This window comes from Collinsella aerofaciens (assembly GCF_040926185.1).
Lineage (GTDB): Bacteria > Actinomycetota > Coriobacteriia > Coriobacteriales > Coriobacteriaceae > Collinsella > Collinsella aerofaciens_BC.
The window spans coordinates 114,795-172,465 of the sequence record NZ_JBCOIQ010000002.1; the positions used below are offsets into that span (position 1 = coordinate 114,795).

A 57,671-nucleotide genomic window follows, 5' to 3' on the forward strand; every position below is an offset into this window, starting at 1 on the left:
GAACTCCGAGATGCCCGGGCACGTCACGCATACGTCATAGGCGCCCTCGACCTGTTCGGTCCCATAGACAAACGACGCACCAGCAGCCTCGAGCGCACGCGTGGCGTCATTGGGCGCAGAGGTGCCGCCGCCATACACGGTAACGGCGCTTACGCGCTCGGGATGTGCCAGCGCCCAGCGGGCGACATCGAGACCGGATTTGCCCTGACCCAAAACGAGCAGGCTAAAGACATCAGCAAGAGGCATGAAAGACCACTATCCCAACTGGAAGAACAGGGCAAGGCCAACGGCACCAAAGGCCGCAGCGATAATCCAAAAACGGACGACGACCTTGGTCTCGGCCCAGCCCTTCTTTTCGAAATGATGATGGATGGGCGCCATAAGGAAGACGCGCTTGTGCGTAAAGTGGAAGTAGACAACCTGAATCATGACCGACAGGGTCTCAACGATAAACAGGCCGCCGATGATGAGGGAGACGACCTCGGCGTTGGTCATGATGGACGTGCAGGCAAACGCAGCGCCCAGGGCAAGCGAGCCGGTATCGCCCATAAAGATGCTCGCCGGATAGCAGTTGAACCACAGAAAGCCCAAGCAGGCGCCGGCACACGCGGTGCAGAAGATGGACAGGTTCACGTCTCCGTGCAAAAACGCCATGGCGGCCATGGCGAGCATGGCAATCATGGAGGTGCCGCCAGCAAGACCGTCAAGGCCATCGGTCAGGTTCACGGCATTAGAAAGACCGGCGATCATCAGCCAGCAAAAGACAATGTAGAGCCACGGGAACGAAAGGCCGCAGATGGTGGTCGAAAGAACACCGAGGTCAATCGTCAGGCCGCCGGGAAAACGAATCTCGGGGGCAACGCCGCACCAGTTGACGGCAAGCACCGTAAAGGTGACACAGATAATGGTTAGGCCGATCATCTTGGCATGGGGCGTCAGACCGAGAGAGCGCCCATGCGTAACGGAGGTCAGGTCGTCGATCAGGCCCAGCACGCCGGTCGCCAGCGTGGCAAGCAGCACGAGCACGAGCTCGGTGGTGAGCTTGCCCATCAGCAGGCAGGCCAGCGAGATCGCGACGAGGATGACAACGCCACCCATGGTGGGCGTTCCCTGCTTAACCAAATGACGCTTGGGGCCGTCGGCACGAACCTGCTGGCCGATACCCTCGACCTTGAGCAGCTTGATCCACCACGGCATGAGCAGCAGCGCAATGGCAGCGGCGATGCCAAGCCCCAAAAAAGCCTGATACGTTGGATACGAGGGATTGCCGAACATGGGCTAGCACACACCTTCCACAAAGCGGTCGAGCTCAACAAAGCGGGAACCCTTGACCAGTACAACATCATGTTTTTCAAGCGCGCCGCCCATGCGGTCGAGCACCTGCTGATAATCGGAGAACACCTGGATGCGGTCCTCGTCCATGCCCATCATGCGCGCGGCATCGGCCATAAGCTGGGCCAGCTCACCACCCACGCACGCCAGCATGTCGAGCTTCTTGGCGGCGGCATAGGCGCCCACGAGCTCATGCATGCGAGGAGCCTCATCGCCCATCTCGCCCATCTCGCCCAGGATCGCCATGCGAGACCCCGTGCACGAAAGCGAGCACAGTAGATCGAGGCCAGCAGCCATGGATTCGGCACTGGCGTTATAGGAATCGTCGATGACGCGGGCACCGCTCTTGGCGCGCTTGATCTCCTGGCGGTGACCGGTGATCGTGAGGCCCCTAAAAGCAGCATCGATCTGCTCGGGCGTCACGCCCAGGCGATAGGAAACCGCGGCGGCCTTAACGGCATTAGGAACGGACTGCACGCCGGGGATGGCAAGCATGGTATCGATCGTCTCACCCTGGCCAAAATCGAGCGTAAAGACCGGACGTCCCTCGTCATCAACACGAATGTCGCGGGCACGGACCTCATCGTCGTCCGAGACGCCGGCCAGCATAACGTCGATACCAGCAGGCTGGGCGAACGTATCGCGAATGAACGGCGTAAAGTCGTCCTCACCGCCCAAAACCAGCAGCGGCAAGAAGTCGCCGGCGGCGCACATACCCTGGACAATCTCGGCCTTAGCGCGGGCGATGTTCTCGCGGCTGCCCAAAATGCCGATGTGAGAGGTACCAATCTTGCTCACGATGGCAAGGTTGGGATTGGCGGACTTGGACAGGCGCTCAATCTCGTGGAAATGGTTCATGCCCATCTCGAGCACCAGGACCTCGGTATCGGCCGGAGCGGAAAGCACCGTGAGCGGCATGCCGATCAGGTTATTGAAATTGCCCTTGGTGGCCCAGACACGATAGCGCTTGGCGAGCACGGCGGCGAGCACGTCCTTGGTCGTCGTCTTGCCGATGGAACCGGTAATGCCAACGACCAGGCAGCCAAGCTCCAGGCGATACGTGTGCGCCAAACGCAGCAGAAACTCCTCGGGATCATCGGTCAGCAGGATGGCGCACCCCTTGTCCTGCGCCAGCGAGACCAGCTCGGCCTCGGGCTCACGCGTCATCACGACGGCGCCGGCACCCGACTGGACGGCACGGGAAGCAAAATCATTGCCGTCGACGTTTTCACCGGGAAAGGCGACGAAAATCGTCCCTTCCTCGACCTGGCGCGAGTCGATAACGCACCCGCGGCATACCCGATCGGCTTCTCCCGTCACGGTTCGGGCCCCTGTTGCGGCCGCGAGGTTGTTGACGGCGATCTCTATCATTGCAGCTCCCCTGTAAACCTAATAATGCTATCGGCGTATTGTATCCCAGCGCCGCGCATGCGTGGTGCAGGGCATGTGAACACCCCTCATATGGGACAACAAACCACGCCCCAAAGATTGTAACCCCCTACTTCGTGTGCGGGATACCCAGCACGTCGAGCGCGTTGGCCATAATGGACTGGAACGGCACCGCAGCGGCATCCGAGCCGCTCGGCGTTCCGTCGAGCGTGATATAGCACAGCACCTTGGGCGATTGTGCCGGTGCAAAGCCCATAAAGGACGACATGTAGTTCTCCTTGAGGTAGCCGCCGTTCTCGTCGGCACGTTCGGCCGTACCGGTCTTACCCGCCACGTCATAGCCGTCAACCGCGCCGCCAACGCCCGTTCCCTCGGACACGACCGTCTGCATGCACGATGTCACCCGGGATGCGGCATCCTCAGAAATCGCGCGCTCGCCTTCGCCCCAGTCCTTCTCGTCGCCTTTGCTGGACTTATAGAAGTGCGGGGTCATCATCACGCCGCCGTTGGCGATGCCGCCCACGGCACGTGCGATCTCAATTGGCGAGACGGACAGTGCCTGTCCAAAGCTCATCGAGCCCAGCGTGGCGCCGTCATACTGGTCACGCTTCTTGACGATACCCAGGCTCTCTCCCGGAAAATCGACACCCGAGCTGTGACCGATGCCCCACTTGTCCACATAGGCGGCAAAGTCGTCGGCACCGATCTTGCGCCCCACTAGGACAAAGCCCACGTTGGACGAACGGCGCATCATCTCGCGCACATCCATGGTCATGTCATAGTCGCGCTTGTCGGCATCGGTGACGGTATCGTCGCCCACCTTGATGCTCGCCGGCACCTCAAACGACGTACTCGATCGCACGACGCCCAAGTCGAAGCCGGCGCCCGCCACGAGCGTCTTAAAGACCGAGCCGGGCTCGTAGGCGTCGGTGACCAGGCGCAGATTCATATCCTCGGTCTTGGCATTCTCCAGATCGGTCTGGTCGTAGGTCGGGTACGAGCAGGCTGCCAAAATCTCGCCTGTCGTAGGATCGGTGACCAGCGCCGAGCCGTTCTTGGCCTTAGTCTTCTCAACTGCCTCTGCCAGGGCATCCTCGGCCGCACGCTGGATATTGACGTCGAGCGTCGTCACGATATCAACGCCGTCGACCGCAGCCACCTTTTTATAGGCACCGCCCGCGATATAGCTGCCGTCCCTCGCGCGCTCGCGTACGAGAGAACCGTTCGTGCCGGTCAGAAGCTTGTTGTATTGCTTTTCGAGACCCGTCAAGCCGTCGTTGTCTACATTCACTACACCCAGCACCTGCGATGCCAGATTGCCGTATGGATATACGCGCTTCATGGCCTGCTCAAAAAGCACGCCGGGCAGGTTCTTCTTCTCCAGCGCCGCAACATCGTCTTCGTCCACCTGGCGCTTGATATACACCCAGGTTCCATCGGACTCAACGAGCTTGCGGCAGGTCTTTTTATCGATTCCAGTTGCCTTGACCAGCGCCGACACCGTCTTGTCAACATCCTCGACAAGCTGCGGGTTCACGGCGATGTTGCGACATTCGACCGACGACGCCAGCACGTTACCATTGCGGTCGTAGACGGTGCCGCGTTTGGCATAGAGGGTCTGCGCAAGCAGGCGACGCGCATCGGCACGCTCGCGCAGTTTATCGGCTTCGACAACCTGATAGTCAGCAAGGCGAAAGACGCCCAAGCCCAAGCCAAGCCCAATGAATCCCATGACGGCTTTGCGGCGAGGCAGAGGCGTGCCTGTGAGCCATTCGGTCGACGAACTCTTGCGCGACCTGGTGTTATGCACTTGAGGGCCGCCCGAGCCGCGAAGTCGCGACGCCGGGTCGTTGCCACGGGACCGCCCGGCGTTGTAAGATTGCCGACCCGTTCCTTGATAACCAGAACGTCCCCGCGACGAGGGACGTCCAGAACCGCGGCCCCCATCGGAACCGCGGCGATAGTCATTTGTCATACTCAGCTACCGTCTTGCTACTGAGCGGTCGCGGTCGCGTTGGCGCCCGCGGCTGCATCCTGCGAAAAGTCAAGTGTAACGCTCTCGCTGGGCTCCACCATGCCATAAGCGCCCGCAAGGTCGCGAATGCGCGTGTCGGCGCCATAGACCGAATGCATGACCTCCAGGTCGGAGCTCTCATCGGTCGCTTTTTCGAGCGTGTTGGTAAGCTCGGCGTTGCTGTTGAGCACCTGGGCCGTAACGCCGGCGAGCGCCACGCGGGCGACGCCAATCGTCATGAAGATAACCGCAATGATGCAAAACGTTTTAAGAACGCTCATGAAAACCGGGCTTACCGCCTGGTTTGCCTGACGGCCCGCGCCCGTGTAGACATCAAAGCGCGGCGTGCGCTGCTCACGGGGAGCAACGGGGGCCTGCGGCGTCTCACGATAGGCGGGCATGGCGTTCATATCATAGGCGAGTGCTGCGCTTGAAGTGTTGTAGCCCATGATATGCCGCCTCCCATCCCGAGTACGTTGGTAGTGTGTTTAAGCTTCGTTTATGGTGCGAGCGGGAGGTCCAATATCGCGCGGTCGCGCCTACAGACGCTGCGCCACGCGAATTTTGGCTGATCTCGCCCGAGGGTTGCGCTCAACCTCATCAGGCTGGGCAACCAAGGGTTTGCGGGTGATGACCTTGAGTATCGGCACGTTGCCGCACACGCACACCGGAATCTCCGGCGGACACGTGCACCCCTGGCTCATCTCCTTAAAGTGGTTCTTTACGATACGGTCCTCGAGCGAGTGATACGAGATGACGCAGATACGTCCGCCCGGGTTGAGCCACCTGGTGGCGGCATCAAGCCCTCGTTCGAGCACATCGAGCTCGTGATTGACCTCGATGCGAATGGCCTGGAAACTTTTCTTGGCCGGGTGTCCGCCATGCCGACGAGCGGCAGCCGGGATACCCGCCTTGATGATCTCGACAAATTGGCCGGTGGTTTCGATCGGTTCTTGCTCGCGGCGGCGCGCGATCTCGCGCGCGATCTGCGAGGCGAACTTCTCTTCGCCGTAGACGCGTAGAATCCGGGCGAGGTCGTGTTCGTTATAGGTGTTGATGACCTCAGCTGCGTTTAAGGTGTTATTACCCGGATCCATCCGCATGTCCAATGGGGCGTCCTCGTTATACGAAAAGCCCCTGCCAGGGATATCGAGTTGCGGCGACGAAACGCCCAAATCGAACAGGAAGCCATCGACCCCGGGCACCTCGGCCGAGCAAAGTAGCTCGTCCAAGTCGCCGAAGTTGCCCTTCAGCAGCTGGTGCGGAACGCCGGGAACCTCGCGGTCCAGACGGGCGCCAGCGGCCTCGAGGGCCATGTCGTCCTGATCGACGCCGAGCAAAAGGCCCGTCTCCCCCACCTGCGCGGCCATCTTTACCGAATGGCCGGCACCGCCAAGGGTGCAATCGCAGACAACGGAGCCGCTCTTTAGCCGCAGCGACTCAAGCACTTCGCCGAGCATGACAGGTTCATGCCGATATTCTTGTGTCAAGATCCCACGCTCCATCCGTTACCCGTGCCTTGCCCTTACGAGAAGAAGAGGTCCAGCAGGGCCTCATCGTCATCGTCCTCATCGGCCGCGGCGCGATCCCAAACCTCAAGGTGGTCGTAGTTGCCCACAACCGTGACCTCGCGGTCGAGGTTCGCCTGCTTGCGGAGAGACTCGGAAAGACCGATACGACCGGCGCTGTCCACGTCCATCGACGTGGTGCGCTTGTTGATCGCCCTCATGAGCTTCTGGTCGTTAATGTCACGCGGGTTAAAACCCTCGTGGCCCTCACGACCCGCGAAGAGTCCTTCGACCCACTTATCGAAGGCCTCGGCAGAGAACACGTACAGAGCATCGACATCCAGGGCTTTGAACACGCGAACGTGCTCTCCAAGCTCCTCGCGAAGGGGTGCAGGCAGGGACAGACGACCTTTTGCATCGAGATTGCGCTCGTATGCACCAGTCATTCCCATGTGCGCCCTCCCCTCGGTTACTCAGATGGCACGTACGCGGGGAACCACCCCGCCTGTCGACGTCATTAATAATATGGGGAACCACCCCATTTTTCAACACCTTTCCCCACCCCTTCCCCCGCCCCACCCCACCACTCCACCCCCTATATGTTGCAAAACACCCCCGAGCATATGTTCGAAAACACAATATGTTGTGTTTAGAGCAAAGGCGGGATGCCACCTGTAGCACCCCGCCTTTCAACCTCAACCTTCAAGTTGACCTTGAGGCGATTTTTACGTCCCTTTATATGCCGTTCACATCGCCCCCAAACTCCCCCACCCAAGGCACGTGCGGCCCACCACCGCGATGCCAAGTGGCGAAAAATGGGACGGGCCCCAGATTGCCCATGCGCGCGCAAAAGCACGCCGTGGCAATCTGGGGCCCGTCCCCAAATACCTATAAATTTGCAGTTCAGCGATGAGTTAACGATGCGCCAGCGGGTGCGCCGCCAGATAGATCTCGGTCAGTTGCGTACGATCGACATGCGTGTAGACCTGCGTGGTCGATATATCGGCATGTCCCAAGATCTCCTGTAGCACACGGAGGTCTGCGCCGCCCGCAAGCGTATGGGTGGCAAAGGAGTGACGCAGCGTATGGGGATGGAGTCCCACCAGCCCCACCTGGCGCCCATAGCGCTCACAGATGGCATGAATGCCCTGGCGTGACAGACGGCGGCCGTTCTTATTTAAAAAGACCGCCGAGGTCTCGGTTCCGCGGGCATGGGCCGCCAAGCGGGAACGCCCCTCAGTTACATAGAGCGTCAGAGCTCGCGCCGCGCTTCCCACCAGCGGGGACAGGCGTTCCTTTGAGCCCTTACCGCGAACGAGTACAAAGCCATCGTCAATATGGATATCGCTCACATCGAGCCCCACCAACTCGCTCACACGTAAACCGCATCCGTAGAGCACTTCCAAGATGGCATGGTCGCGCAAGCCCATCTCGCCCTCGGGAAAGTCTTGATCGAGCAGCGCCGAGACATCCTCCACCGATAGATACTCCGGCAAACGCTCAGCCTTTTTAGGCAGGCGCAACGCCGCCGTTGGATTTTGGGCCACAGCCCCATCGCGCACCAAGAAGGCATGCAGGCCCTTCACGGCCGCAAGCGCACGCTCCACCGAGGCATCGGAATAGCCTCCATCGCGACGGTCGGCAACAAAGCCCTCCACGACCTGACGGGTCACCTCTTCAAAAGACACAATACCCGCCCGCTCCAGATAGGCGCAGTACGTCGTCAGGTCACGACGATAGGCCGCAATCGTGTTGCGCGCCAAACCCCGCTCGACCGCGAGGTAATCGAGATACTCCCCCGCCGCCACGGCGAGCGACGAGGGAGTAGCTTCGGTATGTTCCTTATTCGCCGGCACCCTTAGTCCGTAGCAAGGTTCATGGGCGTCACCTGCAGACGGTCGACACCCTCGTGCTGGCCGATCGAAGCGCGCACGAACTCGCGGAACAGCGGCTGCGGGTTGGTCGGGCGGCTCTTGAACTCGGGATGAGCCTGGGTTGCCACATACCACGGATGCACGTCGCGCGGCAGCTCGACCATCTCGACCAGGCGCTCGTCGGGCGACAGGCCCGAGATAACCAAGCCGGCGTCCTCGAGCTGGTCACGGAAGGCGTTGTTGAACTCAAAGCGATGACGGTGACGCTCGTAGACGAGTTCCTCGCCATATGCCTCGCGAGCGAGGGTATCGGCGGCGAGCTTGCACGGATAGGCGCCCAGGCGCATGGTGCCGCCCTTCTCGGTCACGTCCTCCTGCGAGCTCATCAGATCGATGACGCTATACGGGCCATCCGGATCGAACTCGGAGGAGCTGGCGCCGGCAAGGCCGACGACGTTGCGGGCGAACTCGCACACGGCCACCTGCATACCCAGGCAAATGCCCAGATACGGAATCTTGTGCTCACGGGCAAACTCGGCCGCGAGGATCTTGCCCTCCAGGGCGCGCTTGCCAAAGCCGCCGGGGACCAGGATGCCCGAGGCGTCGCCCAGAACCTCGGAGACATTCTGCTCGTCGAGGCTCTCGCCGTCGACCAGCTGGACGTCCACATGGCGATCGTAGAAGACGCCCGCATGGTGCAGGGCCTCGATAACCGACAGGTACGCATCGGGCAGCTGCGTGTACTTGCCCACGACGGCGATCTTCACCTTGTCGGCGTGATTGTTGGCGTGGTTCTGTTTGCGCAGGAACTCGTTCCACTCGCTCATGTCGCGCTCACGCGGGTCCAGACCCAGGCGCTCGCAAATGCGCAGGTCAAAATCCTGCTCGGCAAGCAGCTGCGGAACATCGTAAATGCTCGCGCAGTCCTCGTTGGTAAAGACACAATCGGTGTCGACGTCGCAGAAGCTTGCGATCTTTCCGCGGATAGCGTCATCGATATGGTGGTCGGAGCGCAGCACGATGATATCGGGCTGGATGCCAAAGCTGCGGAGCTCCTTGACGGAATGCTGCGTGGGCTTGGTCTTGACCTCGTGGGCGGCGGCGATATAGGGAACGAGCGACACGTGGATGTAGCAGACGTTCTCGGGGCCGGCCTCCTTGCGGTACTGACGGATGGCCTCGACAAACGGTTGGGACTCGATGTCGCCGATCGTGCCGCCCAGCTCGGTGATGACTACATCGGAGCCGGTCTGCTCCTCGATGCGGCGGAACTTGTCCTTAATGGCATTGGTGACGTGAGGAATCACCTGCACGGTACCGCCCAAAAAGTCGCCGCGACGCTCGCGGGCGATCAAGCTCTTATAGATGGCGCCGGTCGTAAAGTTGGAATCGCGGGTCAGGTTCTCATCAATAAAGCGCTCGTAATGACCCAGGTCCAGGTCGGACTCGTAACCATCCTCGGTAACGAAGACCTCACCATGCTGGAAGGGGCTCATGGTACCGGGGTCGACGTTCAGATACGGATCGGCCTTCTGCATCGTTACTTTGTAGCCACGCGACTTGAGCAGACGGCCCAGCGAGGCCGCGGTGATACCCTTGCCCAAAGACGAAACCACGCCACCGGTTACGAACACATGCTTGGTCATATTGAGTTACCTGCGCTTCCCGTAGAAGTTGTTTATCCACATCTTACGGGTCTTCATTGTAATACTCGCGCCGCGGACCGTTCGCAATTTTTCTCGCGTGCGATTGCATTTCTCAATCTTGAAACAAAACGCCGCCCGGTTTCCCAGGCGGCGTCGCTATGGCAAGGGTTACATGCTGCTATCGATCAGCAACCTCGTCCTCAAGCATTTCTTGAACGAGCATGCCGGTACGGACGCCCTCAAGATACCACTCGCCACGTTCGGTGAGGCAAATGCCATTTGCAAGCTGACCGCCGTCGTCGCTATAACGCGAGACGACATCAATCATGCCTTCGGAATCCAAGCGATCGATTGCGGCGCGGGCACGATACGGCGAAACCCCCACGCGCTCGGCAAGCGTTTTGCGCGAGAAACCATACGGCCCGCCATTGTCTTCGGTTTGCCGGTCGATCTCCATCAACACCAGCACCTCGACACGCTTCATATCGTTGACACTCGCACGACCCTTGCCCGCCATAGCAGCCTCCTCAAACCGAGCACGAGCATCTAACGCGCCGTGCGCGACCGACACACCTCACGATGGCAGGTAATATCCATCATGCGGCATCCCGCTAAGGATGAAACAGTTACGATTATTGTATACCGCTCAAATTGTTTCTAGGCAGGTAAACAGCTATTTTTCGCCGAAATAGGCGCTTTATTGATCAAAAAGCCGTACCGGGCGCTAACCCGATACGGCCAAAATGCAATGCAATTACCGCGGTGCTTCAAACTTAGCGATGGAAGAAACCGCGGCGCTCAAACTTGGGCTCGCAGCACACGTTGATACCCAGTTTGCGCAGTACCGTCTCGTCCGTCGGCGAGATAATCACGCTAAAGAAGGCATCGCAACCGCGCAGCTGCTCCAGGCCCGAAAGGACGCGAGCGGCCGTCTCACTCGTGGCCGAGGTGATCGACAGCGCCATAAGCGTCTCGTCGGTGTGGAGGCGCGGGTTTTTGCTGCCCAGGAAATGCGTCTTGAGCTTGCTGATGGGCTCGATCGCCTCATCGCTAATGACCTCGAGCTCAAGGTCGACGCCCGAGACATGCTTGAGGGCGTTCATAATGAGCGAACTTGCGGCGCCCAGGCGCGTGGAGGTCTTACCGGTCACCACGGAGCCATCGGGCATGACCATGGCACCCACGGGACCACCCGTCAGCTGCTCCCTGGTGAGGGCCGCCGAGCGCGCCGGTGAGTAGTTCTTATCGATGCCGGCTTTCTTCATAATAATCTTGAGACGGTCGACTTGCTCATCGCCCACGCCGGTACGGCGCACATTTTCGACCGCGGTAAAGTAGCGGCGGACGATCTCCATCTTGGAAGCGTCGCGGCAGGCATCGTCATCGGTGATGGCAAAGCCGACCATATTGACGCCCATGTCCGTAGGGCTCTGGTAGGGGCTCTTGCCCAGGATCTTTTCCATCAGAGCACGGACCACCGGGAAGGCCTCGACGTCGCGGTTGTAGTTGACCGTGGTCTTGTTGTAGGCCTCCAAGTGGAAGGAGTCGATGATATTGGCATCGTCGAGATCGGCCGTTGCTGCCTCATAGGCGATGTTGACCGGATGCGTGAGGGGCAGATTCCAGACCGGGAATGTCTCAAACTTGGCGTAGCCGGCGGCGGTGCCGTGCTTGTGCTCGTGATAGAGCTGCGAGAGGCAAGTGGCGAGCTTGCCTGAGCCGGGGCCGGGAGCGGTGACCACGACGAGCGGACGCGTGGTCTCGACAAACTCGTTCTTGCCGTAGCCATCGTCGGACACGATCAGATCGACATCGTGCGGATACCCCTCGATGGGATAGTGCAGCTTGGCGGGAATACCGAGCGCGTTCAGGCGGTTGCGGAACACATCAGCAGCAGGCTGGCCAGCGTACTGGGTGATGACCACAGCCGCGATGGCAAAGCCGTTGCCGCGGAACAGGTCAACCAGGCGCAGCACATCCTCGTCATAGGTAATGCCCAGGTCACCACGAGCCTTGTTTTTCTCGATGTGGTTCGCGTTGATCGCGATGATAACCTCGACATCGTCGGCGATGCTCTTGAGCATGCGGAACTTGCTGTCCGGTTCAAAACCCGGTAGCACGCGGCTCGCATGATAGTCATCGAATAGCTTACCGCCAAACTCCAAATAGAGCTTACCGCCAAACTGCGAGATGCGCTCCTTAATGTGAGCAGCCTGCAGCTCGATATACTTCGCGTTGTCGAAACCCTGGCGCATGTATGGCTCCCGTCCCGTTTCCATTTAATGTCTTAGGCGATTATAACGGAGCCCGCCCTCCCCGATACCCAGACCATCAACAGGCACCAACCAAACATCCGTCAAACCTCTTGTCGGACATATTTGGTGCAAACTAACCTGACCCCATTGCACCGCCCCATAACACCAACAATGGCAGCGCCGCAGGTGGAGCAAAAGTCAGCGAAAGCCCGCCAGAGCGAGCAAGGTGACGTGAAAGAGGAGGGCATAGGCCTTTTGGCCATGCCCGACGATTGAACGTCAGATTGCCGCTCTGGCGGGCTTGCAGCGTCGAGTGGTTCCGGCGTTTGGTAAAACGCCGGAACACAAGAGCGCCCCCTCCCGCGCACGGAACGGAAGGGGGCTAAAGGTAGGAGTCTACCGGTGGGTTTACCCCACCGGACAGACGATGACCAGGTGATCCTCTACAGGATCGTCAAGGTTTCCGTGGGGCACCCGTTGGGTACTTAGAGCAGCACGCAGGCGACGGTCAGGATGACGGCGCAGACGACGGAGAGAGCGACGATGAGCTTAAGGGCAAACTTGAGCCAGGTCGTCCACTCGATCTTGGCCAGGGCGAGACCGCCCATGATGGCGCCGGAGGTCGGGGTGAACAGGTTCACGACACCGATGGCGGCGGAGAAGATCATGACCATGACCTCGGGCGAGAAGCCGAGCTTAACAGCCAGCGGTCCCATGATGGGCATGGAGACGGTGGCCATACCGGAGGTCGAGGGGATCAGGAAGGACAGGCCGAAGTAGACCAGGAAGCTCATGGGAGCGAAGATCACGCCGGACAGGCCAGCCAGGGCATTTGCGGCAGCGTCGAGAACGAAGACGTCGAGGCCGGTGTTAGCCATGAGGACGGAGATACCACGAGCGAGGGCGATGACGAGAACAACGGACATCATGTCGGCAGCGCCGGTGATGAAGGTGTTAACGATCTGCTTCTCGGACAGGCCACCGATGATACCGATCAGGACGGCCATGAGGAAGAACCAGGTGGAAGCCTCGTCGAAGTACCACTGGCCAATGGGCAGGCCGGTGATCAGGGCAGACCAGCCCTGGACGACGGCGTTACCGTCGGCGTCGTAGACAGCGCCAGCGTCGAAGAAGTTGGCGACGCCCTCGTTGAGGTCGGCCAGCGGGATGAAGCCGACGATCATGACGACGAAGGTGAAGGCGAAGGCGATCAGAACACCCTTCTGACGACCGGTGAGCTTGACCTCCTTGTGGACCTCGGAAGCAGCCTTGCCGTGAGCTTCTTCGGCGTCCTTGAGCTCCTGCATCGACAGGATGGTAGAACCCTTGTCAGCCTTGACCTTCTTGGCATAGTTCATCACGAAGACGATGGACATAGCGGTAGTGACAATCCACAGGACGGCACCGAGGCCGATGATGATGGACTGGTTGACCTCAATGCCAACGCCGGTCAGAGCGTCGACGGCAGCGCCGACGGCGAACGGGTTAACCGTGGAGCCCAGGCAGCCGCAGCCAGCGCCGAGCAGGACGGTAGCGGCGCCGACCATGGGGTCGAAGCCAGCGGCCATCATGGTAGCGGCGAGCAGGGCGTAGAAGGGAACGGTCTCCTCGCACATACCATAGGTGGTACCACCGAGGGAGAAGATGAGCATCAGCACGGGAACGAGCATGATCTCGTTGCCCTTAAGCTTCTGCACCAGGACGGCAATGCCGTTGTCCAGAGCGCCGGTCTCGGTCATCATGCCAAGGAAGCCGCCCAGAATCATAACGAAGAGGCAGACGGGCAGAGCGTCAGCGAAGCCCTTAATCGGGGCGGTGCAGAAATCGCTCAGGCGGGCTGCGGTAACCGCGCCGCCGGACGTGCCGGAGACGATAACGGTAATTACTGCAACAATTGCCAGCAGAGCAAGAAGAATGGTGAACGATGAAGGCATACCGCGCTTTTTCTTAGCGGTCTCAGTCATGGTTCTCATCCCCCCTTCATAAATCATTTAACTGTCTCGCGCGAAGCGGATCTTCCGTGCCGTGCCCACCGCCCGACGCGAGATAATTACCAGACAAAACCGCTCGGGGTGAGCAGCAATACACCCCGAGCGAGATGCTAGATGCTCTTACTTGAGCGTGGCGTACATGACAGCCTTGATGGTGTGCATGCGGTTCTCGGCCTCATCGAAGACCTTGGAAGCGGGGCTCTCGAAGACCTCGTCGGTGACCTCCTGCTCGGTGATGCCGAACTGCTCGCACTTCTCGGCGCCAATGGTGGTGTTGGTGTCGTGGAAGCTGGGCAGGCAGTGCAGGAAGATGGCGCCCGGGTTGGCCATAGCCATGACCTCGGAGGTAACACGATACGGGGTGAGCTGAGCGATGCGCTCGGCCCAGACCTCGTCGGGCTCGCCCATGGAGACCCACACGTCGGTGTAGATAACGTCGGCACCGGTGACGCCGTCCTTGACGTCGGTGGTCAGCTTGATGGTGCAGCCGTTGGCCTCGGCGATGGGCTTGCAGGCCTCGATGACGTCGTCGGCGGGCATGCACTCCTCGGGGCCGCAGGCCACGAAGTTCATGCCGAGCTTGGAGCAGACAACCATGAGGGAGCGAGCGACGTTGTTCTTGCAGTCGCCCATGAAGACGAGGGTCTTGCCCTTGATGTCGTAGTTGAAGTTCTCCTGGACGGTCAGGATATCGGCGAGCATCTGGGTGGGATGCCACTCGGTGGTCAGGCCGTTCCACACGGGCACGCCGGACTTAGCAGCGAGCTCCTCGACGTCGTCCTGGGCAAAGCCACGGAACTCGATACCGTCATACATGCGGCCGAGAACGCGGGCGGTGTCCTCGATGGACTCCTTCTTGCCCATCTGCGACGAACCCGGATCGAGGTAGGTGACGCCCATGCCCAGATCCATGCCGCCGACCTCGAAGGCGCAGCGGGTACGAGTGGAGGTCTTCTGGAAGAGCAGAACGATATTCTTGCCCTCGAGATAGCGGTGCGGAACGCCAGCGCGCTTCATATCCTTGAAGTTCTTGGAGAGCTTGAGCAGGTACTCGATCTCCTCGGTGGTGAGGTCGAGAAGCTTGAGGAAGCTACGGCCGGAGAGGTTAACACCCATGGTTTGATTCCTTTCGAAGAAATGAATTACGTAAGTATTAGTGTTGCCCGTTTAACGGGCGAAGCCGGTGCGGTTGTAGGGGGACCGCACCGGAAACGGAAAGACTTAGAGGTCCTCGCGCCAGAAGGGCATGCTCATGCAGCGCGGGCCGCCGCGGCCGCGGGAGAGCTCGGCGGAGGGCACGACGAGAAGGTCCAGGCCCTCCTTGTACAGCACGTCGTTGGTGACGGTGTTGCGGGCGTAGACGCAGATCTTGCCGGGCTCGACGCACAGGGTGTTGGAGCCGTCGTTCCACTGCTCGCGGGAGGCCGCGATCGGGTCGCCGCCGCCGCAGGGGATCAGCTTGACCTGGTCGACGCCGGTGGCGTCCTCCAGGACGTGCTCGAGGGTGTCCTCGATCAGGCGGATGTTCACGTCGCCCGGGTTCTTGCCGGCGGTCAGCTCGTAGACGCGCAGGGTGCCCATGATGGCGGGGTGGATCGTGAACTTATCGACGTCGATCTGGGTGAAGACCGTGTCGAGGTGCATGAAGGCGCGCGAGACCGGGATGTCGAAGGCCAGGATGCGCTCGACCTTGGAGTCGGAGTTCCAGAAGATGTTCTGGGCCATGACGTCGATCGCGGCGGCCTGGGTGCGCTGGGAGATGCCGACGGCGAGGGTCTTCTCGTTGATGTTCAGCACGTCGCCGCCCTCGGTGTGGAACTGGCAGTCGCGGCGGAAGTACAGCGAGACGTCCTTGTAGTCGGGGTGGTACTTGAAGACGTACTTGCCGTACAGGGTCTCGCGGTTGCGGGTGACCGAGTACATGCGGTTGAGGTTGACGCCCTCGCCGACGACCGCGAACGGGTCGCGGGTGAAGTAGAGGTTGGGCATCGGGTCGATGATCAGGTCGGACTCGGACTCGGAGTTGACCAGGGAGTCGAGGGTCGTGGACGCCGTGAGGGGCATGTCGATCTCGGACTTGGTCATGCCGGCCATGGTCTTCTTGACGAACTCGAGGTTGTCCTCGATGGAGTCCAGCTTCTCGCGGACGATCTGCGGCATGTGCTGGCCGCGGATGCCGGCCTCGGCGATGTACTGGTCGGTGAACTCGGCGCGGGCGCCGGGGACCTGGTCGAACACCTCGGCGACGAGGTTCTCGAGATAGAGGACCTCCACGCCCTGGTCCCTCAGGATCTGGGCGAAGGTGTCGTGCTCCTGCTGCGCGACCTCCAGGAACGGGACGTCGTCGAACAGGAGTCGCTCGAGCTCGTCGGGCGGCAGGTTGAGGAGCTCGTCGCCGGGACGGTGCAGGCAGACCTTCCTGAGCTTGCCGATCTCGGAAGGCACGTGCAGACCTTTCGTCATGGCCTCCTACCTTTCTTTCGGGCCCTTGTCAGGGCCGATTCGTTAGCGCCCCTCCGTGTGAGGCGTTATTGCTGACGACATATTTATATCCAAAATCAGCTCATACTTCCACCTTGCCCCCGAACGGTTTTTTATAGGGGGTGAACGGCATACACATATACTTCACGCATGGCACACTTCATCTTAATAAAGCGTATTTACGTGCTTAAACGCGTTTTAATCCTAAAATCAAATGGAACTAAACTTTGTTAAACCATCCTCAAATTGCATATTACCACTAAAGCTATGAATAGAATTAGCGGTTCACACCGCGTCTCAACCATTTTCAATTTTATTCAGAAAAAAGTTTGTCCTATTCATTTCTGATAAATAAATTACCGTTTACCAGACGCTTGATACCGTTCACCGGAAACTCAGTATAAGGCCCAGCGGATACCGCCTCGCTTTACGGCCCCATTTGTAACAACTTGACTTCTCGGTATAGAAAAACGGACCCGCTTCCCCTAGGGAAACGGGTCCGTTTTCGATTATCTTCGGCCAATTTAGATAAGGCCCTCGAAGATCATCGGAATCCTAGCGATCAAACTCCGCCAGTGCCTCGCTCAAAAGCATCAGGCCCTCGCGCAGAACGTCCTCGCTCGCGCAGTAGCCCAGGCGTGCGCCGCAGGGAAGCTCAAAACGGCTACCGGGGACCAGCAGCACTCCCCTCTCGGACAGCAGGCGCCTGCAGAACTCCTCGTCATCCTCGGGAATATCCAGCTGGATAAACGAGGTGGACACGCCCTGCGGGGCCGTCCAGGAAACGCGATGCTGCGTATCGATCCAAGCCTGCGCGATATCGCGGTTGCCAAACACGATCTTGCGATTGCGCTCGAGAATCTTATCCTTGTGCTCAAGCACATAGGTCGCCAGGGCATCGTTGAACACGCCGCCGCAGATCATGGTGTAATCGCGATAGGTACGGATGCGGTTGGACACCTCTTCGTCTGCCACGACCCAGCCCACGCGGGCCGCAGGCGTCGAATAGGTCTTCGACAACGAGTTGGTGACAATGGCATTCTCGTACACGTCAGCCATCGACATAAAGGCCTCGGTGTTCTCAAGCGGCAGGTACACCTCGTCGCACAGCACGTAGGCGCCCACCGAACGGGCGATCTCGGCAATCTGGCCGAGCATATCGGCATCGAGCACCGTACCGATGGGGTTCGATGCGTTGTTGATGCAGATGAGCTTGGTGGTGGGGCGAACCAGGCGCTTGAGCTGTTCGATATCGGGCTTCCAGCCGAGTTCCTCGCGAAGCCCCCAATACTCGACCTCGGCGCCCAGCGTGCGCGGAATCTCGTAGAGCGGCGCGTAGGTGGGCCACTCAGCGATAACATGGTCGCCGGGCTCGACCACAGCCATGATGGCGTTGAGGTTAGCGCCCGTGCAGCCATTGGTCTGCAGAATGTGATCGGGATTGACCTCGCGACGATACAGCTTGGCAACCTCGGCCTTAAACTCCGGCGAGCCCTCGATCCAGCCGTAGTTCATCTTCTCGCGGTCCAAACGCTCGTAGAACGTGGCGCCGTCCTGTTCATCGAGCGCGCGCAGCTCGCCCATGGTGAGCGACGAGATCGTCGACTAGGCGATGTCCCACGTGGCGCTCTTCTCCCAAACGTTGAGCCATTCCTCAACGCCAATCGTCTTGATGTCCATGGCCAAGCTCCTTACAAAAGCAGTCATCCAACCGTGTTGACGTTCCTCATACAAGATTGGGGCGGCGCGAAAACCCGCACCGTCCCAATGGGAGACATCTAATGGCAGCTAGATGTATGTATTATGACCCGTACGAGTCCTTGAAGACCTTAGAGGTCCTCGCGCCAGAAGGGCATGCTCATGCAGCGCGGGCCGCCGCGGCCGCGGGAGAGCTCGGCGGAGGGCACGACGAGAAGGTCCAGGCCCTCCTTGTACAGCACGTCGTTGGTGACGGTGTTGCGGGCGTAGACGCAGATCTTGCCGGGCTCGACGCACAGGGTGTTGGAGCCGTCGTTCCACTGCTCGCGGGAGGCCGCGATCGGGTCGCCGCCGCCGCAGGGGATCAGCTTGACCTGGTCGACGCCGGTGGCGTCCTCCAGGACGTGCTCGAGGGTGTCCTCGATCAGGCGGATGTTCACGTCGCCCGGGTTCTTGCCGGCGGTCAGCTCGTAGACGCGCAGGGTGCCCATGATGGCGGGGTGGATCGTGAACTTATCGACGTCGATCTGGGTGAAGACCGTGTCGAGGTGCATGAAGGCGCGCGAGACCGGGATGTCGAAGGCCAGGATGCGCTCGACCTTGGAGTCGGAGTTCCAGAAGATGTTCTGGGCCATGACGTCGATCGCGGCGGCCTGGGTGCGCTGGGAGATGCCGACGGCGAGGGTCTTCTCGTTGATGTTCAGCACGTCGCCGCCCTCGGTGTGGAACTGGCAGTCGCGGCGGAAGTACAGCGAGACGTCCTTGTAGTCGGGGTGGTACTTGAAGACGTACTTGCCGTACAGGGTCTCGCGGTTGCGGGTGACCGAGTACATGCGGTTGAGGTTGACGCCCTCGCCGACGACCGCGAACGGGTCGCGGGTGAAGTAGAGGTTGGGCATCGGGTCGATGATCAGGTCGGACTCGGACTCGGAGTTGACCAGGGAGTCGAGGGTCGTGGACGCCGTGAGGGGCATGTCGATCTCGGACTTGGTCATGCCGGCCATGGTCTTCTTGACGAACTCGAGGTTGTCCTCGATGGAGTCCAGCTTCTCGCGGACGATCTGCGGCATGTGCTGGCCGCGGATGCCGGCCTCGGCGATGTACTGGTCGGTGAACTCGGCGCGGGCGCCGGGGACCTGGTCGAACACCTCGGCGACGAGGTTCTCGAGATAGAGGACCTCCACGCCCTGGTCCCTCAGGATCTGGGCGAAGGTGTCGTGCTCCTGCTGCGCGACCTCCAGGAACGGGACGTCGTCGAACAGGAGTCGCTCGAGCTCGTCGGGCGGCAGGTTGAGGAGCTCGTCGCCGGGACGGTGCAGGCAGACCTTCCTGAGCTTGCCGATCTCGGAAGGCACGTGCAGACCTTTCGTCATGGCCTCCTACCTTTCTTTCGGGCCTTTCGGCCGAATCTCTCAGCGCCCTTCCGTAACGGGCGCTGCTTGCTGACAGCTCTAGTTATATCCAAATTCCACCCGCAATTCCACCTCGCCCCCGAACGGTCAACAAAGTGCGATGAACGGTATATCGCATGTGATTCCCCCATGATGTACTTCGGCGTTCTAAAGTAACTTTTCTAAGGTAAACGCTCTTTTTTCCTAAAAACCATTTGCGATTGCGTCTCTAAACTTTTGATTCAGAATTGCATAGCTTAATCGGTTTTATGTATATAAATGATGTTTGTTCACGTTTCCGCCTGCATTCAATGATATTCAGCTATCTATCATTCTTATTCACACTTACGTACCAGTTGAGTGAGGATATAGACCGCTTGCAGACGAGCAGGGCGTCAGTCCTATGACTTGTCAGCGTAAGAAGTAGGTAAAGATACCGTTCGCGCGATACGTCCGTGCCAGCGGTCGACTAAATTGAGACAATAGTGAATTAGAGTTAGGCTACCGTCCCCTACGGGGACTGAACGGACAGATGCATATGCCGAGCAAAATCGAAAAAAAGCAAGCCGCCGCAAAGCTGAGCAAACCGCCGCGCGACTTCTCGTACACGCAAAACCGAGAGCTCAGCTGGCTACGCTTTGACAACCGCGTGCTCGACGAAGCCTTCGACGAAACCGTTCCGCTGTTCGAGCGTCTAAAGTTCGTGTCGATTTTCGAGTCCAACCTCGACGAGTTCCTTATGGTGCGCGTGGGCGGCCTGTCCGATCTGGCGGAGCTCAAAAAACAACCTGTCGACAACAAGAGCAATATGACCGCCTCCGAACAGGTCGATGCTGTCATGGCCGAAATGCCCGGGCTCCTTACCCGTTGGGAGTCCATCTTTAAGAGCATCGAGGGCAAGCTCGACACCTTGGGCGTTCACCGCGCCCGCATCGATTCGCTTACGCCCGAGGAGCGCACCTTTGTAACCCGCTACTTCCAGGCCTACGTGTCACCGGTCATCTCGCCGCTGGTCATCGATCCTCGCCACCCCTTCCCCAACCTGCGCAATGGCGCGCTCTATCTGGCCTGTGGTCTGGACGGCGCCACCGACGAGGAGAGCCTGCTGGGCCTTATCGAGATTCCCGCCTCGATGAACCGCGTGGTCGAGATCCCCTCGCCCACCGGCACCTACTCCTACATCTTGCTCGAGGACGTCATCCTCGCCTGCCTGGACAGCTGCTTTGGCTCCTATAAGCCGCTGGATCGTGCGCTGATCCGCGTCACCCGCAACGCTGACATCGATCCGGACGGCGAGGGCGTCGAGGAGGAAGAGGACTACCGCCAGCACATGAAGCGCATTCTCAAGAAGCGCCTGCGCCTGCAGCCGGTAGTGCTCGCGGTCTCGGGATCGCTCGAGAAGGCGACGCTCAAGACTATCCGCAAGGCGCTCGAGCTTTCGCGTCGCTCGGTCTTTACCTGCGATATCCCGCTCAACCTGGGCTACGTCTTTGGCATTGAGGGCAAGATTCCCGAGCACCTGCGCAACGAGCTGCTCTTTACGCCGTTTAGGCCGCAGCCCAATCCCACCATCGACATGACCCGCTCCATCCGCGAGCAGGTGCTGCAGCACGACAAGCTGCTCTTTTATCCCTACGAGGCCATGAACCCCTTCCTGGATCTGGTGCACGAGGCCGCCTACGACCCCGAGTGCATCTCGCTGCGCATCACGCTCTACCGCGTGGCCAAGCAGAGCCGCCTGTGCGAGTCGCTGATCGATGCTGCCGAGAACGGCAAAGAGGTCACGGTGCTCATGGAACTTCGTGCCCGCTTTGACGAGCAGAACAACATCGAGTGGGCCGAGCGTCTGGAAGAGGCAGGCTGCACCGTCATCTATGGTTCCGAGGGCTTTAAATGCCACTCAAAGATCTGCCAGCTCACCTATCGCGAGGGCATGGCGCTCACCCGCCTCACGCTTTTGGGCACCGGCAACTTTAACGAGAAGACGGCCAAACTCTACAGCGACTTTATGCTCATGACAGCCCATCCCGGCATCGGTGAAGACGCCAACCTGTTCTTCCGCAATCTGTCGCTGGGCAACCTGCGCGGCGACTACCGCTTCCTGGGTGTGGCGCCCGTCGGACTGAAACCGCTCATCATGCGCGGGCTTGACCGCGAGATTCAGCGCGCCCTTGCCGGCGAGCCCGCCCGCGTGTTCTTTAAGCTCAACTCGCTGACCGACCGCGAGGTCATCGACAAGATCGCCGAGGCATCGTGTGCCGGCGTGCGCGTAGACATGATCATCCGCGGCATCTCGTGCCTCAAGCCCGGTGTTCCGGGCAAGACCGAGAACGTGCATGTCCGCTCCATCGTCGGACGCTTTTTGGAGCACGCGCGCGTCTATGCTTTCGGCGTGGACTCGGACATGATTTACCTGAGCTCGGCAGACATGATGACGCGCAACACCGAGCACCGCGTGGAGATTGCCTTCCCCGTGCTCGACCCCACCTGCCGCGCCCTAGTGCACGAGTACATGGGCATGCAGCTGCGCGACAACGTGAAGGCCCGCAGCCTCACGAGCGACGGCACCTGGGTCCCCGTGGAGCGTGCAGAGGGTGAGAAACCCTTCAACTCACAGGAAGCCCTGCTGGAGCGTGCCTATCGCAACGCCGAGGCCGCGCCCGAGCCCGTCATTGAGGCGGAACCTGCCTCCGAGGCCGAGCCGCAGCCAGTAGCACCCAAGGTCCAAGAGGTCCAGGCGACTGTCATTGAGCCCGAGCCTGCACCTGCACCTCAGCCCGAGCCGCAGGTCACCAAGCCCGTATCCGAGACGAGCACCCGTCGCGATAAGCCCGCCGGCAAGACCAAGGCCATCGAGCGCCATCGCCCCGGTCGCGTGCGCATAGGCCTGGGCCTGATCGGCCTGGGTCTTAAGACGCTCATTACCGGCAAGACGAAATAGTCGTTTGTAGAAGCAGTTTGTAGAAGCGCCCCGCATTTGAGGAAAGCCTCGGATGCGGGGCGCTTTTCCCTGCTACCATGGTGCGAACAACAATGCGAATGACAGGCAGGAATATGAAGCTCACTATAGAATCGATGACCTACGGCGCCGACGGGCTGGCGCACGCCGACAACGGCAAGGCCGTCTTTGTGCAGGGCGCCGTGGCAGGCGACACCGTCGAGGCCGAGGTCGTACAGGACGGCAAGTCGTTCATGCGTGCCCGCACCACCGAGATTCTGGAGCCAAGCCCCGATCGCATTCAGCCTCCCTGCCCCTTCGTGGGCATCTGCGGCGGCTGCTCGTGGGGCAATCTCTCACGCACGGCACAGCTCGCCGCCAAGGAGCAAAACCTGCGCTCCACGCTCGAGCGCATCGGCAAGTTCGCTCCTGAGCAGGTCGATGAGTTGCTACAGCCCATCTGCCACACCAAGGACGACTGGGGCTACCGCAATAAAATCGAGCTCGAACCGACCGTCGTCAACGGTCGCGTGCGCCTTGGCATGCACGGTGTCGACCCCAGCAAAATCGTGACCGTCGATACGTGCCCGCTGTTCGATAAGCGCTTCCCGAAGGCGCTCAAATCGGTCGTCGGCGCGCTCAACTATCTGAGCGGCAGCCACGACCTGGGCCTCGAACGCGTGGGCATTCGCGCCTCGCGCCGCACCAAGGCGCTCGAGGTCGCTCTCTGGACGCCTACGGGCTCCTTCCCGCGCTTGCAGGTCTCCCGCGTGCTGGCAGACGCCGCTCATCCCACGAGCATCGTGCGCGTGATGAGCAAGGGCGAAAAGAAGGCCCGCCGTGTCTCCAAGGTCGAAATGCTCGCCGGAGAGGGCTCATGGACCGAGAATATCGCCGAGGGTCAGATGCGCTTGTCTGCCCCGTCTTTTTTCCAGGTCAACACCAAGGGTGCCGAGATTTTGATCGATCTTGTTATGGAAGCGCTCGACCCGCAGGAAGACGAGCTTGCCGTGGACCTGTACTGCGGTGCCGGCACCTTTACCCTGCCGCTCGCCCGCCGCTGCGACTTTGTCGCTGCCGTCGAGGCCTACGGCCCCGCCGTGCGCGACCTACGCCGTAACCTGGAAATCAACAAGCTTGATAACGTCGACGTCATTGGCGGAGACGCGGTGCGCGAGTTCCCCGACCAGGATGCCGACATCTTGGTGGTCGACCCGCCGCGCGCAGGCCTCGCCCCCGAGGCGATCGGCCTTATCGCCAGCACGAGTGCCCGCGATGTCGCCTACGTGAGCTGCGACCCGGCCGCCCTGGCGCGCGATCTCAAACGCTTTGTCGAAGAAGGCACCTTCTCCCCCGTAAAGATCACGCCAGTCGACCTGTTCCCACAAACCTTCCACTGCGAGACCGTCGTCCACCTTAGGCGCAACTAGCCGCTTAATCATTGCTCAGAAAATCATTGGGAAATCGAGCGTGGCAAGCGGAGGTCTTCGGGGTATAAGACGGCTAATTGTATGCCGCCTATGAAAGGAACCCTCATGCCCAGCGTTGCCGTTCTCGCCGCCGATGGCTTTGAAACTATTGAATGCTTGACCATGGTCGATGTCATGCGTCGCGGCGGCGTGCGTGCCACGCTCGTCTCGATTATGCCCACGCGTGAGGTCGTAAGCTCGCTGCAGATCCCCGTGACCTGCGATGCACTCTTTGATGAGATCAACTTTGACGAGTACGACTGCGTCGTGCTGCCCGGCGGCCTACCCGGTGCCACCAACCTGCGCGCCGATCAGCGCGTCTGCGACGTGGTCTGCGAGTTCGCCGCGACCAAGCACGTCGCCGCCATCTGCGCTGCCCCGTTTATCCTGGGCGAGCTCGACCTGCTCGAGGGGCGCCACGCCACGTGCTTCCCTGGCTTTGAGAAAAGCTTCCCCGAAGGCGCCTATACCGGCGAGAAGGTTACGCAAGACGGCAACATTATCACCGCTAGCGGCATGGCCCAGTCGCTCCCCTTTGCGCTTGAGCTGCTGCGCACGCTCGCCGGCGACAAGGCCGTCGAGAAAGTCGCCGAGGGCATTCAGCTATGATTCTGGCTTCGCAATCACCGCGCCGCATCGAGTTGATGCGCGAGGCGGACTATGACATTCGCATCATTCCTGCCGATATCGACGAAACGCCGTTTGATGGCGAGGCCCCGCTTACGCTCGTTGAACGCTTAGCACGCGCAAAAGCCGCCGCCGTTGCCGCCGAGCATGCCGAGCCCAATGAGTTGACGGTCGCGGCCGACACCATCGTCACCTTTGACGGCAAGATTCTGGGCAAGCCGGCAACCGAGGACGAGGCGCGCACCATGCTCCGTGAGCTTTCGGGCCGCACGCACCAGGTCGCAACCGGCGTCTGCATCGTTAAGGCAGGCGATACGGCCGCCCCGCATGCCGCCGAAAGCCTGTCCTTTGTCGATGTGACCGACGTGACGTTCTACGAGCTCACCGACGAGCAGATCGAGCACTACGTCGCCTCGGGTGAGCCCATGGACAAGGCCGGCGCCTACGGCATTCAGGGCACAGGAGGACGCATGCTCGTGCACGATATTTCGGGCGACTTCTATAACGTAGTGGGCCTACCCATCGCCCGCGTCGCGCGCGCGATTCAAAAACTCTCGTAATTGCATCTGGCACTGGGTATCCCCCGGCGCCTACAATTTTGGCGTACCGTACGGATCCCGACCGGGCACAAGGCGCGGCGGAAAACCGATAGGAGTTAAACATGGATACACTGCTCGAGGCCATTGACGTCTGCGATATCGATGGCTTTTGCTATGGCAACTATACGGACGAGGAGGCCGGCACCGGTTGCACCGTAATCGTGGCGCCCGAGGGCGCCACCGGCGGCGTTGACGTTCGCGGCGGTGCTCCAGCATCGCGCGAAACCGACCTGCTGCGACCCGAGAACACCGTCGACAAGGTCCACGCCGTCTGCCTTTCGGGCGGATCGGCCTTTGGCCTCGAGGCTGCAAGCGGCGTCGCTCGCGAGCTTGAGAGCCGCGGCATCGGCCTTCCCGTCTGCCCCACGCAGGTGCCTATCGTGTGCTCCAGCTGCATCTTCGACCTTGCCTTTGGCGACCCCACCGTGCGCCCCGACATTGAGGCCGGCATCGCCGCCGTGTGCGAAGCACTCGACCACACCCCCACCAAGCTCGAACAGGGCAACGTAGGCGCCGGCACGGGCGCCACCGTGGGTAAGCTCATGGGGCCCGCCACCTGCATGAAGGCCGGCCTTGGAGCTGCCGCCGTGGCGCTCGGTCCCGTTAAGGTAGGCGCGGTGGTTTCGGTCAACGCCTGCGGCAACGTTGTCGACCCCTTCACCGGCGAGTGGGTCGCCGGTATGCGCGCCGCGGCCGATAGCGACCAGATCGTCGACATGGAACTCGCAGCCTTTGCCGCCGCCGGATCCATGCAGATGCCGCTCGACCGCACCAACACCACCATCAGCTGCATCGTCACCAACGTGGAACTCACTAAGGCACAAGCCACCAAGGTCTCCCAGATGGCCGCAGACGCCTACGCACACGCCATCCGTCCCACGCACACCACCAACGACGGCGACACCATCTACACCCTCGCCAGCGGCAAACTGGGCGCCCAGGCAAGCGCCGCCGTTCCCCTAGACCTGCTGGGCATGCTCGCCGTAAGGGCCTTGGAAACCGCCATCGTAAACGGAGCCAAAACCGCCAAAACCTCCCACGGCATCCCCGGCGCCGCGAAGTAGCCTAACCTGACCGGTTGCCCGGTGGGGCTTGGTTATGTTTGCTGCTCTACAGTCCTGGCTCGCACGAAGAGCACATTAAGTGCTCTTCGGCTCGTGCGGAACTCGCGACAAACATAACCAAGCCCCACCGGGCAACCTACCAACCAGATTCTTTTCAGCCCAGGCCCCTGTGTACCGCGCGTCGAAGATCTTCAAATTCAGGCAGCCTGACAATCGATTCTTATAGCAGAGGCCCCTTGGCCTTTAGTTTGATACAAGTTCCGCACGAGCCGGAAAGCACTTAATGTGCTTTCCGTGCGAGCAGGACTGTTCGCAGTAGCAAACTAAAGGCCAAGGGGCCCAGTCAACCTATCAGCAGCGATTACTCGGCAGCTAGTTGAATTTGAAGATCTTTGAGGCAAGACGGTATAGGCCGAGTGTGGTTTTGTCTCCGGCCCGTCCGCGCAGATTGGTGAAGAACCCGACCACGCCGTAGCGGGCACGACGATACATTCGCTCGTCGTAGGCCTTCAAATCATTCCACAGCGTCTTTAGGCGCTCGTCGGCGCAATCTTCCTCGGAAAGCTTGGTGAGCACCGAGCAGATCGCCATCATCATGGTGAAATAGCCCATCATGTACGAGCGCAGACGCGACGACTCAACATCGCTGTACAGGTGGTACGACTCCATCATGATGCGCGTCACACGGAACTGCTGGTCCAGACGCTTGACCATCGTGGCCTCGTTGACACTCTGGCCCTCGCGACCGATAAAGTAGCGATAGAGGTCGATGTCGGCGTAGTACATGGTCTTGCAACGCGGCAGCGGCACGTAGGCGTAGATGTTGTCCACATAGAACGTGTGCGGCGGCATGGGAAGGTTGGACTCGCGCAGCACATCCGTGCGATAGCACAGGCTGTGCATGAGTAGGTTCTGGTCCAGGCGGAAATGACCGATCTGATCCCAGGAAAAGATCTTTTTGCGCGGCAGGGCAAATTTGTAGCCAATAGCGGTATGCGTGCCCTCGTAAACCTTCTCGTACACGTAGTTCGAGATAAACAGGTCAACGCGCTGGTCACGCTCTTCAAAGCCACGCAGAATCGACAGCATAGTCGAAAGAGCCGCAGCATCGAGCCAGTCATCCGAGTCGACGACCTTGTAGTAGGTGCCCTGTGCCTCGCGCAGACCCGAAAGGACGGCAATACCGTGGCCGCCGTTCTCCTGGTGCACCGCGCGAATGATACCGGGATAACGTGCCTCCCACTCGTCGGCCTTATCGGCCGTCTCGTCCTTGGAGCCGTCGTCCACTACGATAATCTCGATATCGGTGGCGTAATTGCTCCCCTCCAAGATGGAGGTGATGCAATGGTCCATGTCCTTGGCGGCGTTATACGAGGGAATACCGAATGTTATGACTTTATGCATGGCAGGCGATAATCTCATCCGAAAGATCGAGGGCGGAATTGGTCACAGCGTCCATATCGTAGTAACGATACTCGGCCAGACGACCCACCGGGTGGAAGTTCGTCAGGTTCTGGACGCGCTCAAGATAGCGCTCATAGAGCTCACGGTTCTCGGGCTCAAGAATGGCGTAGTACGGCGTCTCGTCCGATCCGGGCGTATAGGCCTTGGAGTACTCCTTCATGATGGTGGTCTTGCCAGGCAGGACCTGACCGGTCATGTTCTTGAACTCGGTGATACGCGTGTAGTCCTCGCTCGTGGTGTAGTTGACGGTGCCCACGGGCTGGAACTGATCCATATCGAGCGTCTCGAACTTCATGTCGAGCGTACGGTACGGCAGGGCGCCCAGGTCGAGATTGAACAGCTCGTCGAGCGGACCGGTGTAGACGATCTCGCCGCCATAGACCTTGCCGTCGATCTTGACGGTGGTCTCGTCAATCTCGAAGAGGTCGCGGGCGTCCACGTCGCAGAACACATCAATCAGATCGTGGTCGAGCATGTGCTCGAACAGTGCGGTATAGCCGTCCTGCGGCATGCCCTGGAAGGGAGCTTGCGGGAAGTAGCGGTCATCATCGCCCACAAAGACGGGAACGCGGCCGGTGATCGAGGGATCGATCTGATCGGGCGTCTGGCCCCACTGCTTCATGGTGTAATGCAAAAAGACGTTCTCGTAGACGTAATCGGCGACCTCGGCAAGATCCGGGTCGTTCTTCTTGCGCAGCTCCATAATGGGCACCTTGACATCCTTGCCAAAGGTCTCCACAAGCTTCTGATACAGTTCCTCGCCGCGCTCGTCACCAAAGGCGAGCTTGAGACTCGCATGGTTGAAGGGCACGGGCATAAGGGCACCGTTGATGTTGGCGAGCACCTTGTGCTGATAATCCGTCCACTTGGTAAAGCGCGACAGGAAATTGTGCACGCGCTCGTTAAAGGTGTGATAGATATGCGGACCGTACTCGTGGATCAGGATTCCGGCCTCGTCAGTGCAGTCATAGGCATTGCCCGCAATGTGGCTACGGCGCTCCAAAACGGCAACACGATAGCCGATGGTCTCGGCAAGACGGCGGGCGCAAACGGCACCGGCATATCCAGCACCGACGACAATCATGTCGTACGCGCCGGCGTTAAAGCCTTCAGGCAGGCCTGAGGTAATCTGCATCGATACTCCTTGTCAAAAGCCACGGGCTCGTTAGCTGGGCTTTTCTCGAACATTCTTCGAGACATATTTATCAGAGCGATTATAGCGCTAATGCGTCCTATAATGAGCTTGCCACACAAGGAAAGCTCAAGCACCGCGGCGTACATTAACGTAAGGTAAACCCGCTAGCAGCGGGTTTATTCGTGAACAGCCGGGCGCCTGGAGCTTAGCGAAACGCTTGTAAGGAGTAACATGAGCGATTTCCTAAACCGTATGAAGTCTGCCGCCAAGGCCGACCTTAAGACGATCGTCCTGCCCGAGGGCGAGGATCCGCGCACCATCGTCGCGGCCACCAAGATCATCGAGGAGGGCCTGGCGAAGATCGTCATCCTGGGCAACCCCGACGAGATCAACGTTCCCGGCGCTACCGTCATCGACCCGCGCAATGCCGAGAAGCACGAGGAGTACGCACAGAAGTTTGCCGAGCTCCGCGCCAAGAAGGGCGTTACCATCGAGCAGGCTCGCGCCCAGGTGATGGACGCCACCTACTTTGGCACCATGATGGTCAAGATGGGCGACGCCGACGGCCTGGTCTCCGGCGCCTGCCACTCCACCGCCGACACCCTGCGCCCCGCGCTTCAGATCCTCAAGACCGCCCCGGGCACCAAGCTGGTCTCGGCCTTCTTCGTGATGTGCACCGACACCCCGCAGTTCGGCACCGACGGCACGCTGATCTTCGCCGACTGCGGCCTCAACATCAACCCGTCCTCTGACGAACTCTCCGAGATCGCCATCGCCTCGGCTCACTCCTGGTCCACCTTCATGGGCAACGTTGAGCCGCACGTGGCCATGCTCTCCTACTCCACCATGGGCTCCGCCGGCGGCGAGGTCGCCAAGAAGGTCCAAGAGGCCGTGAAGTTCTGCAAGGAGAAGGCTCCCGAGCTCGCCATCGACGGCGACCTGCAGCTCGACGCCGCCATCGTCCCCACCGTCGCCCAGCTCAAGGCCCCCGGCTCCTCCGTTGCCGGCAAGGCCAACGTGCTCGTGTTCCCCGACCTCGAGGCCGGCAACATCGGCTACAAGCTGGTCCAGCGCTTCGCCGGTGCTGACGCCTACGGCCCCATCCTGCAGGGCATCGCCAAGCCGGTCAACGACCTTTCGCGCGGCTGCTCTGCCGACGACATCGTGGGTGTCGTGGCCATCACCGCCGTCCAGGCTCAGATGGCTGAGTAGCGTACGCACTCGCCCGAAGGCCGTACGGGTTAACCCCTGAAAACGTCCTCGACCAATGAAACGCCCCCGTTCTGCTCCTCCGGAGCTACGAACGGGGGCGTTTCTGGTCTGCGGATTGTTTTCAGGGGTTAACCCGTACGGCCTTCTACCGCCACGTAGCATTCAGGGGATCTGGGGTGGACGGCGGCGTGGCTACGAGCTGGGTCTGAAAATCTGAACGGATGGGTGTCGTTGCTGAAAGTGCAGGCGTTGCTGGTAGCGATCACTTTGGGACTGGAATTTCCGCCTGCTAGTAGAAAGGCCTCCGGAGCTGTTGCTCTGGAGGCCTTTTTGTCAATTACAGGCGAATGCGTTAGTTGTTCTTGGTCAGGCGCTCGACGTCGTGGGCGATCATGTATTCCTCGTCGGTGGGGATGACCATGACCGTGACGGAGGAACCGGCGGCACTGATGACCTGCGGGCCATTGCCCACGGCCTCGCGGTTCTTGTTGTTGTCGATGCGTACGCCCAGCCACTCAAAGCAGTCACAGAAGGCCTTGCGGATCGACCAGTCGTTCTCGCCGATGCCGGCGGTAAAGGTGATGGTGTCCACGCCCGCCATGGAAGCGATCATGGAACCTGCCTGCTGCATGGCCTTATAGGCGAACATGTCGAAGGCGAGCAAGCAGCGCTCGTCGCCCTCGGAGGCGCGTGTACGGATGTCGCGAGCGTCGTTGGAGATGCCCGAAATGGCAAGCAGACCAGACTGCTTGTTCATCATGTCGTCGACTTCCTGGTAACTGTATCCGCCCTCGCGCTGCAGGTAGCACACGGTGGCCGGGTCAATGGAACCACAACGGGTGCCCATCATCAGGCCGTCGAGCGGCGTGAGGCCCATCGTGGTATCGCGGCACACGCCGTCCTCGATGGCGGCGAGCGAAGCACCGTTGCCCAGATGGCACGAAAGCAGACGGTGGCAGCGCGAGCCCAGGATCTCCTTGGCCATCATCCACTCATAGCGGTGGCTCGTGCCGTGGGCGCCGTACTTGCGCACGTGGTACTTGTCGCACACGTCCTTGGGCAGCGCATAGGTATAGGCGACCTCGGGCATGGTCATGTGGAACGAGGTATCGAAGACGGCCACGTTGGGCAGCTCCGGATACTTCTCACGGCAATACTCAATCGCCGCGGCCTCGCCGTAGTTGTGCAGCGGAGCAAGCGGTGCCACCTCAAGAATCTTGGCCATAACCTCGTCGTCGACAACTGCGGAATCATCGAAGTGCCAGCCGCCCTGAACGATACGATGCCCAATGCCATCGATCGTAAAGTCGGTCTTCTCGAGCTCCTCGAGCACACGTGCGATAGCCGAACGGTGATCCGGGAAGGGGACCTCCTCGGTTTGCTTGGCGCCACCGTTCTCGGAGTGGCCAAAGATGCCCATGTCCGAACCGATGCGTTCGCAGTTGCCCTTGGCGAAAACCTCGCGGGTATCGGTATCCAAAAGCTGATATTTAAGGCTTGAGCTGCCGGCGTTGACAACAAGTACGTTCATGAGACTCCTTTGCAGTGCAATACGGTCGACGCAGACCCCTTAAGGCGGCCGCATTTTAATAAGAAGTTATCACAAAATAACATATATAAAATAGAAACAAAAATAACTTGACATTTAATGAAATATATGTTATGTTGAGGTTAGTAAAAACAGTACGTGACATAAAACTATCAAAAAGTAAAAAAGAGAAAGGAGGTTTATCGAATGAGAGCAAAGAAGTTGAGAACGAAAGTAGTTGGTCTTGTAGCAGCAGTTATGGTTGTCGGCGCTCCACTTACAGCGTGAGCTATTGATGTAGCGGGTGGAGATTTGTACTACAATGGAGGGCAAACAGACACCATTGTATATTCCGAAATTGGGCGTAAAGCAGGTATTAGTCGCAACTACATGGTAAAGGCAACTGTAAAGGTCGGCGGAGATACATATACCAGTGGATTCAAGTCAAACTACGCTTACAAAGATGCAAAGAGAGTTTGGTGGGCGAACGAAACATCTTATTATGATTATTATCCATATTAAGTAAAATAGTTCAAACACCTAGGGCGGGGCTATTTGTCCCGCCCTATTTTATACATTTCTTCAAAGAAAGGGGCGTATGTTATGAAAAAATTTTTAAAGATTTTTATTTTCCTTGAAGTCATACTCTTTGCATATATTTTTAATACTTCTATTTACAACATTTATGAAAAGAATAACATTGCTACTGAGAATTTAAAAGGGTATGTTTTAGAAGAAACATCGCCAGAAATTCTCGACAAATTTTATACAATATTTACAGAAGAATATTCTCAAAATAAATTAGAACTCATTAACAATACGCTCACTTCCACAGATAAATCTGTTTATGATTTATATTGCTATCCATTAAATGAGTTTACACAAAAACAGCCTATATCTTCCTCTATTTTGTTTCAATATCATGAATTGCAAAAGGAAGATTTTTTAGATAGTGTTGGTGTATTCTATACAGATTTACCAGCTAACGCAATTAAAGAGATAGCTTCTCAACTGTCCGTCGCAATAAATAACTTTGAAAATGACGCTATTCCGTATAGTATGGTATTAGAATTGAATCTTCTGAATTTTGTAATCTTATTTATTGTACTTCAAATCATATACTGTATTTATACGTCTTATAGTTTGAAAAAAATAGGTATTAAAAAAAGCATGGGCTTTTCTACTATACATATTTTAAAGGAGCAAATTACCAGTGTAATAAAATATTTTGCTGTAATATGTTTAGTATTACTGTTCTTGCTAAATTTATATTACGCATTAACAAACAGATATGATTTTTCTTATTTAGCAACAAGTGTACTGTTCTTTATTGGTGTTTTAGCTATAAATATACTTTGTGTTTTAATTACAAGTATTTTAATTAAGTTTGTTTCTTTAGAGGCAATGATAAAAAATAAGACTTTAAATAGCGGCACAAATATTGTAGTTCAGGCTATAAAAATAATTTTTTCGGTAATAATCGCTATCACTATTATTTCATTGCTGAATCAGGGGAACTCATTTAGACAAAGCCAACAAGCTGTTTTAGATTATAAGTATCTGGACGGATATTATACCGCTAATGGTTTTAATTCATCGGAGTATGATTATGCGTTAGCAAACACAGACATATTAGAAAAATATTCTGAACAAACATTAGAGATGTATAATCATAACCATTCACTACTATGTGATTTTAGGACAGACGGTGGTTTGCAGACATCACGCCCCTATTATGAACAACAGCTTGTTATTGCAAATAGAAATTATCTGAATGAATTTTCAAATATCCAGCTCAGTGGAAAACCATTGGGAGAAGATATATTTAGTGAACCAACAGTATTAGTTCCACATAAATATAAGAATGATGAAAATTCTATTAGCGAATATATTAAGCAAGAATATTTCCGATTGATGAATTACAATCAATTTTATGGAATACCGGGAGAAGAAAAAACTATTGATAAATTTAATGTTGTTTATATAGACGATGATTCTACGATAAAAGTCAATACAGAAAATGGTTTTTCGGATATGGCTAATCCTGTTATCATTGTTGATACGGGCAATTTTGCAGGACTTTACTATTTGGATTCTTTAAATACAAGGTGTTTATTTTTTCAAATGGAGTCAAGAGAAGATTTTTCTTCTTTGTTATCAGAATATGATTTAGAGCAATTAGTTACAGCTGGAACATTACTTACACCTTATTTAATGCAACTTGAAAATGTGACATTCGTTCTTAAAACACTCACTATGTTTACGATTGTCTTTATAGTGTCTTTACTGTTTATTTTGTATATTTCAAATTATGTGGACATTTTTGTAAATCGAAAGAGATATGCGGCAAAAGAGATTTTAGGATTCTCTCATTTTAGGACACTGAAAAATCGGTATATTTTTTGGGGAATCGAAATAATTATATCAGGCGTATTAACTGCTATAAATTATTATTTTGCTTGCCTTTTTGCGATTATACTTATTGACTACATATTCTGCGAATTGCTTTATAGAATTTATATCTCAAACGCTTTATATGAGATTGAAAAGGGGGCATAAGTATGTCATTGATTACATTAAAGAACGTCAAAAAAGAATATGGGAAAAATCAGGTTCTATTTGAAAATTTATCTTTAGAAATAGAAAAAGGCGAATTTGTGGGGCTTGTAGGGAAAAGCGGGGCAGGTAAAACGACACTTTTAAATATAATAGGATTGATTACTGATATATCCGAGGGAACAATCACTATTGATAGTCATAAAAATTTGTCCATGAACGGTAAAAATGCTATGATTTTGAGAAGATATACAATAGGCTATCTATTTCAAAATTATGGACTAATAGAAGATGAAAGCGTGTTGTGGAATTTAAAATTAGCTCTTGAATATAAAAAAGTAAAAAAAGAAGAAAAACTGAAACTAATCAATAAGTATTTAAAGCAATTTGAGCTAAGTGACATGCTTAACAAAAAAGTATATCAGTTAAGCGGTGGAGAGCAACAGCGAATTGCAATTATTAAATTGATTTTGCAAGGAAGTCAGATTATATTAGCTGATGAACCAACTTCTGGACTTGATAAAGAGAACGAATTGATAGTGATGAAACTTTTGAAAGAATTAAATGAAAAGGGCATTACTATAATCATGGTCACTCACAACATGAATTTGTGCGATTGTTTTTCCAGAGTTATAAATGTAGAAAACTTTAGATAGTTTGTTAAAGGGAGATACGCGGTTTTATTATACGTGCAATCTCCCTTTATATTTCGTCATATCAAGACTCATATTCAATTATGGTAAATTCGTGGTAAAACACTTATTTTTTCAAGTGATGAACAGCCCTTAAATGCTGTATTTATGCGGATAATCGGATTTTCTATATCAAGTTTCTTTAGAATTGATAAATAGCTATCAGTCATATCGCCCAACGAGCGCAAAAGAGGGGCCGAACGGCGCTCGGTCGTCCAGCCCCTCCCCTCTTGCAATTACTTGCCGTTGACGATGCGCTCGACGTCAGAAGCGATCATGAACTCCTCGTCCGTGGGGATGACGAAGATCTTGACCTTGGAATCCTTGGCAGACAGGCACCAAGCGCCGTCACCACGCAGGGCGTTGCGGGCATGATCCATCTTGACGCCCATAAAGGCCAGGCGGTCGGCAACGCCGGCGCGGACCGCCGGAGCGTGCTCGCCAATGCCGGCAGTAAAGACCAGGGTGTCCATACCGCACATAGAAGTAGCCATCTCGGCAGCCTTGGCGGCAATCTTGTAGACGAACATATCGAAGGCGAGCTGAGCCTCGGGGTCACCAGCAGCGGCGAGCTCCTCGACGTTACGGCAGTCGTTGGTCTTGCCGCCGGTCACGGCCAAAAGGCCGGACTTCTTGTTCATCATCTCATCGACTTCGTCGAAGGTGTAGCCACCCTCACGCTGCAGGTAGCACACGGTAGCCGGGTCGATGGAGCCACAGCGGGTGCCCATCATGACGCCGTCGAGCGGGGTGAGACCCATGGTGGTGTCCATGCACTTGCCATCCTCGATGGCGCACAGGGAAGCGCCGGAGCCGATATGGCACACGACGACCTTGCGGGCCTCGCCGTTGGTCATCTCGGCGACCTTCTTGGAGATGTAACGGTAGCTGGTGCCGTGAGCGCCGTACTTACGGATGTGCAGCTTGTCGCAGACGTCCTTGGGCAGGGCGTAAGTCTTGGCGACCTCGGGCATATTGAAGTGGAAAGCGGTGTCGTAGACCGTGACGTTGGGCAGGTCGGGATACTGCTCCAGGCAGTACTCGATAACGTTGGCCTCGGGGTTGTTGTGCAGCGGCGCCAGCGGGGCGACCTCGCGAATCTTGGCGAGGACGTCCTCGTCGACGAGGGAGGAATCACCAAAGTACCAACCGCCCTGAACGATACGGTGGCCAATACCCTCGATCTTGACGCCGTTGGCCTCAAGGTCCTTCAGGACGACCTCGATGGCGACCTTGTGGTCGGGGAACTCGATGTTCTCGGTCACTTTCTTGGAACCGTTGGCAGCGTGGGTGAAGGTACCGCCGGTAAAGCAGACGCGCTCGCAGGAGCCCTTTGCGGACACCTTGTGGGACTTGGTATCGATGACCTGATACTTAAGGGTCGAAGATCCCGCGTTGACGACCAGAACGTTCATGTGTCTCCCTACTAACAGGCGGCGTGGCGCCGCCAGGTTACATACGCTTCAATAATAAACCCAAACGCCCTCGCGCTCGGGTTTATTGCGTTGATATATAAGTTATCGGTGCCTAAGCTTCCGTTTCATTGCAAGGAAGAAGCGTCCTCAGATGAGGTTCTCGCCCAGGTTCTTGCCGCCGAGAACGTGCATGTGGAAGTGCATGACGGTCTGGCCGGCATTGGCACCCTTGTTGGAGATGACGCGGAAACCGTCCTCCAAGCCCTTGGCCTTAGCGACCTCCTGGATGGCGTGAGCCATGGCGCCCATGGTCTCGGCCGGTACGTTGTCGGCGATGTCTCTGTAGTGCTTCTTGGGGATCACGAGGGTATGGACCGGCGCCTGGGGGTTGAGGTCGTCGAATGCGATGACCTGGTCGTCCTCATAGACAACGGTCGAGGGGATCTCGTGGTTGGCAATTTTGCAGAAGATGCAATCGCACATGGTTGGTTCCTTTCTCACAGACCAAGGTAATTATATTTGGTCGGGATGGTTAGAACGAGAGGTTGTCGTCGGTGTTGGCGGCTTCGCCGTCGGCGAGCACGTCGTTGCCGTCGACGTCCTTAAGAAGCACCGAGACCTTCTGCTCGGCATCGGACAGGCGGGTGCGCAGGCTCTTGAGGAGCTCGACGCCGCGGGTATAGCTCTCGAGCGACTCCTCGAGCTCCATATCGCCCGACTCCAAGCTGCGGATGATGAGCTCCAACTCCTGCGAAGCCTGCTTGTACGTAAGCTGCTCGACCGGGGTTTTCTCTGCCATATCTGTTTCCTTTCCTAAAGGTTTATCGCTATGAAACGCGGCCTACTCGACCGTATCGACCGTTGCCGTCACGTTGCCGTCTGCCATGCGCACGCGGATGGCGTCACCGGCCTTAAAGGTCTTGGCGCTCGTGGCCACCCCATCATCGCTGTACGCGATGGAATAACCACGGGCAAGCACCTTGAGCGGCGACAGGGCATCTAGCGAGGCTGCCGCACGGCCCAGGTCGGACGCGGGCTTGTTGAGCATCGTGCGCCCCTGATGCTCCAGACGGGAACTCGCAAGCGCGAGCGCATGGCGCTTGCCATCGAGCCCCGAGGTGCTTGCAACCAGACGCTCGGGCAGGCGCTCAAAGTTGGAGCGGAATGTCCCGACCGAGCGTACTATGGCGCCCGACAGGCGATCGGCCGTCAGGGCAAGCTCAGACTCGCGACGCTCGACCATAAACGTTGGGTCGTTGAGGCACGGGCGGCACGCAGCCGCATCGAGCGCATCGCCCAAGCGGGCCGTATAGGTATCCCAGGCGCGGCGACCGCGCTGGTCGAGCATCTCCAGATCAACCTGATTCGACCCAATCATCGATGCCATCGCGGCACTCAGACGCTGATGGCGCGCCTCGAGCACATCGGCCAACTCCGTCATAGCCGGCGCCACCGATTCTGCCGCCGCCGTGGGCGTGGAGGCGCGGCGGTCGCTCACCATGTCGCAAATCGAGGTATCAGGCTCATGGCCAATGCCGGTCACCACGGGCACAGGACAAGCCGCCACCGCGCGAGCAAGCTCCTCGTCGTTAAAGGTCATGAGGTCCTCAAAGGAGCCGCCGCCGCGCACCAGCAAAATACAGTCGGGCGCCGGCGTGATGGCGGCGGCGCGGCGCAAGCCCTCAATGAGCTCAGCCGGCGCACCCTCACCTTGAACCTTGGCGCCCACGCAGACGAGCTCGACGAGCGGGTTGCGACGACGCAATGTGCGCTTGACGTCGTCGATTACGGCACCCGAAAGCGAGGTGACGACCGCCACGCGGGAGCAGAACACCGGAATACGGCGCTTGCGCGCTTCGTCCATCAGGCCCTCGCGACGCAGCTTTTCGGCCAGTTGCGCCACTTGTTGACGCAGCAGACCCTCCCCCGCCAGCGAGAATGAGCGAGCGACAAAGCTCATGCGGCCCGTGGCCTTATAAAGATTGAAGCTGCCCTTAAAGCTCACCTGCATGCCGTCGCGCAGATCGAACGTGCGCTTGAGATAGGCACCCTTCCAGATGATGCAGTCGACGGCCGCCGAGTCGTCCTTGATCTGAAAGTAGCAGTGGCCGCTTCGGGCATTGGGGCCACGGAAGCCCGTGACCTCGCCCAAAACGCTCAGCTGCGGAATGGCATCGAGCGCGCCGGCGGCGATCTCCACCGCCTGGCTCACGCTGAGTTCCTTACGCTCCTGCTCGTCCGAACCGTCGAACTCGGCGGAAACGGCATTGCCGGTCAGATTCCAGCCTGCCACGCAGCCTCCTTTCGTTATCGTGCACAAGGGCTCCGGCCCTGCGCAAATTCAAGTCCAACACATAGTACAGCGCCGCGGGGACACAAATCTCCGCGGCGCCTGTCAAGCCAATTTGTTATCGGTTGGAGTTTCTGTTGTAGCGAGCCATCAGGTAGAGCAGCTGAATGATCGAAGTGAGCGCTGCAGCAACATAGGTAAGCGCGGCTGCCGTCAGGACCTTCTTGGCACCATTGACCTGCTTGGAGCTCATGCCCGACTGCTCGATGTACGCCACGGCGCGGCGGCTGGCATCAATCTCGACCGGCAGCGTAACCAGTTGGAACAGCACGCTAAACGAGAAGAAGATCAGTGCGAGGGTCGTGAGTCCCGCGATGTTCATAAACAGGCCCAAGAGCAACACGATGGTCCAGGTGTTCTGGGTAAAGTTGACGACCGGCACGAGGGCGGTGCGAACCTTCATCATGGCGTAACCGCTTTGACGCTGGGCGGCATGGCCCGCCTCGTGGCAGGCGACGGCAACGCTTGCGACCGACCCGCCCGAACGGTTGGCATCCGAGAGATACAGGTTATTGTCCTGTGGGTTGTAATGGTCGGTGAGCTCGCCGGCGACACCCTTGATACCCACGGCGTTGCAGCCGTTGGCGTCGAGCATGCGGCGAGCGACCGTGGCGCCCGTGTCGCCGTCCGAGCGAACCTTGGACCAGGTTTTGTACGTCGAGTTGATATAGTTCTGTGCGGCAAGGCCAATCACCGTGCAGACAAGAACAACCAGCAGGTACAGCGGGTCGATGCCAAAGCCGTATCCATAGTAATAAGGCATGCGAATTCCTCCGAATCGAGTTACACGTTGGAGGCATTCTACCCACTCAAGCGGCTAGGCTTCCTTACAGCAATTCAATTTTGCCATCTTTGACCGTCAACCCCATGTTGCCCGAGAGCAGATCGTCCAGGCGCGAGCCCACAAGCTCAAAGCGCCAGCCTTCGCGCAAGGGGCTCTGCTCGGGATGCTCAATGTAGTCGGCCAGGTCATCGCGCGAGGCAATGACCGAGGTCGCCACTCCCGAGCGTTCGGCAACCAGGCGGATGAGCGCGTACATGAGATCCGTCACGCTCTCCAACTCCGGAGAGATCTGGCGATGCCCGCGCACCATGAGCGGCAGGCGATCGTGCGGGCAGCTTGCGCCGCGCTTGATGGCCATGAGCGCACCGTCCACGTCGCGCTCCCCCAACTGATCGGTACCGCGAATGCTGCGGAACTCCTCAACGCGCACGGGATTGCGTTTAACGAGCGCAAGCAGCGTGTCGTCGGACATGACCCATTTGCGCGGGATGTTGCGGCGCTCGGCGCGGTCCTCACGCCAGGCGGCGAGCTCGCGCGCGATACCCAGCTGGTGACGACTGCACGAGTTGATGCGTTTGACCTTGCGGAACGCCTCGTGGCGATCGGCGCGATAGTGCGACTCGTCAGCCAGCGGGCGCAGCTCGTCGAGCACCCAGTCCACGCGGCCCAGCTCGCGCAGGCGGCTCATCATCTCGGTATAGGCGACGATCAGATACTTGACGTCATCGATCGCGTACTCAATCTGCTTATCGGTCAGCGGGCGACGCGACCAGTCGGTCAGTGACTCGGTCTTGGGCAATGAGACGCCGCAAAACGTCTGCACGAGCGCGCCGTAGGAAATCTGCTGACGCTCGCCCAAAAAGGCGGCGGCCACCTGCGTGTCAAAAATCGGACGCGGCAGCACGCCTACGGTATGGAGCATGACCTCCATATCCTGCGAGCAGGCGTGGAAGACCTTGGTCACGCTCTCGTCGGCCATAAGCTCGGCCAGCGGCGATAGGTCGTCGATTACCAGGGGATCGACCGCTACACTCTCGGCAGGGGTGGCAATCTGAACCAAACACAGACGCGGATGGAACGTGCGCTCGCGCAAAAACTCGGTATCGACGGCAATCGCGTCGAACTCACGGGCGCGCTGGCAAAAGTCGAGTAGAGCCTGATGTGTGGAAATGTACATATCAACCCATCGAATAAGGTTAGGCCCGAAAAACACGGGTAGGATATCGGCATTGCCTTACAACTATACTCGGTTAGTCACAGAACGGGAACGTAAGTATGCGCTGCCTTATCATCCACAACCCGGCATCGGGCCCCAGCTCAGATGAAATCTACGCATTCACGCACGCCCTTGCACAGGGCGGCGACGAAGTCGTGATGCGCTTTATCGGCGATGGCATGGAGCCCGAGGACGCCGTGGCAGACGTTCGCGAGTTCGACCGCGTGGTCGTCTCGGGCGGCGACGGCACCGTCTCCAACGTGCTCGACCAGATGCGCGGCTGCGGCGTCCCCACGCTCGTTTTCCCCTCTGGCACGGCCTGCCTGTTCTTTAACAACATCGGCAATGCCCCCGAGGCAGCGGCGCTTGCCAAGGCATGTCGCGCCGGCCGCACGGTCAAAGTCGACATGGGCGAGCTCTTTTGGCTCGACGAGAACGGCAACGAAAAGCGCCATGGCTTTATCATCATCGCCGGTTCGGGCTTTGACGCCGAGATCATGATGAAGGCCGCCCCCACCAAAAACGACATCGGCGAGATCGCCTACTTCCTCTCCGCTCTCGCCACGCCCAACCCCACGGTGGCGCACTTTACCATTGAGCATGATGGCATTGTTGAGGAGCTCGACGGCATCTGCTGCATGGCGGGCAACACGTCTGTCATCCAAAACGACATCAACCTGTTCCCCAACTGCCGTATGAACGACGGCATGGTCGACATCGTCGTTATTGAGCCCGTGCGCACGGTGCAGTTGCTCCCCACGGTAATCACCGCCGCGCTCGACCCCGCCGGCAAGGTACTCGGCCGCCCGCAGTTTAAGATCATCCAGACCAAAGAAGCCAAGATTACCTGCACGCCATCGCTCGGCATGCAGTTTGATGGCGAGATCATCTCCAGCAACTCCGGCGTCTTTGGCGCCCGCGCGCTACCGCAATGCCTCGACCTCATCGTCGACGAATTCTCCCCGCTCGGAAAATAGGAGGACCCCATGAACGACAATCCCCTGATCGGCTTTATTGTCATCGTCTTGGCCATGCTCGTCGGTTACGCCATCAACGTGATTCACCGCCGAAAGAAGTAAATCCACATTGGTATGATATTCATCCAGTTATCGACTCTCCCGCTGTTTATGCAAATCCTAAACAGCGGGAGAGTTTTCTTTTTGAGCACCGTCTAATGCTTTATTCAGCTACAGTAAATGCAGGGTGCCTTTATTTAACTAAAGCCATAAAATGAGTATTATTATCCGTTCATCGTATATTTCCACACGCTCATCGAGTAAAAGCTGTTGTCGAGTGAATACTCTTTACACTTCCTTTAGGCTAGTAGATGTATTTATTAGCTGAAACTCCGTACGGTTTCGCGGGGTTTCAACAGTTGGGAGGGATTATGAGGTTTACTCATCCTGTCAACATGCTCAAGAAGCTCGGCTGCGGCCTTGCGTTTGGAGCAGCGGCCATCATGGCCATGCCGACTTCGGCACTCGCCTGCACCCAGATCTACATGGGCAGCAAGCTCACGGCAGACGGCAACACGTACTACGGCCGTTCCGAGGACTTCGGTCCGCGCTACATCAAGCACTTTGGCATTGAGCCCGCACACAAGGACGGCAACGAGTACACCTCGGTCGAGTCCGGTTTTGAGTACAAGTCCAAGGGCGCAACCTACCGCTACACCTTCGTTCGCGACAACCCCTCGCAGTGGGAAGATCGCTACGACGCATATTCCGAGGCAGGCATCAACGAGAAGGGCGTCTCCTGCTCTGCCACGCTGAGCACCTCCTATAACGAGAAGGCCGAAGAGGCCGACCCCATCACCGAGGAGACTGGCATTGGCGAATACAACTACGCCAGCGTCATTCTGGGCGAGAGTGCCACGGCCCGCGAGGGTGTCGAGCTCCTCGGCAGCCTGATTGACGAGCAGGGCGTCTGCTCCAACGACCAGATCATCATTGCCGACAACAACGAGACCTGGTTGTTTGCAGCGCTTTCCGGCCATCAGTGGATTGCTATGAAGCTCGCCGATGACATCGCCTCGCTCAACCCCAACATCGGCAACCTCACCTATAACGTCGACCTCGATGACACCGAGAACTGTCTCCATTCCGAGGGCATCGAGTCCATGCCTAAGGAGAAGGGCTTTGCCGAGTACACCGACGGCAAGTTCGACGTCGCCAAGACCTACGGCGAGGAGATTAGCGAGGCCGGTATGCACCAGTGGTCGCGCTATATCCAGGGTCGTGATTACTTCATGGCTCCGCTTGCCGAGGGCACCGACTACGAGATCGTCAAGGACGAGCGCGAAGAGGCTCGCGCCACGACCGGCGCCCTGGTCCACGAGATGCAGCCGCTGTTCTTCCAGCCCGGCAAGTCCGACTGGAACACCTTTGAGATGATTCGTTCCTTCGCCGCTCGCGGCGAGAATGTCGCCGGCCTCAACGCCAACACCGACGGCGCCTATGCCATCGGCTCCAACCGCAACACCGAGATCCACACCTTCCAGATCCGTCAGGGCACGGACCCCGAGATCGCGACCATTCAGTGGGAGATGCTCTCCAACGCCGAATTCTCCGTCGCCATCCCCTTCTACTCCGCACTGCTCACCGAGGTCAGCCCCTACTTCAGCGATCAGGATGTCTCCTTCGATCACTGCGAAGAGGAAGACGTCGTGAACAACGAGGAGCCCAAGAACTCCATCAACTACGTCCTCATGGACATCAACACGCTCGCCTATGAGAACCGCGACCACTGCGCCACCGGCGTCCGCGCCTATCTCGACGCCCTGCAGAAGGAACTCATCGAGCAGAACCTGACCGTCGACGAGGCCATGCAGGCCGAAGAAGGCACCGAGGCCCGTACCGCCCTGGCCAACAAGGCCGGCAAGGCTGCAACCAAGAACACCTATGTTAAGTGCAAGGCCATGCTCGAGGAGATGCGCGACTACCTCAAGGAGGGCGATTTCTCCGAGGAGTTCGTCCCGAGCGACTACGATGCCGACAACGACTGCCTGGTCGAATCCATCACCTACGCCGACGAGGCCCTTTCCGATGAGGACGTGGCCGAGCCCGAGGCCGAAGAGGAAGAGGTCACCGAGGAGAAGTCCGAGGGCAACAACATGGCCGCCATGGCCGTTGGCGCCGTCGTCATCATCGGTGTCTGCGCCTACGTGATCTATCGTCGCAAGAAGGCCTAAGACCCTCATGTCCTAGCTGAGCGGGCGGGGCACATGAGTCACCTCGCCCGCTTAACCCGCCTTTCGACCGACGGGAAACACCGCTGAAATCTTTTCAAAAAAGATTTCCCCGCACACACTTCGCTGTGCTATAGTGCAGCGCAACAGCAACTAGGTGCGACCGCGCCACGGCATCACGAAAGGAGCCACCGACATGAAGAACACGATGAAGTCTCTCAACAACTGGTGGTGGCGTGATGCGAATACGATCGGTCGACAGTGAGTCCCTCACGCCTGTTTTTGCGCTCTAGGTGATTGGAAGGCCTCCGGTTTCGACCGGGGGCCTTTTTCTATCTCGAGCCCGATCGCATTCGCATCACGCGCCTCCGCTTTTCTCTTGCACCCCCATTCCGAAAGGATTTTCACCATGTCTCAGAACACCACCGCCGCCCAGCCCCGCACCGTCCAGACCGCCGACCGCGGCAAACTCGACGTCCGCGCTCTCGTCCTGCTCGCCATCCTGCTCGCTGCAGGCTTCATCCTCAACTTCACCGTCGGCAAGGCCATCTCGGGCATCTCGGGCGGCATGATCAGCCCCGAGTTCATCATCTCGGCCTTCTGCCTCACCATCCTGGTCGTTCGCCCTAACATCGGCCAAGCGCTCGTCATCGGCCTCATCTCGGCTGCCGTGATCCAGATCACCACCACTTCGCCGTTCGTCGATTTTGCCGCCGAGGGCATCGCCGCCATGCTCATGGCCGGCATCGTCAACGCCGCCGGCAAGAACGGTCAGGTCAAGCCTGCCGTCGCCATTGTTGCAACCTTCCTGACCACCTTTGTCTCCGGCGTCATCTTCATGGTCATCAAGATGGCCATGCTCGGCGTGGTAGGCGAGCTCGCCGCCGCCATGTTGCCCGTCGTCGCCATGACCGCCGTCTTTAACGCCATTCTGGTCGGCGCCCTCTACCTGCCCATCCAGAAGGCCCTTAGGCTCAACTAACCCGCTCGGCTTTACGAGCCACCCCATCTTGGCGTTCATTCGTCGCTCGCGTACCCAAGTACGCTTCGCTCCTCTTTCGCGCCAACCTGGGCCCCCTCGTAAAGCCGTCTCCGTGCTTCACCACCAAAGACCGTCCCAAACAACGAACTTTTTTGGGACGGTCTTAAACAACTGGTCATTTAAGACTGTCCCCAATGACTATGAAAGGTATCCATGGAAACGATCATCAACGTCGACGATGTCTCGTTCTCCTATGGCACGCAGACCGAGCAGGCGCTCAGCCACATCTCGCTCAGCGTGAACAAGGGAGATTTCATCGGCATCATCGGGCCCTCGGGCGCCGGCAAGTCCACGCTTGCCGCCTGCCTGTCGGGTGCCGTGCCCCACCACTACACCGGCACGTTCTTTGGGTCCGTCATGGTCGACGGCCACGACACCTGCGAAGTCTCGCTCACCGACGTCTCGCAAATCGTCGGCAGTGTGCTGCAGGATATCGACACGCAGATGGTCGCTTCGGTCGTCGAGGACGAGATGCTCTTTGGCCTCGAGAACTTTGGCGTTCCCCACGACCAGATCGAGCAGCGCGTGAGCGAAACGCTCGAGACCGTCGGCATCAGCGACCTGCGCGACCGCGAGATCGCCACCCTCTCGGGCGGACAGAAGCAAAAAGTGGCCATCGCCGCCATCCTCGCCATGCGTCCGCGCGTCTTGGTTCTCGACGAGCCCACCGCGGCACTCGACCCCGCCAGCTCCACGCTGGTTTTCGAGACCCTGCGTGAGGCCAACCGTGCACTCGGCATCACCATCGTCGTCGTTGAGCAAAAGGTCGCCCTGCTTTCGGAGTACTGCAACCGCGTGCTCGTGCTCAATCATGGCGAAATCGCGCTGCAGGGCGAGCCACACGAGGTCTTCGCGCATACCGACGAGCTCCGTGCCATCGGCGTCGACTGCCCTCGCGTCACGCGTATCTTCAATAGCCTCGAAACCGATGGCCTGGTAAGCGGCACCCCCTGCTTGGATGTCGATGAGGCCGAGCGCCTGATTTCGGGCATCGTCGACCCCGCACACGCGGCTATCGAAGCCCAGGCGCCCGCCGGTTCCCCGCATGCACCGTCGTTGCGTCCTCATGCCAAGGACGCCGAACCCGTACTCACCTTCGACCATGTTGAGTTTGCCTATCCCAATGGCGGAGCCGCCGTACACGACCTTAGCCTGACGCTCTATCCTGGCGAGCTCGTGGGCATCGTCGGCCAAAACGGCGCCGGCAAGACCACGCTCACCAAACTGCTCACAGGCCTGCTTAAGCCCGCCTCGGGCAGCGTGCGCGTCACGGGACTGGATACCGCAGCCGTTCCCACGAGCCGCATCGCTCGCGAGGTCGCGACCCTCTTCCAAAACCCCGACCGCCAGATCTGCAAGGACACCGTGCTCGACGAGGTCGCCTTTGGCTTGGAGCTTGGCGGCATGGACCATGCCGAGGCTCTGCGTCGTGCCCAACTCGTCATCGACCGCTTTGGCTTGCCGGCCGACGAGGCGCCCTTCTCGCTCTCGCGCGGTCAGCGACAAATGGTGGCGCTTGCCTCCGTCGTAGTGGTTGAGCCCAAGATCGTCGTGCTCGACGAGCCCACGAGCGGCCTTGATTACCGCGAGTGCATGACCGTCATGGAAACGGTGCGCACCATGGCCGAGCGCGGTTGCGCCGTTATCATGGTTTGCCACGATATGGAAGTCGTCTCGGATTTTGCCGAGCGCATTGTGGTAATGGCCGACGGTCGCATCCTCGACCGCGGCCGCACGCACGAGCTATTCTCGAACATCGATCTCATGCGGCGTGCCTACGTGGAGCCTCCCCAGGTTATTGAACTCTCGCGCCGTCTGGCATCTTCCGTCTCGCCCGCTTTTGCGCAGGTGAGCGAGGTCACCGATGTCGTTCGAATTACCAAGGAGATGGTCCACCGTGGTTAACGTCATCGACTACATGCCGGGCGATACGCTACTGCATCGCCTGAACCCCGTCGTCAAACTGGGCCTCGCCGCCGCCATCATCGTCGGCATCTTCTTGTCCGACACCTACGTGGCGCTGTTGGGCTTTTTGGCACTCACCCTTGCGCTGGGTGCCTATGCCGGTGTCATCGACCGTCTGCTCTCGCTGCTCAAGTTGCTGATTCCGCTCGCGCTTATCATGCTGGTGCTCCAGCTGGCCTTTATGCGCGATGGCAACGTGGTGTGGAACTTTATCACCGACACGGGTCTCATCACAGGATCGAAGGCCTGCCTGCGCCTGCTGGGCGTGGCGTTACCACTCATCCTCATGCTCATGGTGACCAAGCTCAACGACCTTGCCAACGCCTGCGTCGAGGTGCTGCACGTGCCGTATCGCTATGCCTTCACCTTTACCACGGCGCTGCGCTTTGTGCCGGTGTTTGGTCAGGAGATGAACGCCATCATGGAGGCGCAGACCGCACGCGGCGTCGAGTACGACACCAAGAACCCCATCAAGAAGCTTAAGCTCATGCTGCCACTGTGTGTGCCACTGCTCATCTCGAGCGTGGGCAAGACCGATGCCACAGCCTTGGCGGCAGAACAGCGCGGCTTCTATCTGCGCACACGCGCCAGCTCGTACAAGCGCTATCCCATCAAGGGTCTGGACATCGCCGTGCTCATCGTCAGCATCGCCCTCATCGCCATCGGCTTCCTGTTCTAGTTCACCACCGACAGCAACCGCCCAACGCAAAAGGCCTCGGCTCGCACCAAACGAGCCGAGGCCTTTACTGTTTCTCCAGATAAAACCCACCATAATTAACCTGTCCCTTTTTGGCAGGTCGGAAGCTAGAGGCGGTAGGGAGCGCCGCTGCGGATGATGGATTCGCGCACCAGGACGTCCATGGCGTCGAGGGTGATCTCGGGCATCTCACGGTATTTCTGCAGCACCGAGAGCTCCGTGCAGGCCAGGATGACGCGGTCGCAGCCGCTACGGGCGAACTCCCACATCACGCGGTCGAACTTATCCATATCGGGCTCACGTCCGGCCTTCACATCATCGTAGATAAGCGACATCACATCGTTCTGACGTTTCTCGCTGGGATAGACAACCTCAACACCCGCAGCCTTACATTCGCGGCCGTAGACGCCCGCGCCCACGGTTCCGTCGGTGCCCATGATGCCAATCTTGTGCACCGGCTCGGCCGGCATACTCAGGTTGGGGTCGAACTCGCACTCCCCCATCACCGCACCGGCCAGAGCATAGCGCACCGACTCACGCGGCATGTGGATAATCGGCACTGTGGTAAACGACTGGATCTGGTCGTAGAAGTAGTGTGACGTGTTGCAGGGAATGGCAATGTGCGCACAGCCCAGCGACTCGAGTGCCTGGGCACACTCTTTCATGGTCGCCAGCAGCTTGGCATGCTCGCCGGTCTTAATGGCCAGCGTGCGGTCGGGCATGGTCGACTTGGAGAGCACCACCATGTCGATATGTTCCTGATCGCAGGCAGCAGCCGTATGACGCACCACCTGGTCGTAGTAATACGACGTGGCCTCGGCGCCCATGCCGCCGATAACTCCCAGCTTTTCCATCGCCGCCTCCTTGGTGACGCTTGCGCAATTGCGCGTATCGTACCCGCGCCCGCCCGATGCAAACCGGACGGGCGCCGCACTCATCTACTTGTAATACGTCTTGAACAGCTTAAAGTGGCGCAGCTTAGTGTGCCACATGCGCAGCCAGCGGTTAAAGACAAAGTCGCCCTTCATAAACGAAGGGTCGGCGCCCTTGCCTTCCTTGTCCAGGCGATGCACCTTAGCGCGCAGCTCGGGATCCTTGACGTATTTGTCGACGACGCCCATGGGGACGACCATCCACAGAGCCTCGTCCTGCGCCGTCACAAACTCCGGCGCAAACGGGCGGTTGAACACATACTCGTCCACCACATACTTGGCAACGTTAAAGCCGCTGTTGGTAACGTAGTAGTTGCTGCGGCCCTGGCGCGTGTTGAAATCGAAGAACTTAAACGAGCCATCGCGCTCGTCGTACTTAACGTCAAAGTTGGAATAGCCCACAAAGTGAAGGTCCTCGAGCAACTTGCGCACGCCGCCCATGAGCTCGTCATTAGGCTCGGTAATGATACAGGCATGGTTGCCGACACCGTGGGGCTGATGCTCCTCGAGCAGTACGTGACCCAGGCACATCATGCGCACCATGCCGTTGCGGTCGGAATAGCTGGTGAGCACGCGCATGTACTCGTCGTTACCGGGCACGCGGTCCTGTAAGATCAGGTCGTCGGTGTAGCCACTGGCATACGAGTCGCGAATGACCTGTTCCAGCTCGGCACGGTCGGCAATCTCATAGGCCTTTTTCTGGCCCTCGAACTCGTGCTGCCACCACATGATGCCGTCAGAAGGCTTCAGAATCATCGGGTAAGGAAAATCGATCTGGTCGAGCACTTCGGCAGGCGCCTCACCCTGGGCATTGAGCATCGCCTTGGTAAAGGTAAACGTGTGCGGATAGGGCACGCCATGTTTCTCGCACAGCTCGTAGAAGATCTCCTTCTTCTGGCACTGCTCGAGCATGCTGTAGGGCGCGTAGGGAGCGACGATGTTGTCCGCCAGCTCATGAGCATCCTTGGCCTGAGCCACGAGGGCAACATAGTTGTCGCCACAGCCCACAAGGACAATCGTCTTGTCGGCATGCGCTTGGGCAATGCCGTTGACGGTTTTGAGCATCACGGGCATGGTGTCGATATCCACGTTGGGAGTGTAGTCGATAATCTGGCTGCGGTACGCGGGACCCGTCTGATACTTGCCAAAGACCAGACTCTTGACCTGGTACTCCTCGTAGAAGGCGCGCGCCACCGAATAGGCGTTGATGTCGCCACCGAGCAGCACGGGAATGAACTCGCGCTCTGTAAATTGCAATGCCATGGAAACTTCCTATCATGAACTGCCCACACAATGGGCGGTCTTTGCGCAACTGATTTATTCTAGCGTGCCAAGCCGCCGGCGCCCAAAGCTCCACCGTATCTATGGCAATCGACGTAATCGTCCAGCACGAAGGCCAGCACGAAGACGGCGCTCACCGTTGTATGACAATGGGCAATGAACCTACCATTGTTGTAGGATTCAGCGTATTGACATCCTCGAGCGAAAGGCGCACACGTGCCCCAAGACCATCCGACCGATAATCCCATCCTCAATGCTGCGAAGCGCGAGCTGGTGGAACGTGCGAAAGCGACCGCTCCCCTGTGCACGGCAAACGACGCCTACAACGGACCCGCCCGCATCGTCTCAATCAACACGTCGGCACACAAGGGCACGCGCAAGTCACCCGTCGCCGATGGACACGACACCGTTATAGAGCAATTTGGTCTCGCCACCGATGCACACGCCGGACATTGGCACCGTCAGGTTTCCTTTTTGGCCGCAGAGTCCATCCAGACGGCGCAGGCTCGCGGACTCGATGTGCGCGAGGGTGACTTTGGAGAAAACTTCACCACCCAGGGCATCAATCTACTCTCGCTCCCTTTGGGTACGCAGCTCAAGCTTGGCAGCGAGGTGCTCGTCGAAATCAGCCAAATCGGCAAGGTCTGCCACACACGCTGTGCTATCTACTATCTCGCTGGCGACTGCATCTTTCCGCACGAGGGCATTTTTGGCGTGGTACTAAAGAGCGGAGAGGTCCATATCGGCGACGATATCCAGGTAGTCAAACTCGGCGACGGCACCTGTTCGTTCACCCCTGCCGAGGCGCTCGAAGAGATTGAGCAGGCTCGTCAGGAGGGCGCGCTGTAGCTGTAAAACCCCACGTTGAGATAGCTTTATAGCCCAAAACTCCTCTCAAACAGACCCCTGTAACGTTAAAGTTGAACTCTATGGTTTCTCAACAATTCATCATAACTGCAGGTCAAAGCCAAAGCCTCAAGTTCAACTTGACCCTTTGGAACCTTTAAGGTTCAAGTTGAGGTCGAAAGCAGTAGTAGAATACCGTTCGAACCATAACCTACGATTGATTGCAGAGGGACTGGATGCAGCATTCGAATCATCGCACCGCAGCGCTCATTGCGTCGAAGCCGGCTCGTATCATCACGAGCGCCGCGCTCGCCGTTGCGCTGACGGCCACGCCGATGCTCTCCCCCGTTGCGGCGTATGCCGCCTCGCAGGCAACGCAGGACCAGCTTTCCGCAGCCCAGCAGAAGATCGAAGCCGCCACGAGCGCCTACAACGACGCCCGCACCAAACTCGATGACCTGCAAAAGCAGATTGACTCCAATGAGGCAAGCATCGAGGAAATCGAGGCTAAGCTTCCCGAGCAGCAGGCCAAGGCAAGCTCCGCCATGCGCGATCTGTACAAGTATCAGAAGGGCACCAATCCCATCGTGAGCTTCCTGGTCAACGCGCAGAGCCTGGGTGAGTTCATCACGACCTGCAAATACACCAACCAGATCACGAGCTCGAGCGTCGACGAGATCGAAGAGCTCAATAACATGCAAACCGAACTCGAGCAGAACAAAGCCGAGCTCCAGCAAGCCAAGTCTCAGCTTGAGGCAGAGCAGAAAAACGCCGAGGATGCGCTGGCACAGGCCCAGCAGCTCCGCAGCGAGGCACAGGCAAAAGCCGAGCAGGAAAATGCCGCCGAGCTTGCCAAGCTTGAGGCCGATAAGGCCGCTGCCGCCGAGAAGCTCTCGGGCGAGGGCGTAAGCGGCAGCAATTCCAGCAGCCAGGCCACCAACACCAACACCACCATCGACACCACGGTGAACAACGCCAATACCGGTAGCTCCGATTACGATTCGTTCATTAATGAGTGGACGAGCCGCATCGACAATTATCTCGCCGGCTCCCCCATGGCAGGCCAGGGCTATAACTTTGCCGTCGCCGCTTGGAATACCGGTGTCGACCCCCGTTGGTCCCCCGCCATCGCCTGCATCGAGAGCACCAAGGGTGCTTATTGCGCCAATTCTTACAACGCCTGGGGCTGGAGTGCACGTGGCGGCGGCTGGCGCAGCTTTGGCAGCTGGAGCGAGGGCATCTCCGCTCACGTTGCCTATCTGGGCGCCAACTACGGCTCCACCCTTACCCCGGCTGCGGCCAAAAAGTACTGCCCGCCCACGTGGCAGGACTGGTACAACAAAGTCGCCGCTCAGATGAACCGCATCTAAGTGCAACTGCAAAGGGCCCCAACGGGGCCCTTTTCTTTAGGTAGCGGAGGTATCGACGACGCCGGTCGCATTGGCAACCGCGACTATGACGATCATGCATAGGAGCAGCACACCCAATGCCTTGAACCAGAGTTTCGCGAGTTTCTTGCCGCGATAGCTGTCGAGCAGTGCGAATCGCCGACGAAGACGGCGCTTATCGAGCAGCGCAAAATGCATAAGCACCATAAGGCCATCGACAAAGATAAAATACTCGATTACGAGAAGCCACGTCGGGTAGCTTTGGTTTGCTCCCGTGGGGTGAAAGACGGCAAAGTGACTTCCTGCAAAGAACACAAGCAGCGAAAAGCAGACGAGTGTATTCCAAATGCGCCCCAGAGACTCCGGAACGCGAGAGAGCAGACCGCATGCAGCGGAGGCGGCAGGCCCAGGATGCCCTGTGGGGTTCTTGAGCCCTTGGGGCGTCAACACCGTCTCCGATGCCGGAGTACGGACAGGCGCAGGAGGCCGCACGGGGCGACTCAGGTCGTATGCCGCGCGCGTCGCCCGTCCCAACGCTTCCGCACTCGCAAAACGTTTGGCCGGGTCAAGCGCCATCGACATGCAGATGACATCGGCAAGTGGAGTGGGAATGCCGCGCGCCTCGCATTGCTCGCGCATGTCGAGCCCTGGTTTAGGGTCGACTCCCGTCAAGCAGAAGAACAACAGGGCGCCAAGTGCGTAGACATCGCTGCGCACGCTCGTCTGCCCAAACCCGTACTGCTCGGGCGGCGCATAGGGTCGCGTGCCAAACTTGACGGTGTCGGCATCGGCGCCATCGCGCCATACGCGGGCGATTCCCAAGTCGATAATCACCAGCGATGAAAATGTCAGGCCGTCATCAAGCGTATAGTTGGCACCTGTCACGATAATATTCGACGGCTTGAGGTCGCGATGGATCACCGGCGCCGGCGTCTCCCCCGCCATTGCAAAACCGGCGTGGAGCTCGCCCACGGCATCGCATAGGGCAGGATACAATTCACGCACATAATCGGGAGTGGCTCCCAGACGGTCCACCAGCGCCCCGAATGTCTCCCCTTCGATGTATTCCATAACCACGTTGAGCTCGTCGCCCACACGACGACAATCGACGATTCTGGGCAGGTGCTCAAAACGCCTGCCTGCCCGCTGGGCGGCAAACAGACGCTCGTATGCCCCGCCGATTTGAGCCGAAGCATCGATGCGTTTACGGACAAAGGGGCCGAGCGAACCACCGCCGGTTCCTTCAAAGTACACGAGCTCGGTTGTTTCAACGGACGAGCGCTTAAGTACACGCTCCACGCGATAGCTGTCGTCGCGATCGAGCGACGCCAGGTGCTCGGCAAGCGCTGCGGTCAGCTCGTCATTGGAATATGTTGGGGTCTGAGTATCCATAGCCTCCATCATAGCGCAGGGCGCAGACACCCCATGGCATCCGCGCCCCGTTCGTTTGCATCGTTGTTCGACAGCTCCGCCGGCTCAGATATCAGCCGCTAACTCACCGTCTCCTCGCCAAAGCGATACAGTTCCTCGTTGACCTTTTGGAGGCTGCACCCGCGATCGATGCAAAAGATGATAATCGCATCGCGGCGGTCCTTGCAGTTAAGGACGCTTACCCCGGCAGCCGTCAGCGCACGGTTGGTCTCTTTGAGCGTCAGCGCCATCGCAAAGGCAATCTGCAGCACCTTATTGCGGCTCGGATGCCGCGCACCGGTAAAGATCTGATACCCAAAGGTCTCATTGAGATCGGCCATACGAACCACGCGCGAGCGCTCCAAGCCCTTTTCCTGCAGTAGCTGCTTCAGGTAGTTCGAAAGCGACGGAGCGGCAAAGTCGTGTTCTTTGATATAGTCATCGATGTTCAGCGCATCGAGAAGCTCATTGAGCAACTCCTCGGTCAGCTTTTTATCGGACATACGACTTCACCTCCCCCAGTGCATGCAACATGCTAGAAACCGCTTACGTCCGAACGCTCCCAGCTAGCAACCTGGTCGGGAGACACCGTACCCAGCGCCTCGAACTTCCAGGAGCCGCCCGCCTTCAGATGATTGGTGTTTGCAAGAGCCGTTCCAACCTGGTTGCCATCGGCATCATACAGAACATATTCAATCTGAATGTAGCTCTTTTCCTTGTCCGTGTTATTGGTCAGGGTGCCCGTGATCTTATAGGTAAACTGATTGGAAGTGTCTTCAGCCTCGTCAGCAATGGTATACGGTTCTTGCGGTTCTTTTTGCTCCTCAGCCTGCCGTGTCGTCTCGGCAGGTTTTGCCGAATCGCTCGCAGACGAATCGGTTGAGTTGCCGCCCATAGAGCCCACGGCACCGACAATAACCAGCACCACGATGATGCCTAGGACAATCTTGCCGATTGGCTTCTTTCCCTCTTTTGCCATTATTCATCCTTCCTACGATCCGGCTACCGTGCCGGCACACAGCATATCGTAGAAAGGATTAAACTTGAATTCATTAGCTGAGAGCTAAGGTTGCGGTATAGAAGAGCATGAAGCGCGTGTCCATCGCCGATGACACCTCGAGGCTTGCCAACATCGATTTGAACTACTGGTTCTACGGCTGCAGCGTCTTGCCTCGATTTCCGACATGACAAACCTGCGCGGCGTAGTCCATGCGGACGACGACGCTCTCGAGCATGCCCTACACACTCGATGCTCGAACGAGCTCGATAGAATCCTGGTAGATGCGGGCTGAGAACCGCCCAAGGGTCACATGGGCCCGACCACATTCAACAACCACAAGGCCATCGTGGGCGGCAATGACACGGCCTGCGACTCAAAGCAAACGATGCGCGCGATGTGCCGAATAGACCGCGAGGAGCAGGCGGGATACCTCATAACGGCCGGGCAGCCCCTACGGCATAGGCTAGGCAATGGGGTGTGGAGCACGTAGCAAGGACTAAAGCAGGTCGCTTTCCACCTCAACATCTTCGATGCTTTCGACCTCCGCTTCAGTGGGCAGGGTTCCATCGGGGTCCTCGCCCTCCATAAACATCCTGATGGCGCTCTTAGCAATGATGCTCGTCGATGCCACGTCCACACCGCCGCCAATCACGCCGCCGGCGAGGGGCAGCATTTTCCCGAGGTTAATGATGCCTTTCTCGCCGAACTTCGTGATAAATCTGAAGCCGACCTTCTGGTTGATCTTCACGAGTGCCGCCCCGGGAATCTTCTTGATTGCGACCTCAAGCGATTTCGTCCCAGTCTTGATGAGCCCCATTTTGACAAGATCACTCGCCGTCGTACCCGTGAGACACATGTAGATCATCGTCTGAACTTGGTCGGACGTAACGTCATAGCCACCCATCTTCGCGATGCAGGCGATCATGCGCATCTGGACGTACATGACGCTGCTTATGTTCGCGGGAATTGCGACCGGAAGCGTAATCAAGCCCCCGAGCCCGGTGACGAAACCTGAGGTTCCGCATTTCATGATCTGCCACTTTGCGAGTGCCCTTGCGGCATCATCGGGTGACTTCGCCTTTCCCGTGTAGTCCTCAACCATCTCGTCGACCGAGCGACTCACCTTAGGGACGCCATTCAGTGCGCTCCTGTAGATGGTATCGAGCAGCTTGCCAGCCGATTCCTCATCGATGGGCATATCGAAACCTTTGGCCCTTCCAACCGTGTCTTTCTCTCCCGTCTTCTTAGCCATGGCTCTTCCTTTCTCGCAGCTTTGCTTTCTCAATAACCCTTGCAAATTCTGCGAACCATCCATCAATCTTTGGGCATTTTACCTCGCGTTTTATAGCGATGATTCAGCTGTCAGCCAATTTGTGACCGCAGCGGATGATGGGCTCGTTAGTTGGCCTATGTCCTGTTGGGGAGTCCTTATGGAATCTATTGCGATGAGCTGGCATGGGGGCTGGCGATTGCAGCCTGCCTTCCCGTGTTGCTGGCGGCGGTGCTCTCACGCCAAACGCTTGTACATTCGGATTGCTACACAACGAATGAAACTTGTTGATGCGGGGCGCGGTTCATTCAGAGTCCGCCCCTCGCTTCATCCTCAAGAAGCTCGTCGAAGCCTACCCCACCGTTACGGATTCCCCGGTAAAGGTGCTCACAAGCAACAAGATAAAGAACGCCAGATAACTGATACTCAATAGGTAGGTGACAACCAAAAAGATGGCCCAGCCGACATTGGTTTTACCGTCGGCATGGCGTTGCTCGCGATTGCGGCAGAGCCAAATCGTCACGCCAATGGCCACAATCAACAGCACAAGTGCTGCCGCAGCCAGCCCAGCAAGCACAAACATCACGCCAATGCTCACAGCAATAACCGGGAGCAGCAGCAAACCGCACCCGCATCCACCCGGACTATATACGGCAGGCTGTCGGCGTCGCCTCATCGTCACGCCACCCCCATCATCTCTGAGCACTACAGCGCAATGGCCTGCTGAACAGGAACGATCCTATCGAGTTCCGGTTCGATCCGCCTTTTCTCGGCCTCAAGGTCAAACGCCACCTGAGCGCGCAGCCAATAACCATCCGTCAGGCCAAAATAACGGCAAAGACGGAGGTCGGTGTCGGCCGTCACGCGACGTTTTCCCAAGACAATCTGCCCGATACGCTGAGCCGGAATCCCGGTCTCTTTCGCAAGGCGATATTGAGAAATGCCCATGGGAACAAGAAACTCCTCTTTGAGAAGCTCACCAGGAGTCACTGGCGACAGCAAATCGGACGAGGTCTCATCACTTGTGATAATCGACGATTTCGACATTCCAAGCCATCTCCTGTCTCCACTCAAAACAGACCCGATAGCGCTCGTTAACACGGATGCTATATTGACCGGCACGATCGCCCTTCAAAGCTTCCAGGCGATTGCCCGGCGGAACGCGAAGATCATCAAGCGAAGCACAAACCTGCAGTTGGCGAATCTTCCTCAACGCAACACGCTCAAAGGGCACGAACCTCCTGACCCGCACACCCATGGCAAAGCGTTCGGTATCCTCATCTTCATACGATGCAATCATCGTATCGCCTTACGTTAGTAACGTCAAACGTTTCTATAGACTTACATCTCTATTATATCGTACGTTTGTTCGTGTTTTCTAGAACAAATAGTCCTTTGCGCCTTAGTCAAGCAAAAGCAATCGTTTGTAGACATCGAGGCCTTTGAGCAGGATTTCCTCGTCGAAGAGCATGCTATCGGTATGCAGAGCGCTTGTGGCATAGGCGGGACAGCCATCCGAATCACTCGGGTTGTCTTGGTCCTCTGGCATACCCGTGCCCAGCAGGAAAAACACGCCCGGCAGATGGCGTTGATAGAACGCGAAATCCTCGGCGATCAGCAGCGGTTCCTCCACAAGCTGCAGCCCGGGCAAGGCAGGCGCGACGCTGGCAAACAACTCGGGGTCGTTGTCGACCGGCGGATAGCCCTCGGCAAAGTCGAGATCATACGTGCAGCCCGTTGCGGCACAGGCATCGTCCAGCACGCGGCGCACGCCTTCGCGCGCCCGGTCGAACATGTCGTCCGTAAACACACGCAGGCTTCCGGCCGCATGGGCCTCCCCCGCCACCGCGTTGCAAACCGTACCGGCCTGCAGCAGACCAAACTTACCGATACAGGGCTCGTCGGTGCCCAGCTCGTCCATCAGTTCGCGCTCGGCAACCAAGAACTTGGCAGCCGCCAGCGCCGCATCGTGCGACTCCTCGACCGGAACGCCATAGGTCTTAGCGATATGGATGCTCGTCCCGT

At 58.0% G+C, this 57,671-nt stretch carries 50 protein-coding genes (2 of these 50 cut by a window edge); 15 read left to right on the forward strand and 35 right to left on the reverse strand.

The window, feature by feature from the left end:
- The 16 genes from murD to arcA (AB5750_RS01660) all read right to left on the reverse strand — a co-directional run.
- Positions 1 to 246, reverse strand: the beginning of a protein-coding gene (murD, locus tag AB5750_RS01585) for a UDP-N-acetylmuramoyl-L-alanine--D-glutamate ligase (RefSeq protein ID WP_368145172.1). 1,161 nt of this gene lie to the left of the window's left edge; only the first 246 of its 1,407 coding nucleotides appear in the window; its start codon is at positions 244 to 246; the stop codon falls past the left edge of the window.
- Between the two features lie 9 nt (positions 247 to 255).
- A complete protein-coding gene (gene mraY, locus AB5750_RS01590) occupies positions 256 to 1,275 on the reverse strand; it encodes a phospho-N-acetylmuramoyl-pentapeptide-transferase (protein WP_368145171.1) in 1,020 nt (339 codons plus the stop codon).
- Positions 1,276 to 1,278: 3 nt separating this feature from the next.
- Positions 1,279 to 2,703: a UDP-N-acetylmuramoyl-tripeptide--D-alanyl-D-alanine ligase gene (locus AB5750_RS01595; protein WP_055286068.1), complete on the reverse strand. Its 1,425-nt coding sequence runs from the start codon at positions 2,701 to 2,703 to the stop codon at positions 1,279 to 1,281.
- A gap of 127 nt (positions 2,704 to 2,830) precedes the next feature.
- Positions 2,831 to 4,453 carry a peptidoglycan D,D-transpeptidase FtsI family protein gene (locus AB5750_RS01600; protein ID WP_368145168.1) on the reverse strand — a complete coding sequence of 541 codons (1,623 nt, stop codon included), beginning with the start codon at positions 4,451 to 4,453 and terminating at the stop codon, positions 2,831 to 2,833.
- Between the two features lie 260 nt (positions 4,454 to 4,713).
- Complete coding sequence (locus AB5750_RS01605; RefSeq protein ID WP_161159715.1) at positions 4,714 to 5,184, reverse strand: hypothetical protein; 471 nt, start codon at positions 5,182 to 5,184, stop codon at positions 4,714 to 4,716.
- Between the two features lie 90 nt (positions 5,185 to 5,274).
- Positions 5,275 to 6,240: a 16S rRNA (cytosine(1402)-N(4))-methyltransferase RsmH gene (gene rsmH, locus AB5750_RS01610; protein WP_161159714.1), complete on the reverse strand. Its 966-nt coding sequence runs from the start codon at positions 6,238 to 6,240 to the stop codon at positions 5,275 to 5,277.
- A 20-nt stretch (positions 6,241 to 6,260) separates the two neighbouring features.
- Positions 6,261 to 6,695, reverse strand: a complete 435-nt coding sequence (locus AB5750_RS01615) for a division/cell wall cluster transcriptional repressor MraZ (RefSeq protein WP_006234269.1) — start codon at positions 6,693 to 6,695, stop codon at positions 6,261 to 6,263.
- 462 nt (positions 6,696 to 7,157) lie between these two features.
- A complete protein-coding gene (gene xerD / locus AB5750_RS01620; RefSeq protein WP_338400816.1) occupies positions 7,158 to 8,099 on the reverse strand; it encodes a site-specific tyrosine recombinase XerD in 942 nt (313 codons plus the stop codon).
- A gap of 2 nt (positions 8,100 to 8,101) precedes the next feature.
- Positions 8,102 to 9,763, reverse strand: coding sequence for a CTP synthase (gene pyrG / locus AB5750_RS01625; protein WP_368145167.1), 1,662 nt, complete (start codon positions 9,761 to 9,763; stop codon positions 8,102 to 8,104).
- Between the two features lie 178 nt (positions 9,764 to 9,941).
- On the reverse strand, positions 9,942 to 10,280 hold the full coding sequence (locus tag AB5750_RS01630) for a helix-turn-helix domain-containing protein (protein ID WP_161159711.1): 339 nt from the start codon (positions 10,278 to 10,280) through the stop codon (positions 9,942 to 9,944).
- A 256-nt stretch (positions 10,281 to 10,536) separates the two neighbouring features.
- A complete protein-coding gene (locus AB5750_RS01635) occupies positions 10,537 to 12,018 on the reverse strand; it encodes a DUF1846 domain-containing protein (protein WP_368145166.1) in 1,482 nt (493 codons plus the stop codon).
- Positions 12,019 to 12,503: 485 nt separating this feature from the next.
- Positions 12,504 to 13,991 (reverse strand): YfcC family protein, encoded by a 1,488-nt coding sequence (locus tag AB5750_RS01640; RefSeq protein WP_423197673.1) that lies wholly within the window; start codon positions 13,989 to 13,991, stop codon positions 12,504 to 12,506.
- A 138-nt stretch (positions 13,992 to 14,129) separates the two neighbouring features.
- A complete protein-coding gene (argF, locus tag AB5750_RS01645; protein ID WP_006234279.1) occupies positions 14,130 to 15,125 on the reverse strand; it encodes an ornithine carbamoyltransferase in 996 nt (331 codons plus the stop codon).
- Between the two features lie 105 nt (positions 15,126 to 15,230).
- Entirely contained in the window at positions 15,231 to 16,472 is a 1,242-nt protein-coding gene (gene arcA / locus AB5750_RS01650) for an arginine deiminase (protein WP_006234281.1), read from the reverse strand.
- Positions 16,473 to 17,045: 573 nt separating this feature from the next.
- A complete protein-coding gene (locus AB5750_RS01655) occupies positions 17,046 to 18,089 on the reverse strand; it encodes an aminotransferase (RefSeq protein WP_368145269.1) in 1,044 nt (347 codons plus the stop codon).
- 230 nt (positions 18,090 to 18,319) lie between these two features.
- Entirely contained in the window at positions 18,320 to 19,561 is a 1,242-nt protein-coding gene (gene arcA, locus AB5750_RS01660; RefSeq protein ID WP_006234281.1) for an arginine deiminase, read from the reverse strand.
- Between the two features lie 556 nt (positions 19,562 to 20,117).
- Between arcA (AB5750_RS01660) and ppk1 the strand changes: the two genes are divergently transcribed.
- The 5 genes from ppk1 (at position 20,118) to AB5750_RS01685 (ending at position 26,276) form a co-directional block, all read left to right on the forward strand.
- The gene (gene ppk1, locus AB5750_RS01665) at positions 20,118 to 22,520 is read left to right on the forward strand and encodes a polyphosphate kinase 1 (RefSeq protein ID WP_368145164.1); all 2,403 of its coding nucleotides are present in this window, start codon (positions 20,118 to 20,120) and stop codon (positions 22,518 to 22,520) included.
- Positions 22,521 to 22,618: 98 nt separating this feature from the next.
- Positions 22,619 to 23,947 (forward strand): 23S rRNA (uracil(1939)-C(5))-methyltransferase RlmD, encoded by a 1,329-nt coding sequence (gene rlmD, locus AB5750_RS01670; protein ID WP_368145162.1) that lies wholly within the window; start codon positions 22,619 to 22,621, stop codon positions 23,945 to 23,947.
- Between the two features lie 105 nt (positions 23,948 to 24,052).
- Positions 24,053 to 24,595 carry a DJ-1 family glyoxalase III gene (locus AB5750_RS01675; protein WP_055287259.1) on the forward strand — a complete coding sequence of 181 codons (543 nt, stop codon included), beginning with the start codon at positions 24,053 to 24,055 and terminating at the stop codon, positions 24,593 to 24,595.
- Positions 24,592 to 25,173 (forward strand): Maf family protein, encoded by a 582-nt coding sequence (locus AB5750_RS01680; protein ID WP_148345561.1) that lies wholly within the window; start codon positions 24,592 to 24,594, stop codon positions 25,171 to 25,173. The genes AB5750_RS01675 and AB5750_RS01680 overlap by 4 nt, the downstream gene beginning before the upstream one ends.
- A gap of 101 nt (positions 25,174 to 25,274) precedes the next feature.
- Positions 25,275 to 26,276, forward strand: a complete 1,002-nt coding sequence (locus AB5750_RS01685) for a P1 family peptidase (RefSeq protein ID WP_161159698.1) — start codon at positions 25,275 to 25,277, stop codon at positions 26,274 to 26,276.
- Between the two features lie 372 nt (positions 26,277 to 26,648).
- On the opposite strand, the gene AB5750_RS01690 is transcribed toward AB5750_RS01685, so the two are convergent.
- Both AB5750_RS01690 and glf read right to left on the reverse strand, forming a co-directional pair.
- Positions 26,649 to 27,680 carry a glycosyltransferase family 2 protein gene (locus tag AB5750_RS01690; protein ID WP_006234294.1) on the reverse strand — a complete coding sequence of 344 codons (1,032 nt, stop codon included), beginning with the start codon at positions 27,678 to 27,680 and terminating at the stop codon, positions 26,649 to 26,651.
- Positions 27,673 to 28,875, reverse strand: a complete 1,203-nt coding sequence (glf, locus tag AB5750_RS01695; RefSeq protein ID WP_368145160.1) for a UDP-galactopyranose mutase — start codon at positions 28,873 to 28,875, stop codon at positions 27,673 to 27,675. Before glf ends, AB5750_RS01690 begins: the two co-directional genes overlap by 8 nt.
- Positions 28,876 to 29,106: 231 nt before the next feature.
- Here glf and pta point away from each other — a divergent pair, with 231 nt between their 5' ends.
- A complete protein-coding gene (gene pta, locus AB5750_RS01700; RefSeq protein ID WP_006234296.1) occupies positions 29,107 to 30,087 on the forward strand; it encodes a phosphate acetyltransferase in 981 nt (326 codons plus the stop codon).
- Positions 30,088 to 30,439: 352 nt separating this feature from the next.
- Here the strand turns inward: pta and AB5750_RS01705 are convergent, their stop codons facing one another.
- Entirely contained in the window at positions 30,440 to 31,618 is a 1,179-nt protein-coding gene (locus AB5750_RS01705) for an acetate/propionate family kinase (protein WP_161115931.1), read from the reverse strand.
- Between the two features lie 600 nt (positions 31,619 to 32,218).
- Between AB5750_RS01705 and AB5750_RS01710 the strand changes: the two genes are divergently transcribed.
- Positions 32,219 to 34,174: a bacteriocin-associated integral membrane family protein gene (locus tag AB5750_RS01710; RefSeq protein ID WP_101629281.1), complete on the forward strand. Its 1,956-nt coding sequence runs from the start codon at positions 32,219 to 32,221 to the stop codon at positions 34,172 to 34,174.
- A 2-nt stretch (positions 34,175 to 34,176) separates the two neighbouring features.
- On the forward strand, positions 34,177 to 34,827 hold the full coding sequence (locus AB5750_RS01715; protein ID WP_009243732.1) for an ATP-binding cassette domain-containing protein: 651 nt from the start codon (positions 34,177 to 34,179) through the stop codon (positions 34,825 to 34,827).
- Positions 34,828 to 35,099: 272 nt separating this feature from the next.
- Here the strand turns inward: AB5750_RS01715 and AB5750_RS01720 are convergent, their stop codons facing one another.
- From AB5750_RS01720 to rnd, 6 genes are all read right to left on the reverse strand, one after another.
- The gene (locus tag AB5750_RS01720; protein WP_006234305.1) at positions 35,100 to 36,278 is read right to left on the reverse strand and encodes an acetate/propionate family kinase; all 1,179 of its coding nucleotides are present in this window, start codon (positions 36,276 to 36,278) and stop codon (positions 35,100 to 35,102) included.
- A 147-nt stretch (positions 36,279 to 36,425) separates the two neighbouring features.
- On the reverse strand, positions 36,426 to 36,761 hold the full coding sequence (locus tag AB5750_RS01725; protein WP_368145158.1) for a histidine triad nucleotide-binding protein: 336 nt from the start codon (positions 36,759 to 36,761) through the stop codon (positions 36,426 to 36,428).
- 49 nt (positions 36,762 to 36,810) lie between these two features.
- Positions 36,811 to 37,077, reverse strand: a complete 267-nt coding sequence (gene xseB, locus AB5750_RS01730; protein WP_006234311.1) for an exodeoxyribonuclease VII small subunit — start codon at positions 37,075 to 37,077, stop codon at positions 36,811 to 36,813.
- Between the two features lie 42 nt (positions 37,078 to 37,119).
- Entirely contained in the window at positions 37,120 to 38,571 is a 1,452-nt protein-coding gene (gene xseA / locus AB5750_RS01735; RefSeq protein WP_438266008.1) for an exodeoxyribonuclease VII large subunit, read from the reverse strand.
- Between the two features lie 115 nt (positions 38,572 to 38,686).
- Positions 38,687 to 39,391 (reverse strand): zinc metallopeptidase, encoded by a 705-nt coding sequence (locus AB5750_RS01740; RefSeq protein ID WP_161159686.1) that lies wholly within the window; start codon positions 39,389 to 39,391, stop codon positions 38,687 to 38,689.
- Between the two features lie 64 nt (positions 39,392 to 39,455).
- Positions 39,456 to 40,589, reverse strand: a complete 1,134-nt coding sequence (gene rnd / locus AB5750_RS01745; protein ID WP_006234315.1) for a ribonuclease D — start codon at positions 40,587 to 40,589, stop codon at positions 39,456 to 39,458.
- A gap of 98 nt (positions 40,590 to 40,687) precedes the next feature.
- Between rnd and AB5750_RS01750 the strand changes: the two genes are divergently transcribed.
- From AB5750_RS01750 to AB5750_RS01770, 5 genes are all read left to right on the forward strand, one after another.
- Complete coding sequence (locus AB5750_RS01750; protein ID WP_138375272.1) at positions 40,688 to 41,605, forward strand: diacylglycerol/lipid kinase family protein; 918 nt, start codon at positions 40,688 to 40,690, stop codon at positions 41,603 to 41,605.
- Positions 41,606 to 42,015: 410 nt separating this feature from the next.
- Positions 42,016 to 43,818, forward strand: a complete 1,803-nt coding sequence (locus AB5750_RS01755) for a C69 family dipeptidase (RefSeq protein ID WP_368145156.1) — start codon at positions 42,016 to 42,018, stop codon at positions 43,816 to 43,818.
- 406 nt (positions 43,819 to 44,224) lie between these two features.
- Positions 44,225 to 44,797: a hypothetical protein gene (locus AB5750_RS01760; RefSeq protein WP_161159682.1), complete on the forward strand. Its 573-nt coding sequence runs from the start codon at positions 44,225 to 44,227 to the stop codon at positions 44,795 to 44,797.
- Between the two features lie 213 nt (positions 44,798 to 45,010).
- The gene (locus AB5750_RS01765) at positions 45,011 to 46,762 is read left to right on the forward strand and encodes an ABC transporter ATP-binding protein (RefSeq protein WP_368145155.1); all 1,752 of its coding nucleotides are present in this window, start codon (positions 45,011 to 45,013) and stop codon (positions 46,760 to 46,762) included.
- Entirely contained in the window at positions 46,755 to 47,501 is a 747-nt protein-coding gene (locus AB5750_RS01770; protein ID WP_195232084.1) for an energy-coupling factor transporter transmembrane component T family protein, read from the forward strand. The genes AB5750_RS01765 and AB5750_RS01770 overlap by 8 nt, the downstream gene beginning before the upstream one ends.
- 125 nt (positions 47,502 to 47,626) lie before the next feature.
- Here the strand turns inward: AB5750_RS01770 and AB5750_RS01775 are convergent, their stop codons facing one another.
- Complete coding sequence (locus AB5750_RS01775) at positions 47,627 to 48,373, reverse strand: aspartate/glutamate racemase family protein (RefSeq protein WP_270226906.1); 747 nt, start codon at positions 48,371 to 48,373, stop codon at positions 47,627 to 47,629.
- Positions 48,374 to 48,457: 84 nt separating this feature from the next.
- Positions 48,458 to 49,714, reverse strand: coding sequence for a carboxylate--amine ligase (locus AB5750_RS01780; RefSeq protein ID WP_368145154.1), 1,257 nt, complete (start codon positions 49,712 to 49,714; stop codon positions 48,458 to 48,460).
- A 234-nt stretch (positions 49,715 to 49,948) separates the two neighbouring features.
- On the opposite strand from AB5750_RS01780, the gene AB5750_RS01785 reads away from it, so the two are divergent.
- Together AB5750_RS01785 and AB5750_RS01790 are read left to right on the forward strand one after the other, a co-directional pair.
- Positions 49,949 to 50,581, forward strand: a complete 633-nt coding sequence (locus AB5750_RS01785) for an MOSC domain-containing protein (protein WP_368131398.1) — start codon at positions 49,949 to 49,951, stop codon at positions 50,579 to 50,581.
- Between the two features lie 233 nt (positions 50,582 to 50,814).
- Positions 50,815 to 51,948: a coiled-coil domain-containing protein gene (locus AB5750_RS01790; protein ID WP_117770125.1), complete on the forward strand. Its 1,134-nt coding sequence runs from the start codon at positions 50,815 to 50,817 to the stop codon at positions 51,946 to 51,948.
- Between the two features lie 36 nt (positions 51,949 to 51,984).
- On the opposite strand, the gene AB5750_RS01795 is transcribed toward AB5750_RS01790, so the two are convergent.
- The 8 genes from AB5750_RS01795 to AB5750_RS01830 all read right to left on the reverse strand — a co-directional run.
- Positions 51,985 to 53,358: a serine/threonine protein kinase gene (locus tag AB5750_RS01795; RefSeq protein ID WP_368145152.1), complete on the reverse strand. Its 1,374-nt coding sequence runs from the start codon at positions 53,356 to 53,358 to the stop codon at positions 51,985 to 51,987.
- Between the two features lie 98 nt (positions 53,359 to 53,456).
- Positions 53,457 to 53,879, reverse strand: coding sequence for an XRE family transcriptional regulator (locus tag AB5750_RS01800; protein ID WP_368145151.1), 423 nt, complete (start codon positions 53,877 to 53,879; stop codon positions 53,457 to 53,459).
- 32 nt (positions 53,880 to 53,911) lie between these two features.
- Positions 53,912 to 54,355 carry an FxLYD domain-containing protein gene (locus AB5750_RS01805; RefSeq protein WP_006234331.1) on the reverse strand — a complete coding sequence of 148 codons (444 nt, stop codon included), beginning with the start codon at positions 54,353 to 54,355 and terminating at the stop codon, positions 53,912 to 53,914.
- Positions 54,356 to 54,872: 517 nt separating this feature from the next.
- The gene (locus tag AB5750_RS01810; protein WP_368145149.1) at positions 54,873 to 55,628 is read right to left on the reverse strand and encodes an EcsC family protein; all 756 of its coding nucleotides are present in this window, start codon (positions 55,626 to 55,628) and stop codon (positions 54,873 to 54,875) included.
- Between the two features lie 370 nt (positions 55,629 to 55,998).
- The gene (locus AB5750_RS01815) at positions 55,999 to 56,268 is read right to left on the reverse strand and encodes a hypothetical protein (RefSeq protein ID WP_368145148.1); all 270 of its coding nucleotides are present in this window, start codon (positions 56,266 to 56,268) and stop codon (positions 55,999 to 56,001) included.
- A gap of 83 nt (positions 56,269 to 56,351) precedes the next feature.
- Positions 56,352 to 56,693 carry a HigA family addiction module antitoxin gene (locus AB5750_RS01820; RefSeq protein ID WP_368145147.1) on the reverse strand — a complete coding sequence of 114 codons (342 nt, stop codon included), beginning with the start codon at positions 56,691 to 56,693 and terminating at the stop codon, positions 56,352 to 56,354.
- Entirely contained in the window at positions 56,665 to 56,946 is a 282-nt protein-coding gene (locus AB5750_RS01825; RefSeq protein WP_022094131.1) for a type II toxin-antitoxin system RelE/ParE family toxin, read from the reverse strand. The genes AB5750_RS01820 and AB5750_RS01825 overlap by 29 nt, the downstream gene beginning before the upstream one ends.
- 102 nt (positions 56,947 to 57,048) lie before the next feature.
- Positions 57,049 to 57,671, reverse strand: partial view of an N-acetyldiaminopimelate deacetylase gene (locus tag AB5750_RS01830; RefSeq protein WP_368145146.1) — the 3' portion only. It continues 565 nt past the right edge of the window; only the last 623 of its 1,188 coding nucleotides appear in the window; the start codon falls outside the window, past its right edge — the gene reads right to left on this strand; it ends in the stop codon at positions 57,049 to 57,051.

Excerpts from the sequence above, each read along its gene's own strand:
- AB5750_RS01605 (WP_161159715.1), bottom strand. The coding sequence starts at position 5,184 with ATGGGCTACAACACTTCAAGCGCAGCACTCGCCTATGATATGAACGCC.
- AB5750_RS01775 (WP_270226906.1), bottom strand. The coding sequence starts at position 48,373 with ATGGAAAAGCTGGGAGTTATCGGCGGCATGGGCGCCGAGGCCACGTCG.
- AB5750_RS01810 (WP_368145149.1), bottom strand. The coding sequence starts at position 55,628 with ATGGCTAAGAAGACGGGAGAGAAAGACACGGTTGGAAGGGCCAAAGGT.
- AB5750_RS01790 (WP_117770125.1), top strand. The coding sequence starts at position 50,815 with ATGCAGCATTCGAATCATCGCACCGCAGCGCTCATTGCGTCGAAGCCG.
- AB5750_RS01800 (WP_368145151.1), bottom strand. The coding sequence starts at position 53,879 with ATGTCCGATAAAAAGCTGACCGAGGAGTTGCTCAATGAGCTTCTCGAT.
- pta (WP_006234296.1), top strand. The coding sequence starts at position 29,107 with ATGAGCGATTTCCTAAACCGTATGAAGTCTGCCGCCAAGGCCGACCTT.
- AB5750_RS01640 (WP_423197673.1), bottom strand. The coding sequence starts at position 13,991 with ATGAGAACCATGACTGAGACCGCTAAGAAAAAGCGCGGTATGCCTTCA.
- arcA (WP_006234281.1), bottom strand. The coding sequence starts at position 19,561 with ATGACGAAAGGTCTGCACGTGCCTTCCGAGATCGGCAAGCTCAGGAAG.
- AB5750_RS01685 (WP_161159698.1), top strand. The coding sequence starts at position 25,275 with ATGGATACACTGCTCGAGGCCATTGACGTCTGCGATATCGATGGCTTT.
- AB5750_RS01710 (WP_101629281.1), top strand. The coding sequence starts at position 32,219 with ATGAAAAAATTTTTAAAGATTTTTATTTTCCTTGAAGTCATACTCTTT.
- AB5750_RS01750 (WP_138375272.1), top strand. The coding sequence starts at position 40,688 with ATGCGCTGCCTTATCATCCACAACCCGGCATCGGGCCCCAGCTCAGAT.
- AB5750_RS01755 (WP_368145156.1), top strand. The coding sequence starts at position 42,016 with ATGAGGTTTACTCATCCTGTCAACATGCTCAAGAAGCTCGGCTGCGGC.
- AB5750_RS01825 (WP_022094131.1), bottom strand. The coding sequence starts at position 56,946 with ATGATTGCATCGTATGAAGATGAGGATACCGAACGCTTTGCCATGGGT.
- rnd (WP_006234315.1), bottom strand. The coding sequence starts at position 40,589 with ATGTACATTTCCACACATCAGGCTCTACTCGACTTTTGCCAGCGCGCC.
- AB5750_RS01780 (WP_368145154.1), bottom strand. The coding sequence starts at position 49,714 with ATGGCATTGCAATTTACAGAGCGCGAGTTCATTCCCGTGCTGCTCGGT.
- AB5750_RS01615 (WP_006234269.1), bottom strand. The coding sequence starts at position 6,695 with ATGGGAATGACTGGTGCATACGAGCGCAATCTCGATGCAAAAGGTCGT.
- AB5750_RS01630 (WP_161159711.1), bottom strand. The coding sequence starts at position 10,280 with ATGGCGGGCAAGGGTCGTGCGAGTGTCAACGATATGAAGCGTGTCGAG.
- AB5750_RS01675 (WP_055287259.1), top strand. The coding sequence starts at position 24,053 with ATGCCCAGCGTTGCCGTTCTCGCCGCCGATGGCTTTGAAACTATTGAA.
- AB5750_RS01765 (WP_368145155.1), top strand. The coding sequence starts at position 45,011 with ATGGAAACGATCATCAACGTCGACGATGTCTCGTTCTCCTATGGCACG.
- AB5750_RS01595 (WP_055286068.1), bottom strand. The coding sequence starts at position 2,703 with ATGATAGAGATCGCCGTCAACAACCTCGCGGCCGCAACAGGGGCCCGA.
- AB5750_RS01600 (WP_368145168.1), bottom strand. The coding sequence starts at position 4,453 with ATGGGATTCATTGGGCTTGGCTTGGGCTTGGGCGTCTTTCGCCTTGCT.
- AB5750_RS01720 (WP_006234305.1), bottom strand. The coding sequence starts at position 36,278 with ATGAACGTTCTGGTCGTCAACGCGGGATCTTCGACCCTTAAGTATCAG.
- AB5750_RS01690 (WP_006234294.1), bottom strand. The coding sequence starts at position 27,680 with ATGCATAAAGTCATAACATTCGGTATTCCCTCGTATAACGCCGCCAAG.
- argF (WP_006234279.1), bottom strand. The coding sequence starts at position 15,125 with ATGGGTGTTAACCTCTCCGGCCGTAGCTTCCTCAAGCTTCTCGACCTC.
- rsmH (WP_161159714.1), bottom strand. The coding sequence starts at position 6,240 with ATGGAGCGTGGGATCTTGACACAAGAATATCGGCATGAACCTGTCATG.
- arcA (WP_006234281.1), bottom strand. The coding sequence starts at position 16,472 with ATGACGAAAGGTCTGCACGTGCCTTCCGAGATCGGCAAGCTCAGGAAG.
- AB5750_RS01740 (WP_161159686.1), bottom strand. The coding sequence starts at position 39,391 with ATGCCTTATTACTATGGATACGGCTTTGGCATCGACCCGCTGTACCTG.
- AB5750_RS01725 (WP_368145158.1), bottom strand. The coding sequence starts at position 36,761 with ATGTGCGATTGCATCTTCTGCAAAATTGCCAACCACGAGATCCCCTCG.
- mraY (WP_368145171.1), bottom strand. The coding sequence starts at position 1,275 with ATGTTCGGCAATCCCTCGTATCCAACGTATCAGGCTTTTTTGGGGCTT.
- AB5750_RS01805 (WP_006234331.1), bottom strand. The coding sequence starts at position 54,355 with ATGGCAAAAGAGGGAAAGAAGCCAATCGGCAAGATTGTCCTAGGCATC.
- AB5750_RS01680 (WP_148345561.1), top strand. The coding sequence starts at position 24,592 with ATGATTCTGGCTTCGCAATCACCGCGCCGCATCGAGTTGATGCGCGAG.
- AB5750_RS01795 (WP_368145152.1), bottom strand. The coding sequence starts at position 53,358 with ATGGATACTCAGACCCCAACATATTCCAATGACGAGCTGACCGCAGCG.
- AB5750_RS01705 (WP_161115931.1), bottom strand. The coding sequence starts at position 31,618 with ATGAACGTACTTGTTGTCAACGCCGGCAGCTCAAGCCTTAAATATCAG.
- pyrG (WP_368145167.1), bottom strand. The coding sequence starts at position 9,763 with ATGACCAAGCATGTGTTCGTAACCGGTGGCGTGGTTTCGTCTTTGGGC.
- AB5750_RS01760 (WP_161159682.1), top strand. The coding sequence starts at position 44,225 with ATGTCTCAGAACACCACCGCCGCCCAGCCCCGCACCGTCCAGACCGCC.
- AB5750_RS01715 (WP_009243732.1), top strand. The coding sequence starts at position 34,177 with ATGTCATTGATTACATTAAAGAACGTCAAAAAAGAATATGGGAAAAAT.
- rlmD (WP_368145162.1), top strand. The coding sequence starts at position 22,619 with ATGACAGGCAGGAATATGAAGCTCACTATAGAATCGATGACCTACGGC.
- AB5750_RS01635 (WP_368145166.1), bottom strand. The coding sequence starts at position 12,018 with ATGCGCCAGGGTTTCGACAACGCGAAGTATATCGAGCTGCAGGCTGCT.
- AB5750_RS01820 (WP_368145147.1), bottom strand. The coding sequence starts at position 56,693 with ATGTCGAAATCGTCGATTATCACAAGTGATGAGACCTCGTCCGATTTG.
- ppk1 (WP_368145164.1), top strand. The coding sequence starts at position 20,118 with ATGCCGAGCAAAATCGAAAAAAAGCAAGCCGCCGCAAAGCTGAGCAAA.
- glf (WP_368145160.1), bottom strand. The coding sequence starts at position 28,875 with ATGCAGATTACCTCAGGCCTGCCTGAAGGCTTTAACGCCGGCGCGTAC.
- xseB (WP_006234311.1), bottom strand. The coding sequence starts at position 37,077 with ATGGCAGAGAAAACCCCGGTCGAGCAGCTTACGTACAAGCAGGCTTCG.